We start from the raw sequence: 57,671 nt of genomic DNA on the forward strand, positions 1-57,671 counted from the left end.
CCTCCAACAGAGGTGTCTGCCATTAAACCTGCTTTAGGTAAAGCAAATACAGCAACACCATCTTTATATTTTGCATTTACCGCTTTTCCAGACTTAACCGCTACTGCAGAAGCTTCGGTAGCAAACTCAAATTTTTCATTTTTCTACCATAAAAAGGGAAATCAATGTTAACCTACCGAGCTAAAAACAAGTTATTAATAGTAAATAGAGTGTTGTAGTTTTATTTAAATAGGTCATGTAATATTTATTAGAATCTCTATTTTTATGGTACAATTTTAGTTTTAATCTTTGTATGGAATATGTATTAGTAATAGTGTCTATTGTGTTATTGGTGTATGTTGTTTTCTTCAAAAAGAAAAAGAAGAAAGATTATGTTTTTCCTAATGATTGGGAGAAGTATCTACATAAGTTAATTTTTTATAAGAGATTAACAGATGCTGATAAGGTGTTATTTCAACAACGTATTATGAAGTTCTTAGATGAGGTTATTGTAGAAGGAGTTAATGTTGAGGTAACCGATTATGATAAAGTTCTGGTAGCTGTAGGAGCTGTAATACCTACATTAGCTTTTAAAGATTGGTATTATCCTAATTTAAGAACAGTTTTATTGTATCCTGATGCTTTTAATGAAGATTTTCAATTTGGGTCTCAAGATGCGAATAAGGTTGTTTTAGGGGTTGTTGGTTCTGGTAGGTTAAAAGATACTATGATACTTTCTAAAAAGGCACTGCATCATGGTTTTGAAAATGATACCGACAAATTAAACACCGCTATACATGAATTTGTGCATTTAATAGATGGGGTAGATGGTGCAATTGACGGTATTCCAAAACAATTACTTAGTGAGCCAAACGCTTTGCCGTGGTTAAAACTGATTCATAAAACTATGGAAGACATCAATAAAGATAAGTCAGATATCAGAAATTATGGAGGAACATCACAAGCAGAGTTTTTTGCGGTAGCTTCTGAGTATTTTTTCAGTAGGCCAAAATTAATGAAACGGAAACACCCCGAAGTTTATAAGATGTTGGAGCAATGTTTTAATCAAAATCCTGCATCATGATAAAGGTTACTGTGTATGTGTTTGTTAGAATCTTTAAGGCTACCTACAGATTTGTTTTTTGTTAACAATCTAAATAAGTACCTTTGCAGTTAATTTTTTAATAGAATGAGTTGTATAGTAGCTATAGTAGGTAGGCCAAATGTAGGTAAGTCGACGCTTTTTAATAGATTGGTGCAGCGTAGAGAGGCTATTGTTGATTCCGTAAGTGGAGTAACAAGAGATCGCCATTATGGTAAGACAGACTGGAATGGGAGAGAGTTTTCCGTTATAGATACCGGAGGTTATGTAGTTGGAAGTGATGATGTTTTTGAACAAGAAATAGATAAGCAAGTAGAGTTGGCTATAGATGAAGCCGATGTAATTGTTTTTGTTGTAGACGTTGAAGCTGGTATTACAGGTTTAGATAATGATGTGGCTACTTTATTACGTAAAGTAGAGAAACCAATTTTCTTAACAGTTAATAAAGTAGATAGTGCTGGAAGAGAAGCAGACGCCGTTGAGTTTTATGGCTTAGGATTGGGGGAGTATTATTCTATTTCTAGTATTAATGGTAGTGGGACTGGAGATTTATTAGATGCAGTTGTTAAAGCATTACCTGAGAAAGAAGAAGAGGAAGAAAGTGAATTACCAAGATTTGCTGTGGTAGGTAGACCAAACGCAGGGAAATCATCTTTTATCAATGCTTTAATTGGAGAGGATAGATATATAGTTACTGATATTGCAGGAACTACCCGTGATAGTAGTGATACTAAATACAACCGTTTTGGTTTTGAGTTTAACTTAATTGATACGGCAGGTATTAGAAGAAAAGCCAAGGTTAAAGAAGATCTTGAGTTTTATTCGGTAATGCGTTCGGTTAGGGCTATAGAATATGCCGATGTGTGTTTGTTGGTAATAGATGCAACCAGAGGTTTTGAAGGACAAGATTCTAATATTTTTTGGTTGGCACAACGTAACCGAAAAGGAGTTGTAATTTTAGTTAATAAGTGGGATTTAGTAGAGAAAGATACAAATTCGGCTAAAGAGTTTGAAAGCGCAATTCAAAGAGAAATAGCGCCATTTACTGATGTCCCTGTTGTTTTTATGTCGACATTAACTAAGCAACGTATTTATAAAGCTATAGAAACGGCTGTAGAGGTGTATGAGAACAGATCTAAGCGTGTTCCTACTAGTAAGCTTAATGAGTTGATGTTGCCGCTAATTGAAAATTATCCACCACCGGCTGTTAAGGGTAAGTATATAAAAATTAAGTTTTGTACGCAATTGCCAACTCCAATGCCACAGTTTGTATTTTTTGCAAACCTTCCGCAGTATATAAAAGACCCGTACAAACGTTTTATTGAGAATAAATTGAGAGAGTATTTCGATTTTAATGGAGTGCCTATAGATGTTTATTTTAGAAAGAAATAACAATTTTTTAAGAGTGATTTAAGGTGTTAAAGTATTATTAAAATAAAAAGCTTAACATTTTAGTGTGAAATACTTAGTTATTTTCGTTGAAATTTAATCATCAATCAAAATAACTAAGTAAGTTCTATGAAGAAAAACATCTCTTTTTTCTTGTTACTTTTTTGTGTTTTTACTGGCATGCAAGCCCAAGAGTATAAACTAACAGGAAATGTAAAAGACGAAAACCAACAGGGACTATCTTCGGCTACTGTTTTCACAGAAACCATTGCAGACAGCACGTTAATTAATTACACCGTTACGTCTACTTCCGGAAGTTTTGATCTGGATTTTAAGACAAAAGCTTCAAAAGTTAGGGTTGTGATAAACTATAATGGTTATGAAACCTACAGAAAAGATATTTCTTTAGATAAGGAGACAATCAATTTAGGTACAATAGGTTTGGAGCCTATGGCCTTTCAATTAGAGGGGGTTAGTGTAGTAGGTACTGCTACACCTATAACGGTGAAAGCAGATACTTTAGAATTTAATGCAAATTCGTTTAAAGTAGCTCCCGATTCTAATGTAGAGACCTTGTTAAAACAACTTCCGGGGGTAGATGTTACCTCTGATGGAGCCATTACTGTTAATGGTAAGGAAGTGAATAATATTTTAGTAAACGGAAAACCCTTCTTTGGTAAAGATGGTAAAATTGCAACTCAGAATCTACCAGCTAATTTAATTGAAAAAATTCAGGTTGTCGATACCAAAACGAAGGAAGAAGAGTTGTCTGGAGATACGGCAAGTTCTGAGGAAAAAACCATTAACCTTACCATTCAGGAAGATAAAAATAAAGGGTTGTTTGGTAAGGCAACAGCTGGTTACGGAACCGATGATAGGTACGAGAGTAGTTTGTTATTTAATACTTTTAAAGGAGATAGAAAGATTAGTGTGTTAGGGTCTTCTAATAATATCAACTCTATAGGGTTTTCTATGGATGATATTTTTGATAATATGGGAGGCGGAAGAAATATGTCGATATGGACAAATTCTGATGGATCTTTTAATATTAACGGACAACAATTTGGAGGAAGTACGGGAATTACGCAATCAAACATGATTGGTCTTAATTATGCGGATAATTTTGGGGATGATGCTGTTGAGCCGAGTGTGACTTATTATTTTACAGAAACTAATACAGATAATGTAAATAGAACAAACACTACTAACTTATTACCAGACAGAACTACGTATACATCTTCAGACTATATTACCGATAATTATAGTAGAGGACATAATATTAGTACTGATATTGAAATAAAGATAGATTCTACATTCTCAGTTTACTTAAACCCAGGATTTAAAAATACGTTTAATGAGAATAATTATTCTGGGTCGCAGAATACGTCTGATGATACAGGACAGGTGTTGAATGAGAGTATAAGTAGTTCTAAGCAACAAAAAAACAGCAATACTTTTAACAATACATTGTTTCTGTATAAAAGGTTTAAAAAGGATGGAAGGGGCTTGAGTTTTAGATTTGAAAATGAAAATAGTAAAGACGATGCAGATTTATATACGCAATCAGAAACTTATTACTATGCTACAGGAGATCCTGAAGAAATCAGAAATCAGAATATATTAGATAACACAGAGAATACAGATTATACAGTAGGGGCTTCATATAGAGAGCCTGTTGGAGATTCTTTGCGATTACGTGTTGGGGTAGAATATGAATATTCTAAGAGTATAGATAGTAGGCAAACCTATGATTTTAATGATACCTCTGGAGCTTATACCGATTTAAATGGAGAGCAATCTAATTACTATAGTTCTATACAAAATAGATTAAACCCGGAAGTAACTCTTGAGTTAAGAAAAAAGAAATTTAGAAGCGGGATTGATTTAGGAGCAGATATTGTTAGTTTTAAAAATAATTCAAGATATCTGGGAGTAAATACAGATCTTGATAAAAACTATGTGTTTCCTAATCTTTCTGCACATTTAAATTACCGTATGGATAAATCAAAGTCTATTTGGTCTAGATATCGCTATAATGTAAGTTTGCCATCTGCACAACAAATATTACCTGTAGAAAACCTTTCTAATACATTAAATACTGTTGTTGGTAATGGGGATCTGCAACCAACAAAAAGGCATAATTTGTATTTCAACTTTAATAATTATGATTACTCTACTCGAACAGGAATGTTTATGTGGTTAGGAGGTAATTATTATCAGGATCAAATTGTAACCTCAGTTGTGTATGATGATTCTAATAAGGGGACTACTACTTACCAGAATTTAGATGATGTTTATAGTTGGTATACAGGGGTAAGTTATAATAAGCAAATTAAAAGTGAAGGTTCTAGTTTCCGTTACCGTGTAAGTATGAATGTTAATCAAAGTAGAAGTAAAGGGTTAACGAATGCAGAACTATATGAGTCATCTACATGGCAATTAAATCCTAAGGCGTCTCTTACGTACGAAATAACAGATATGTTTACGGTAGAACCTAGTTATTCTTATACCTATAATACTACTAATTACGATAATTATATTATAGATAACAGTAGTAATTTTACGCATAAAGCGAGAATTGAAACTACTTTAACATGGCCTAAGAATTTAGTATGGGGGAACGATTTTGGGTATACGTATAACTCTAATATAGCAGATGGTTTTCAAAAAGACTTCTACTTATGGAATACTAGTTTAGGATATTATTTCTTAGATAAAAAGTTATTGGCGAAGGTAAAAGTGTATGATATATTAGATCAGAATGTAAGTGCTACCAGAACTATTACACCAACAGCTATTGTAGATGAGGAAAATACGGTATTAAAGCAATATGTAATGTTCTCATTAACCTATAATATGGAAATGTTTGGAGGTAAAAGAAAGAGCAGAAATCGTATGTGGATGAACTAAAATGATTTAGTGTACATATACTGAGTGCTTTGTGTGTGCTGGTGAATAGTGATAAAATAGTATTCTATTTACCAGCCACAACTGGCACTACTACTAGAAAAAAACAAACCATTTTAAAATTCACTACTAGGAGATTCTCTACCTTTATTCCCATTGTTATTACACTTTTTTTCTTATAATTATAACAATTGTTGTGATTGAAAAGGTTTCAAGTCTACTTACTTAATCCTATAATTTTCTGGAAGATTTTGTTTAGCTTAATTGTTTTCGATAGTTGTATTTTTAAAACCAAAGCCTACGAAAAAAAATAGATTAGAATAGTATACACCAAAAACAATTAAACCTACAATACTTACTTTTTATAACTGACTTTTAATCTTAATGAGTTCTGCTTTTATATTTTCTAGCTTTCTTATAATCTCAAAATTGGTAAGCGTTTTTTTACGTTCTTCTTTTAAATGAATTTTTGCTCCTTCTAGGGTAAAGCCTCTTTCTTTAACTAAATGATATATAAGCTGTAAATTTTTGATGTCTTCACGTGTAAACTTTCTATTGCCCTTAGCATTTTTTTTTGGTTTTAAAACATCAAATTCTTTCTCCCAAAAACGTATTAGTGAGGTGTTTACCTTGAAAGCTTCGGCTACTTCACCTATGCTGTAATACAATTTATCAGGGAGATTTATATGCATAGTATTAATCCAGTGATTGGTTTTCTAAAGTAGAAGCTTTTAACATAGCGTCAAACTCTTTCTCAGTTAAACTACCGTAGTAAAAGTTCATTGGGTTAATACGTTCACCATCTTTCCATACCTCATAATGGCAGTGAGGGCCTCTAGATCGTCCTGTATTACCTACATATCCTATTATATCTCCACGTTTAACATGCTGACCTTTTCTAACATTGTATTTACTTAAGTGGGCATACAAACTAATATAACCATACCCATGGTTTATTCGTATATGATTTCCATAACCTGAAGAACGATTGTCTGCTCTTGCAATAACACCATCTCCGGTGGCATATACAGGAGTACCCGTTTTGGCAGAAAAGTCCATCCCGTAATGAAATTTTCTTGCTTTGGTAAATGGGTCAGATCTCCAACCGTAGCCAGATGCCATACGTTTTAAATTGTCATTTCGTACTGGCTGAATAGCTGGTATTTTGGCAAGAAATTTTTCTTTGTCATCTGCCAGTTTTTTAATTTCATTTAGTGATTTAGACTGAATTACAATTCGTTTTTTTAAGATATCAAGTCGCTTTTCTGTAGTCTTAATGATTTCAGAGTTTTCATAACCATCTAAGTTATCGTATCTGTTAATACCTCCAAAACCGGCTTTACGTTGATCATCTGGTATAGGATCTGCTTCGAAATACACACGATAGATGCTATTGTCTTTTTCTTCAACATGAGCTAACGCATCTTCCATCAGCTCCATTTTCTTATTAATAATCTTTAGCTGAAGTTCGTATTGCTTGTTTTCCCGTTCCAAAGAAAGTTCTTTTGGAGTGTTAAACAAATTAATATTTAAAAGAAACAGCGCCCCGAAAATTCCAAAGATGAAAAATGCAAGAGAAATTAGTGTAAAGTCTCTTAATTTCTTTCCTCTTTTGCTTTCTATTTTTTTATAAGATAATGAATCTTGGTCGTAATAATATTTTACCTTACTCATAACCGAAAAAATTCTATTTTTGCAACAAACGTATTATCAAATAGTTTATTATGTAAATAACACGTGTAATCTACAAATATAAACATTGCGGTATGTTATTACAATATTTAATAGGCATAGAATCTAATTTTATATGACTTCTCAAGAAATAAGATCTACTTTTTTAGAATTTTTCAAAAGTAAAAATCATCAAATTGTTCCATCGGCCCCCATGGTCATTAAAAATGATCCGACTTTAATGTTTACCAATGCCGGAATGAATCAGTTTAAAGAATATTTTTTAGACCATGGTATTCCTAAAAGTACCCGTGTAACCGATACACAAAAGTGTTTAAGAGTTTCGGGTAAGCATAATGATTTGGAAGAAGTGGGGATGGATACCTATCACCATACCATGTTCGAAATGCTTGGAAATTGGAGCTTTGGAGACTATTTTAAAGAAGAGGCAATAGCCTGGGCATGGGAATTACTTACCAAGGTTTTTAAAATAGACAAAGACATTCTGTATGTTACCATTTTTGAAGGAGACAAGAAAGATGGACTGTCTAAAGATATGGAATCGTATAATTTCTGGAAAAAACATATTTCTGAAGATCGGATTCTTTTAGGAAATAAAAAAGATAATTTCTGGGAGATGGGAGATCAGGGACCATGTGGGCCTTGTTCTGAGATTCATGTTGATATACGTTCGGTAGAAGAAAAAGCAAAAGTATCTGGAGCAGCGTTAGTTAATAATGATCATCCGCAGGTAGTGGAAGTTTGGAATCTGGTATTTATGCAATTCAATAGAAAAGCTAACGGAGATCTTGAAAAATTACCGGCTCAGCATGTAGATACAGGAATGGGATTTGAGCGCTTGTGTATGGTGTTGCAAGGCAAGCAAAGTAACTACGATACCGATGTATTTACACCGTTACTAAAAGAGATTGAATTAGTAACCAATCATGTATACGGAAAAACAGAGCAGACCGATATTGCAATGCGTGTGATAGCAGACCATGTTAGAGCAGTGGCATTTGCTATTGCAGACGGGCAGTTACCTAGTAATACAGGTGCCGGATATGTGATAAGAAGAATATTGCGTAGAGCTATTAGATATGGGTTCTCATTTCTTGATCAAAATGAACCATTTATCTTTAAATTAATTCATACGCTAAGTTCGCAGATGAAAGATGCTTTTCCGGAATTGGGAGCGCAAAAAAATCTGGTAGTAAATGTAATAAAGGAGGAAGAAATATCTTTCCTGCGTACTCTAGAGCAAGGATTGCTATTGTTAGAAAGTATTATAGGGAATACTAAAGGTAAAGAGGTTTCTGGAAGCAAAGCATTTGAGCTGTATGATACGTATGGGTTTCCTATAGATTTAACAGCTTTAATTCTTAGAGAAAGAGGGTATACACTAGATGAGAAAAAATTTGATGAAGAGCTTCAGAAGCAGAAAGAACGTTCTAGAGCGGCTACAAAGATAGATACAGGAGATTGGCAGGTACTTATAGACGATAACGAAGAAGAGTTTATAGGCTATGATAGTCTTTCTACCAAAGTTAAAATAACCAAGTATAGAAGAGTAGAAAGTAAGAAGGATGGTGAAATGTTTCAGTTGGTATTTAATCTTACCCCATTTTATGCAGAGAGTGGTGGACAGGTTGGGGATAAAGGCTATTTAGAGTGCCCTAACGGAGAGATTACCTATATCGTTGATACTAAGAAAGAAAACAATCTTATTATTCATAACACCAAGACATTACCACTAAATATAAACAATAAGTTTACAGCAATAGTAGATGCTAAACAACGTGCAAGAACAAGTAGTAACCATACAGCAACACACTTGTTGCACCAAGGATTACGTCATGTACTGGGTACACATGTAGAACAGAAAGGGTCTATGGTACGTAGTGGGTATTTACGTTTTGACTTTTCGCACTTTAGTAGGGTGACTGATGAGGAATTAATCGCTGTTCAAGATTTTGTAAATGCACGTATCAGAGAGCAAATTCCTTTGGAAGAAAGAAGAAATGTACCTTATACACAGGCAGTGGAAGAAGGAGCTATAGGGTTGTTTGGTGAGAAATACGGAGATACCGTACGTGTAATTCGCTTTGGCGAAAGCATGGAGCTTTGTGGAGGTACGCATGTAAAGAATACGGGAGATATCTGGCATTTTATAATTACCTCTGAGGGAGCTGTTGCTGCCGGGGTACGTAGAATAGAGGCGATTACCTCTGATGCTGCTAAAGATTATTTTGCAGAGCAAGCCAAGGCTTTTCAAAAAGTAAAAGCGGTACTTAAAAATACAAAAGACCCTGTGAAGGCTATTGAAAACTTACAGGAAGAAAATGGAACCCTTAAAAAGCAAGTAGAACAGCTTTTAAAGGATAAAGCGAGTGGTTTAAAGAACGAACTAAAGCATCAGGTAAAAGAAGTTAACGGAGTTAATTTTCTTGCTGTAAACGTAGATTTAGATGCAGGAGCTATAAAAGATGTAGCATTCAATCTAGGAAATGAGATAGATAACTTATTTGCCGTGTTTGGAACAGACCAAGGAGGTAAAGCTATTTTAACGTGTTACATTAATAAAGAATTAGCAAAAAAGAAAGACCTTAATGCGGGTACTATTGTGCGCGAGCTTGGTAAATATATCCAAGGAGGCGGTGGAGGTCAGCCTTTCTTTGCAACCGCAGGAGGTAAAAACCCAGCGGGTATTCCGGTGGCTTTAGAAAAAGTAATAGACTATATAAAATAAGTATAAAATACGTAACTTTTAAGCCTGAATAGTTTTTCTATTCAGGCTTTATTTTTGCTCAAACTAGTTCCGAGTTGTTATGAAATTACAGACCAATGTACCTATAGAAAAAGTTGTTCAGCCTATTGGCTATGAAGATACCCTTTTGTTAATGGGGTCTTGTTTTGTGACTAATATAGGGGAGAAATTAGCCAATGCTAAATTTAAGCATACGGTAAATCCGTTTGGGGTTATTTTTCAACCGTTAGCTATAGAGAAACTTATTGAGCGGGCTATTAATGAGGTATTTTTTACTGAGAATGACATCTTTTTTTATAATGAACAATGGCATAGTTATGAGGTACACTCACAGTGCAGTCATACGGATAAAGAAGTATTCTTATCTCGGTTAAATAATACGTTAAGGACATTAAAAGCAAGTTTACAAGCAGCTACTTGTTTTGTACTAACCTTAGGCACGGCATGGGTGTATCGGTTTATTGAGACCGATAGGTTAGTAGCTAATTGCCATAAAGTACCCCAAAAAAAGTTTTTAAAAGAGCTACTTTCTGTAGAAGATATACAAATTTCTATTGAAGCTATAATTGGTTTACTTAGAAGTGTAAACCCTACGATAAGGGTCATTACAACGGTATCACCTGTAAGACATCTTAAAGATGGTTTTATAGAAAATATGAGAAGTAAGTCGCATTTAATTACGGCGTTGCATAAGGTGGTAGAACCAAGAAAGCAAATCTATTATTTTCCATCTTATGAAATTATGATAGATGAGCTGAGAGATTACCGATTCTACAAAGATGATATGGTGCACCCAAGTGCTTTGGCGGTAGATTATATTTGGGAGCGTTTTACCGAAGTGTGGATATCAGAAGAAACTAGAACAACCATGAATGAAGTAGAGTCTATTAGCAAAGGGCTTGCCCATAGACCTTTTAACCCAAATTCTGAGGCACATCAATTATTTCTTCAAAAATTAGCGGATAGAGTTGCTGCTTTAGAAAAAGAAAATCCTTTCATTCAGTTTTAAATATATGAGTTTTTCACAATCGTTAAAAAAAGGCTATAGGGTGGGAGCTTATAACGCACATATTTAACCGGTAATAAATTACTTGTGTTACGGCTTATAGTTAAAGAAAATAGAGATAAAGAGTTTTAGCAGGTAATTCTGGATATTCATAAAGAAGTGTCTTTTAAAGAATTCAGAAACGTTACCGATGTAATGATATAGATATAAAAAAAGCTCCAATAAAGGAACCTTTTTTATAAAACTCTTTGTTATGTTCTTATTGCAATTTGTTGTAAAGACTCATGTAACCTCCACCATTCATAACTTCTATTCCGTTACTTTTAAGTACACTTGCAGCATTGGCGCTACGCATACCACTAGCACAACATGTGATAACTGGCTTATTCCATTTTTTAATAGTGGAAATTTTACCTGATAAAGACTGAAGCGGAATATTTTTAGATCCTGGAATGGCTCCTCCACTATACTCGCCAGATGTTCTTACATCAACTATAATAGCATCTCTTGCAATGAAATCTTTTATCTGATCGGCTTTGTTACCTCCAAAAAGCTTGTCTAATAGTCCCATGATTATATTTTTTAGCAAATTAACTCATTTGTTTATAATCTGAGCGTATCAAAAGTTACACTGCAATGACTTAGCTTTAAATAAAAATCCTGCTAAGATTATATTTAGCAGGATTTTTGTCAAAACAATATACTTAAACTTAATTTTTTATTTCGGGTGGGTATTGCTCTAAAATTTCATGAACAAAAGTACCAATACGTTCATCTTTCTTGTCAATGTTATCGGTAATTAAATATCCGGTACCTTTTCCTTGCCAAATAAGTTCTTTGCTTCCGGCATCAATAAGGTCTATAAATAAACTACCTTGAGTTGAGGTTCTTACGTTGTTATAGTTTCCTCCCCAGTACCATGGGTTCCATCCCCATCCGTAGTATCCGTAATTATTGTATACGTCTACTTGCTTTTGCTCTTTGGTAAAAATATTTACCAATAACTCAGGATTATTTGATTTTACAAAGCCTTTGGCTGTTAATTCTTTTTCAATGGCACGTAAAATTCTTTTCTTATCTAAATCCGATACTTCAGCTTTGTCTATACCTGGTTTGTAAAAAGCAAAGGTTTTATACGTTGTAAAGTCGGCTTCCTTGTCATAATCCGAAACCACTCTTACGCTTGAGCAACTAGCTGTAACCGCTATAATTGCTACTACTAAAATTGTTTTTATGAATTTCATATTTTAATCGCTTAAATGAGTTTATACTAAATGCCTAGTATAAAGTTAAATACAAAAAGTGTGCCTTTTTTAAATTTTTTGTTAATCTTTCAAAAAAATAAGGAGTATGCTCGTTAAAAGGTAGTAATGTTATTTGTTATGATAAGAACCTTAATAAAATGAAAAAGAAACTAAGTAAGCTACTTTAGAGCAAGTTCACGAAATATTCATTAAGAATAAAATTTTTATTTCAAGACAAGTCTCAGGGTATGTAATCTCGATTATAGAGTGAAAGCAAAGAGGCTGTCTTTTTAGACAGCCTCTTTGCTTATATTGTAATACGTCTTCTATTAGCTCAATAAAGAATCATCTACTAAATTTGGCAATGTTATTTTTAATTCAGGATTTGCTTCCATAGCTCTTTTAGCTGTGAAAATAGCACCTTCATTTCTAGCCCAACTACGTCTGCTAATTCCATTATTTACATCCCAAAAGAGCATAGAAGTTAGTCTGCTTTCTGCATCTGAAGAGCCGTCTAATACCATTCCAAATCCGCCATTGGTAACTTCTCCCCATCCTACACCGCCACCGTTGTGTATAGAAACCCATGTAGCGCCTCTAAAGCTGTCGCCAATTACATTTTGAATGGCCATGTCTGCTGTAAATCTAGAGCCATCATAAATGTTAGAGGTTTCTCGGTAGGGAGAATCTGTACCGGAAACATCGTGATGGTCTCTACCTAGCACAATATAACCTATTTCTTTCTTAGCAATAGCATTGTTAAATGCTTTTGCAATTTTCATACGTCCTTCTGCATCTGCATATAGAATACGCGCTTGAGAACCTACAACTAGCTTATTTTCTTGCGCACCTTTAATCCATTGAATGTTATCTTCCATTTGCTGTTGGATTTCTTTAGGTGCATCCGATTTTATTTCTTCCAGTATTTGGCAAGCAATATCGTCGGTTTTTGCTAAATCATCTGGCTTACCTGATGTGCATACCCATCTGAACGGACCAAAACCATAATCGAAACACATTGGTCCCATAATGTCTTGTACATAGCTAGGGTATTTAAAGTCAATTCCGTTTTCAGCCATTACATCGGCACCTGCTCTTGAAGCTTCTAATAAAAAGGCATTTCCATAATCAAAGAAATAGGTACCCTTTTCGGTGTGTTTATTAATAGCTTTTGCTTGTCGGCGTAGCGATTCTTGTACTTTTTCTTTAAACAAATCTGAATTTGAAGCCATCATTTCATTTGCTTCCTCATAGCTTAAACCTGCAGGGTAGTAACCACCTGCCCAAGGATTGTGTAAAGAAGTTTGGTCAGATCCTAAGTCAATATGAATATTATCAGTATCAAAACGCTCCCATACTTCTACCACGTTTCCTAAATATGCTAAGGAAACTATTTCTTTGTTTTCTTTGGCTGTTTTAACTCGTTCTACAAGTACATCTAAATTTTCAATAACTTCATGAATCCAGCCTTGCTCATGACGTATTTTGGTTATTTTAGGATTTACCTCGGCACATACCGTAACACATCCGGCAATTGTACCGGCTTTGGGTTGTGCGCCACTCATGCCTCCTAAACCTGAAGTGACAAATAAATTGCCTGCAGGTTTTTTGTTTATTTTTCTAAAACCATTTAATACAGTGATAGTTGTTCCATGCACAATTCCTTGTGGACCAATATACATATAACTACCTGCGGTCATCTGTCCATATTGGGTAACACCAAGTGCGTTAAATTTTTCCCAATCGTCGGGTTTAGAGTAATTAGGAATCATCATACCGTTGGTAACAACCACTCTTGGCGCATCTTTATGAGAAGGAAATAGCCCCATAGGATGTCCGGAGTACATAACCAAGGTTTGCGTATTAGTCATTTCTGCCAAGTACTTCATGGTAAGCAGGTACTGAGCCCAGTTTTGAAATACAGCTCCATTACCACCATATGTAATTAATTCATGAGGATGTTGTGCTACAGCGTAATCCAAGTTATTCTGAATCATTAGCATAATGGCTTTTGCCTGTTCACATTTTCCTGGGTATTCTTCTATAGCTCTGGCATACATTTTATAGTCTGGTCTAAATCGGTACATGTAGATGCGACCATACTCCTTTAATTCTTGCTTAAACTCAGGTAGTAATGTAGCATGATGTTTTGCATCGAAATAACGTAGCGCATTTTTTAAAGCAAGTTTAGTTTCTTCCTCTGAGAGAATCTCTTTTCTTTTTGGAGCATGATTAATAGATGAATCATACGATTTTGGGGAGGGTAATATGTTGGGTATACCTTGTAATATATGCTCTTGAAAAGTCATAATGAGTTTTTTAGTTATTTGGAGACGTTTCCTGTTTTTTTGTTGTATCCATATGGACAATGGCGACATCCGCTTTGGCAACAATACCCTCTTTTTAAATGATATTGCTCAGTAAAACAACGATACCCTTCAGGGGTAAGGTAGTAATCGCCTTCTTCTATAGGGATTCTTTTATTCATAGGATAACCAAGTTATCTTACAAAGATAGAATTTTGCAGAAAATACCTTTATAGTAGCTAAAAAAAGAAGCTTCCAAGGGAAGCTTCTTTTTTTAAGTATATTGTTTAGTGAATTATTTTTCTGGTTGTAGTAGCCCCATCACTTGTGGTAATTTTTAGAAGTAATGAGGTTGTATTCTTTTTTAAAGAAAATTGAACAGTAGTATTGTAATCTCCATCAACATCTAGCAATCTACGTCCGCTATTATCAAATGTAGTAATGTGCGTTATAGGTTGGTTATCCGAAACAACTTTAATTTGTTCAGAAATGCTCACAACTTTAATAGTGTTGCTATTTTCAAAGTTTTCGGAGCTCATTGGTGCAGATGCGTCTGTGTATCTTAAGATGAATCGATCATCGTACCTTCCTGCCTGTGATACCGTAAAAGAATACGGAGTGTTATGTAAATCATGAATGATATTTAGATATGTATCCTCTAAATAAATTTCAGATTGTGTACCGTCAGCAAAAAGACCATCTACCTCGTTAATAGCAATGGTGTAAGATCCGGATGTAGCGGCTAAAAATCCTAAAGGGACAGTATCTGTATTTAAAAACGGAACGGCTTTACCTTGAATTAATAAGTTGCCTTCTGTTAAAATAGAGTAGAAGTTCTGGGTATCTTCTTCATCCGTATAGGCGTCAAAAAGTCGATCTTTTCCATTAGTAGCGCCATCTACATAACCGATTAAAATTCTGGTAGTTTTGTTTGGCGATGCAAAATCTATCCACATTCTACCTTCTTGAATAACATCAGTAACATTTTCTAATGTATGTTCTGAATTTATAATTTTATAAAATTCGTTATTGGTATAGGTGCTATTTCGCATCGCATTTGTAAATACTACGTCTTGAGTATCGGCACTACCATCTTCCATTTTTATAAAGAAACCTTGGCCAGCTCCAATATATCCTCCAAAAATATTTGCTCCGGTGGCGGTTCCGGTAGCGTTATAAGTAACATAATCAGCTGCAGTGTAGTTAGAGTTATAACTGTTATAAAATGGATTTACAGTCGTTTGATTTGGATTGGTTCCATGTGTCCAGATATGAATAGCCCCCTCAATATTTGTGTTTGCAACCATAAAACTACGTGCTTTAATAGCAGAAGGGTATGGGTTTCCAATTAAATTCCAGTTATCGTCATAGGTTGTAACAAGAACTCCATTTAATACGTTTAAGAAACTGTTACCAACATAATCTCCTCTTTGAATGGATTTGGTGATTGTACCGTTATTAGGTGTTCCTATAAAGTTAGCGGTGTATAAAGTATCTGTACTTACTGGGTAATACATAGGAGCTCTAATACTATACCCTTTACCGGTAACCATAGTTTCTGCAGTATTAACCCAAGTTCCGAATTCATTATTTACTGTAGGAACCCATTTCCATATTAACGAAACCGGAGTGTCTGGTGAGACATCTTTTACACTAAAATTAGCTACAGGAGAAGACCAATATGCATAGTCATATTTACTAATTTCTGTATTTCGTATCATTGAAATAGTACCTGTGTTGGTTACATCTTCAACTTGTATTAAACTACCATTGTTTTCAATAATAAACAGTCCATTATCCTCAACGCTAACTTCTTCCTGAATAGTTAACGTAGCACCTTCTTTAATTTTAAATGTACTGCCGTTTTTTACTTTAAAATTTTTAGCATTTCCAGTTATGTTTGCTGGTAAATTAGAATTGATTATGTCTTTTATAATAACACAATTTTCTTCTGTTGGCTCACCTAAAGGTAGCCAGTTATTGCTATCTACCCAAAAGGTAGAATTACCTTGCCATACTTTTGTTTTATTAGTTACTGTAACATCTTTACTAGCAATACAGCTGTTAGAAAGAACAGCACTTAGGGTAAAGGTGTATGTTTCTTGTTCTAATTGAGATAAGGTAGGTTTTATATAAACAGTACTTGAGGTATCTGTACCTTCTACATATGGAATAGTACAAGCAGCATCTAAATATGCATCTACAGTAGCCCCACTCCATGTAAAGGCTGTTGAAAGTGGTTTGTCTCCGTATAGTTTTATATTATCAATGGCCATACCATCGTTCCAACCGGCAATATATCGGAATCTGATTTTAAGATTATTATAGTCTAAATAACTAGACATATTTAAAGAAATAGTAGTGAAGTTTGATCCAACTCCTAAATCTTCATTATATGTTTGAATATCGCTCCAGTTAGCGCCTCCATTTGTAGAGACCTCTACTTTTACCAAATCTGAGCTGGTGCTTGTGCTATAGTTTGAATAATAGATATCAAAAGACAAGTTTAAACTTATGAAATCTGTTGAGTTTACAGATGAAGAAACAATAGCGTTATTAACTGTTGTATTAGAACCTAAATCTGAATTTACCATGGCAAAGTAGTTACCGTTAAACCCAGAGGCAATTGCCGGAAACCATACTTCTTCATCTGGGATATATGGGCTTGCTTCAATTTCCCATTCAGACCCTGCGGTTGATGTTCCTATATCTTGATAGCTAAAGGTGTTAAAAGATCCTGTTTCAAAGTCCTCATCAATAAGATAGATTTCTTCTGTTTCTCCATCCGCTTCAAGTTCTATAACAGCATCTTCACCACATACCACTGGATTTTCAGGGCTTACTGATAATGAAGGTACTGGTTTAATAGTAGCATTTAATTCGGTTCTTTCTAAAGACTCACAACTGCCGTTGTAAGCGGTCGCATAATAGCTTGTTGAAGTTGTGATATTCGGAGTAGTCCATGTGCCTGTAGAAGTAGTGCCAAGAAGCGTTCCTCCGGTTTCAGTATCATACCATCTAAATTCAGTAGTGCCACTGCTACCGGTAACTTCTAAAGTAATCTCGCCTTCTCCACAATTTTCACCTTCTGTAATGCTCGTGATGGTAGCTTCGCAATTGGTTATTACAGAGAACGTATAATCTTCTGTTTCTCCTGAATTAGAATTGTTACAAGAATTGTTATTAGCCGTACGTATGCGGAATGTATAATCACCTGGTGTGGCAGAGGATGGTACTACAAATCCAAAAGTAGTAGAATAAATAGAGGTTCCTCCTGTAGAATATACATTTTCACCAGAATCGTTGAAATCACCATCAAGATTCCAGTCTACCCATGCATATACTGCTGTTAAACCACTTAATTCTACAAATATGTTTATACTCTCTCCTTGCGCCTGTATACTTTGCGCTGTCAAACTAGTATAATCTTCGTATCCAGAAGCAGAGTAAGTAGAGCTATTACTGGTATCGTTAAGCGTTCCAATAAAGTTTATTTGTGAAATATAATCGGAAGATGTATTATTAGTAGTTGGAGTACAATAACTAACAGATGTTGTACTATCTCCGATTAGTGGATTGTTAGTTAGGTATAAAGGGCCACCAACACATCCTTGATTATATGAATATACATAAAAGTAATAGGTTTGGTTTGTAGAGAGTGTAGCTGTTGTAAACGAAGTGTCGTTATCATTAGACACTACCGTGTAACCATTGTATGTGCCTCCTTCGTTATAGGTTGTGGTATTTTGTAGTGTAGGAGCCATACTAGAAGTACTGTACATTACTAAATAGCTATCAGCCGAAGATGAGGCAGTAAAACTTCCATCTACAGTTGAATCAGAAGTATTTAACGATAAGTTTGTTGGTTGTGCCGTAGGTGTTGTACATGGTAATGAGCTTATATTTACTATATAATCTTCTGTCTGACCATCTTTATTATGGTAATTACCACAAGCATTACCGATGTAACTATCCTCTTTAAGGATGACTCTCATATATGTTGTTCCTGAACTAGCAGATGACGGAACGCTAATAGTGCCGTTAACAGTACCACTGTACCATACATGACCAATGTTATAGCGCTCACTTTCTTCAAAAGAGCTGTCTTGATCCCAATCTATATATACAGTTACATAATAATTACTGTTTTCATTAGCTCCTGAAGTTACAGAAATCGAATAACTTTGTCCGCTAGTTACGCTTGCCTCATCACAAAAGGATTCATATTCATCGATGTTCCAACCAGAAGAACTATTGTTATTTATGCTTGCAAAAGTAACGTTTGTAATGGCACGTGCATGATCAAAACTAGGAGTACAATAAGAGGAAGCAGCAGCAGATGCGTAAGTAAAGGTTATTTGACCATTACCTCCGTTACCACCACTTTGTGAGTAATTATAATACCCTTCGCCACCGCCACCGCCACCGCCGGGAGATGATCCATTATCACCATCATCGTTATAATTACCATTACCACCATAACCTCCGTAAGGAGCATTTGCTCCATTACCACCAGTACTTGAGGTTCCTTGACTTCCTGTGTATCCGTTGGTGTTACTTACATTTCCTCCAGAAGCAATTCCTCCAGAACCGGCCGATCCGGATTGGTTTTTTTGTCCTCCATAACCACCTCCGGCAGTAATGGAAAATGTGGAGATTGTGGTAGCTTCCCCGTCTGAGCCATTTTGATTATAATTACCTGTACCACCAGATCCTACATAATAGGAAATGATTTGACCGGCTGTAACGCTATAGGTTCCTTTTGCATAAGCTCCGGAGCCACCACCGGCACCTCCTCCAGCATTGTTGTTGTTACTGCCGCCACCTGCACCGCCTGCGCCCCATGCTTCTATGGTAATAGAGGTTACCCCGCAAGGAATTTCAAAGGTTCCAGAGCCTGTTGACGTTATTTCGGTAGATGTTTGAGAAAATGAAATAGTTGTAATGAAAAGAGATGCTAAAAAGCATAGTCTGAGTAGTTTACTGTAGGGGATCATAATTGTTTGGGTGTTTATGATTTTCAATGATAAAAAGGTAATTTTGTTACCGTTTTTTAACTAAACGGCGTAAAGTTAACTAAACTCTTTAGAGAAAAAATATTTTTGTTTAAAAATAAATAAATTAACGATAAGGTGTATAAAAAAAACGGTAAAAAACAGATTAACAATGTGTTGGCTATAAATTACAGTAAAAATATACGGCTGTATATAAAAAGAGAATTCTTAAATCATAGGTTTATTTCCGGTAATAAATTGAGGAAATTAAAGTATAATATTTTAGAGGCTCAGCGTCAAGGATTTAGACGGTTGTTGACCTTTGGAGGTGCTTATTCTAATCATATTGCGGCTACTGCTGCTGCTGGTAAAGAATATGGTTTTGAAGTGGTAGGTGTAATTAGAGGAGAAGAGCTTGAAAATAGAATTAACGAGAACCCTACTTTACAGCTAGCTAATAAGAATGGAATGAAGTTTAAGTTTGTTTCAAGGTTGGACTACAGGAATAAAACCTCGGATGCTTTTATTGAAAACCTTAAAAAAGAGTATGGTGATTTTTATTTATTACCTGAAGGTGGAACAAATAGTTTGGCTGTTAAAGGTTGTGAAGAGATACTAACTGACGAGGATCACAAATTTGATTATGTTTGTTGTGCTGTTGGTACTGGTGGAACTATATCGGGTATTATCAATTCAAGTATTCTTAACCAGAAGGTTTTGGGTTTTCCGGCGTTGAAAGGAGAATTTTTAAAAAAAGATATTAGTACTTTTGTACATCATGATAATTGGGAGTTGATTCATGATTATAATTTTGGTGGATATGGTAAAGTTTCGGATGAGTTAATAACCTTTATGAATAAATTTTATAAAACCTCAAATATTCCTTTAGATCCAATATATACAGGTAAAATGTGTTATGGTATTGTAGATATGATAAAGAATGGATATTTTGAGGAAAATTCAAAAATACTAATGATTCATACAGGGGGATTACAGGGCATTGAAGGAATGAATCAAAGATTAAAAAAACAGAATAAAACTTTTATTAATTATGAGGTATAGGAAGGTATTACTTTATTTGGTTTTAGGAATTATGCTTACAGCTTGTGGCGGTAAGAAGAAAGTAGCAGCAAAAAAGAAAAAGTATACTAACAGAGCAAATACAACAGAACAAGTAATAACTGCACCTACCCAAAAAGAGCAGGAGGAGATTTTAACTGCCACGTCAACGGTGGTTGTTAAAACGAATACTGTGGAAGAATATATAAATGTTTACAAAGACATTGCCATGGTAGAGATGCAACGCTATAAAATACCGGCGAGTATAACCTTAGCGCAAGCGGTTTTAGAAAGTGGTTCGGGTAAAGGAGATTTAACCTTAAAGGCAAACAATCATTTTGGAATCAAATGTCATAAAGGTTGGAATGGACCAAGTGTAACACATGATGATGATGCCAAAGGAGAATGTTTTAGGAAGTATGATCACCCGAGCAAATCATTTGAAGATCATTCTAATTTTTTAACTACCAGAAGTAGGTATGCCTTTTTGTTTGATTTGAAACCATCTGATTATAAAGGGTGGGCTAAAGGATTAAAAAAAGCTGGATATGCTACAGATCCTAGATATCCGAATAAACTCATAAGTATTATTGAAAGGTATCATCTTTACGAGTATGATAAACTGGTATTAGAAGATGATTATGAATTGGTTATAGAAAAGCCTGAAGTTGTTATTGTTTCTGGAGGAGTAACTCATGAGGTGCAAAAAGGAGATACGTTATATCGTATCTCAAGAAAATATGGGGTCACAGTTGAGTCAATTCAAAAGGCAAACAACCTTAAAGGAACGGATATTAGTATAGGACAGAAATTAAAAATTATAAAATAATGCTATATAAAAGAAGCAGTGAGCTATTTGCTCAGGCGTCTAAAGTTATTCCGGGTGGTGTGAATTCACCGGTAAGAGCGTTTAAATCGGTAGGAGGTACTCCTGTTTTTGTTAAGGAAGCAAAGGGTGCTTATTTGTATGATGAGGATGGTAATAGGTTAATAGATTACATAGCATCTTGGGGACCTATGATTTTTGGTCATGCTTTTGAGCCAGTTACAAATGCTGTTATAGAGAAAGCAAAGAAAGGAACTTCCTTTGGAATGCCAACAGAGATAGAGACTCAAATTGCAGAATTGGCTGTTTCAATGGTGCCTAATATAGATAAAATCCGTTTTGTGAATAGTGGTACAGAGGCTTGTATGAGTGCTGTTAGGTTGGCACGAGGCTTCACAGGGAGAGAAAAAATTATTAAGTTTTCAGGATGTTATCACGGGCATTCTGATTCTTTTTTAATTCAGGCGGGTAGTGGTGCTGTAACTTTTGGTACGCCTAACAGTCCGGGAGTTACTCAAGGTACGGCTAAGGATACATTATTAGCACCTTATAACAATCTGGAGGCTGTAAAAGAACTTTTTGAAGCTAATAAAGATGAAATAGCAGCCATTATACTAGAGCCTGTAGCAGGTAACATGGGGTGCGTAATTCCTAAACATGAATTTTTATCAGGATTAAGAGCGTTGTGTGATGAACATAAGAGCTTGCTTATTTTTGATGAGGTAATGACTGGTTTTCGATTAGCTAAAGGAGGTGCTCAGGAAGTATTTAATATAGCTGCTGATATTGTAACTTTTGGAAAAGTTATAGGAGGAGGTTTACCTGTAGGTGCCTTTGCGGCAAGAGCTGAAATTATGAGTTATTTAGCTCCTGAGGGACCCGTATATCAAGCAGGGACTTTAAGTGGAAATCCACTTGCTATGGCTGCCGGATTGGCTATGTTGACTGAGTTAAATAATAATCCTGAACTATTTACAAGTTTGGAAGAGAAGACAAAATACCTTCATGAAGGATTTGATAAGGTTTTAGAAGAAAGTGAACTAGATTATACGATTAACAGATTTGGTTCTATGTTATCTGTGTTTTTTGCGAAAGAGCCAGTAGTTGATTTTCAATCGGCAATGGTAGCGAATAACGATACCTTTAAAAAATATTTTCATGGAATGTTGAAAGAAGGGGTGTATTTACCACCAAGTTCTTTTGAAAGTTATTTTTTAAATGATGCCTTGAGTTATGAAGATCTTGATAAGACGATATCGGCTCTTAAAAAGGTAGTGCCTACATTATAAAATAAAAATCCGGATTGTGAAAATCCGGATTTTTTTATCTTTTTATTTGAATACTTCTTTTATAAGAAAGATACAAAGGTGTTGTATTGTTCTTCTGTTAAAATTTCTTTTAACTTAGGTAAAAGAGCGGCAGCATAATTTTCTCTCATAACAGCAAACTTACTATTAGGGTAAACTGAAGGAGTTGAATAATCTAATTTATTTTGTTCAAATAAATTAACAGTATCAACTAAGTTAGTTTTTTGCTCTTTGGTTAAATTAAAAGTAACAACCAACTCTTTAGATTTCTTTTTAGCTATGTCGTATATTTCTTCATTTGTTTGAGCAAAGGCCGAAATACCTGCAAACATAAATAAGCAGAAGAATAAGGTGTAGATTTTTTTCATAGTGAATAGAATAGTTAAATATCCCTCAATGTTAATGAAAAAACCTTACATACACAAATATACTATATGAAGTATGAAGAATATTGTTAATAGGTTTAAATATCATCATGCGTCATATGTTTTTGATGCTATTTTATAGGCACACCTCTTAATTTATCAAACATTTTGTAATCCTTATTTACTTTTACAGAGTCTGTTGTAACGAACTCTTCATTAGTTACTTCATAAACTTTCTGAAGTGAATCTAGTGTGCTTAATAACTGTTCTTGAATTTCACTGTATTCTGTATTGTTGTATATGTTATGATGCTCGTCAGGATCTTCTTTTAAATCATACATCTCCCAAACATCAATGTTGTCATAGAAATGTATTAGCTTATATCTTTTGGTTCTTACCCCATAATGTTTTTGAACCATGTGGAATGCAGGGAAATCATAGTAATGGTAGTAAAGTGCATCTCTGAAATCATCAGGTGTAGTTGTTTGCTCTAATAGTGGGCGTAATGATAGCCCTTGAAAATCATTTGGGATGTCTACATTCGCATAATCAAGAAAAGTTTCTGCAAAGTCTAGGTTTTGCGTTAGTGCTTCTATTCTTTCACCTTTAGCAATATGTTTAGGATACTGAATAAGTAAAGGCATACTAAAAGAGGTCTCATACATAAAACGTTTATCAAACCATCCGTTTTCACCTAAATAGAACCCTTGATCAGAGGTGTATATAACAATTGTATTTTCAACTAATCCGGCTTTTTCAAGGTAGTCTAATATTTTTCCTACACCATCGTCAATAGCTTTTACAGTGCCTAAATAATCTTGTAAAAACCTTTCTCCTTTCCAAACGGCTAATTCTTTACCTGTTAGGTGTTGCTGATGCATAGCATCATTTTTTTGTTGGTATGCACTGTCCCATTGTGCTCTTTGCTCAGTATTCATACGGCTAAACTCATTATGCCATGGATCATGTGCGAGTTCAGGAGCACCTTCTTTAAGAGTCATTTTAAGATCATAGCCTTCATACATATCATTATAAATGGTCATTAACTGGTTTTGAGCGGCTATTTGAGTACTGTCAAAAGATGGAAAATATGAATCAGGTAATGGTAAGTCTACGTGGTCATAATAGTTAGTGTACCTTAGCGGAGGCATCCAGTTTCTGTGGGGAGCCTTGTGATGTACCATTAAAAAGAAAGGCTCGTCCTTTTTAGTTTTAGATTTCATCCAGTCAATACTTTTTTCGGTAATGATATCGGTAGCATATCCTAGCGTAGTGGTTGTGTCATTGTTATGAATAAAATCAGGGTTATAGTAATGTCCTTGATCATCTAAAATATCCCAATAATCAAATCCTGTAGGTGTATTTCCTAAATGCCATTTACCTATAACAGCAGTTTGGTATCCGTTATGCTGAAGCTCTTTAGCGACTGTATTTTGGGTATTGTCAAATTTATTACCATTCATTCGGAAGCCATTTTTGTGACTGAATTTCCCAGTAAGGATTGTAGCTCTGCTTGGTCCGCATAAGGAATTGGTACAATAATTATTTAAAAATAGCGCTCCATTTTCGGCCAATCGGTCGATGTTTGGCGTAGGAGCCATTTCTGAAAGTGGATGCTGATACGCACTGATAGCTTGCAATGCATGGTCATCGGCCATGATGAAAACAATGTTTGGTCGCTGATTTGTATCCTTGTTTTCCTCTTTTTCTGTTTTTTTTGGGGTGCAGCTAAGATGAAGTAACGCCAAAAAGCTTGCGGTATAGAGTGTTTTTTTCATAAAATCGTTGGTTTTGCGTTTTAAATATACGATTTTATAAAAAAGAAGCTTTGTGTTTTAACAATATACTAATTATAGTAATCTATGCTATAAGCATAATTGTTTAAGGTTGGCAATAGTATTAACGGGGTCTGAACTGTTGAAAACAAAACTACCTGCTACTAATACATCTGCACCCGCATCTAATAATTTAGTGGCGTTTGCGGTATTTACACCACCATCTATTTCTATAAGTGTATTTGCATTTTTAGATACTATAAGTTCTTTAAGTGTGCTTACCTTTCTATAAGTGTTTTCGATAAATGATTGTCCTCCAAAACCAGGGTTAACGCTCATGATAAGTACAATGTCTAAATCTGAAATAATATCTTGTAACAAGTTTACAGGGGTATGAGGATTTAGCGCTACACCAGCTTTCATTCCAGCGGCCTTTATAGCCTGAATGGTGCGGTGTAAATGAGTGCAAGCTTCATAGTGTACAGTTAAGTTATGAGCACCTAATTGAGCGAATGTTGTTATGTATTGATCGGGGTTTACAATCATTAAATGCACATCGTTCACTTTTTGTGTATGCTTGGTAATAGCTTTCAGAACTGGCATTCCAAATGAAATGTTAGGTACAAATACACCGTCCATAATATCTATGTGAAACCAATCTGCTTCGCTATTATTCACAAGTTCTATATCACGTTGTAAATTGGCGAAATCTGCTGCCAAAAGAGAAGGGGCTATTAATTTAGCTGTGCTCATTAGATGTATTGTTTAAGCTTAAAATAAGTAATGAGGTACATGTGTAATGTATCTAAAACAAAAGTACATATTATAAATGAAAAACTCCGGTAATCAGCCGGAGTTCATTCATCAATCAAAAAACGAACAGTTATGATAAACTGTTATAATTGTATATTTCGTTATAATATGATATTCAATATGTGTGACTACAAAGTTATAAAAAAATAGAATGCTTTTATTTAGTTTGCATAAAAAATATCTATAATGCTATAAATTATCCTAAATAAGTTTTTAGAATTTTACTTCTTGAAGTGTGTTTTAATCTTCTAATAGCTTTCTCTTTAATTTGTCTTACACGCTCACGGGTAAGGTCAAAAGTTTCACCAATTTCTTCTAATGTCATAGGGTGTTGATCACCAAGTCCAAAATATAGTCTAATAACATCAGCCTCTCTTGGAGTTAATGTTTCAAGTGCTCTTTCAATCTCAGTTCTTAACGATTCGTGTAATAAATCTTTATCTGGGTTAGGAGACTCACCACTTCTAAGTACATCATATAAGTTAGAGTCTTCACCTTCAACTAAAGGAGCGTCCATAGATACGTGACGTCCTGAGTTTTTCATAGATTCTTTAACATCATTAACTGTCATGTCTAATTCCTTAGCAATTTCTTCAGCAGAAGGAACACGCTCATGCGCTTGCTCTAAGAAAGCATATGTTTTATTAATTTTGTTAATAGAACCAATTTTGTTCAATGGTAAACGAACAATACGCGATTGTTCAGCTAACGCTTGTAAGATAGATTGACGAATCCACCAAACGGCATAAGAAATAAACTTAAATCCACGGGTTTCATCAAAACGTTGTGCCGCTTTTATAAGTCCTAAGTTACCTTCGTTAATTAAATCGGGTAAAGTTAAACCTTGGTTTTGATATTGTTTAGCTACCGATACAACGAAACGTAAGTTGGCTTTGGTAAGTTTTTCCAACGCTCTTTGGTCACCTGCTTTAATTCTTTGCGCTAATTCTACCTCTTCATCTGCAGTAATCAGGTCTACCTTTCCAATCTCTTGTAGATATTTATCTAATGATGCCGTCTCTCTATTGGTAACCTGCTTCGTGATTTTGAGCTGTCTCATATAGTCTTCTCCTTAAAATATTAGGGTTAATCATTCCTTTATCCTTAGTTATACGTTACAAACAAGGGAAATGTTACAAAAAGTACGATATTTTTTTAGGAGGTAAAAAATGGTACATTCGTAAAGGTTAATTTTTGTGAGATGAAAACGGTTGTTTTTTTTATTAGTTTACTCATGGTGCTTAGTCTTAAGGCTCAGGTACACACGTATCCGGTAAGTAATTTTACGGTTACTGATTATGGTGCGGCAAACCAGAATTGGGGAGTGTCTCTTAATAATAAAGACCAGTTATTTGTTGCTAACCATCAAGGGTTGTTAGAATTTGACGGGCAGCATTGGGAATTGAATAAATTACCTAGTGGAGCCATTGTAAGATCGGTTTTGGCTGATGAAGACAGGGTTTATACCGGGGCTTATGAAGAGTTTGGGTATTGGAAAAGAAATCCGAAAGGCGTATATGTATATACGTCCCTTACCAAGCTTATTGATAGCTATTATGAATTTAGAAGCGAGGAGTTTTGGGAGATTGTTAAATGGAATAACCTTATTGTTTTCAGGTCGTTCAGGGCTATTTATATATATGACGGCAATAGCATAAAGGTGATAGAGCCAGGTTTGGTAGTAACTAAAATTTATCCGTGGAAAGATGAACTTATTTTAGGGACAGAAGGTAAAGGAGTTCATGCTTATACCATTGAAAAAGGAGTGTATAGAATGCCGGGGACTAGCTTGATAGCTGATGTGTCTATTGCTGATATTGGACATAGAGGGGATGATGAATTACTTATAGGATCAAAATTTGAGGGGGTGTATGTACTTAAGCGCACTACACTTACTTTATTAAATAAAGAACTAAATGATCTTTTAATAGATAATCAATTAAATAAAATTATTCCTGTAAATGATAATTTAGTGGTATTTGGAACCATTAAAGACGGGCTTGTGTTTTATGATTTGAATGAAAAACGCTTTTCTTCTTTTAATCGTTCATTAGGATTGCAAAATAATACCGTCTTGGGGTTAGCTTATCAGAATAATAAATTGTGGGTGGCTCAAGATAATGGGTTGTCCTTACTAAATATAGGGCAAGGAATCACTTTTTATAACGATCCTACGGGAGAGTTGGGAACTGTTTATGATTTGGTGGTTTCTAGCGGAGTGCGGTATTTAGCCAGTAATACAGGTGTTTTTTATTTTGATGACACTAATAAAATGACTTTTATAGAAGAAAGTCAAGGGCATGTTTGGTCCTTTGCATATGGTGCAGCAGGTCAATTATTGTGCTGTCATAATAAAGGATTGTTTACTGTTGGTGTAAATGAGTTTAAACAAATTAATGGACTGGAAGGTACGTATACGGTACAGCAAATACCTAACAGGAAAAATGAGTTTGTTGCTGGTACCTATGTAGGTTTGTTTAAGTTGATATATCATAGTGATAGTGGAGCATGGACGGTTGAAAGTATTCCCGGAATGGATTTTCCTATTAGTTCTATTGTATTTGAAGATGATAAGACCATTTGGTGTACCCACCCTTATAAAGGACTTTTTAGATTAACATTTGATAAAGATTATAAGGAGCTAAAACAAGAGGCATTTAATGATCATGAAGTTAAACTAACCGACTACCAAACAAGGATTCATAAATATGATGGCTCTATTTTATTTTATGTAATGAATAAGTGGTATTTCTATGATAAAAAGGATAATGAGATAAAAGAATATAAAGTTTTTAAGAAGTATCAGAATCATAAATTAATTTATAATAGTCGCGGGGTTTTATGGTTTATAAATACAAATAGAACTAAGCTTACTTTTATTGATGGGGAAGATACGTTAGTTATAACAGATAAAAGTCTATTGTCTAGAATGACACCTATGTATGAAAAAATAAAAAAGTCATATGGTGAAAATTCTTATGAAATTCCTTTAAATGATGGTTATGGTTTACTTGATATAAATGAAATTAAAAGAATTAATGAGAAAAATTTAAGTGCTTCTGCTGTTTTATCTCAAGTGAAAGCCGGTGAAGTATTGTATAACGTATCAGAGGTAGTAGAAATTCCGTATGTAAATGCTCGTAATCTAAATATTTCATTTGGGTACACTCCTGATATTAATGCCAATTTTAAATATCATCTGCAGGGAGCATTAGAATTAGAAGGTGATGTAACAACAGGAGATATTATACTCCAAAACCTTAATTATGGATCATATACGTTAGATGTATTTTTAAAAGATACAGGCAAGAAGATATTATCGTACAATTTTGTGGTTTCTCCACCATGGTATTTATCTACAGTTATGATAGGAATATATATTTTGCTAACTGTATTACTTGTTTATTTGTTGTATGTATTTAATGAGCGCAGTATTCAGAAATCATATATGAAGTTACATGAGAAAATGCGTGAGGAAGAGAAAAAGCGGAAGGAAAAGTTAGAGCGTGAAGCTTTGGAACGTGAGGTTGAATTAAAGCAAAAGGAACTAATGAACTCTACATTACTTATTAGTAAAAAGAATGAGTTGTTATTAGAGTTGAAGAATGAGTTAAAAAGGGTGAAAGATAGCCCTGTGAATCAGTATAGAGTAAAAAGTTTAATTTCAAAAACATCTGAAGCTATAAGTAATAAGGAAGACTGGAAAGTTTTTGAAACAAATTTTAATGATTTACATGATGATTTTTTTAAAAAGATTATAAAAGATCATCCTAAGTTAACGTCAAAAGATTTAAAACTATCTGCCTATTTAAAGATGGGGTTAATGTCTAAAGAAATAGCTCCTTTGATGGGGGTTACTACGCGTGGTGTAGAGCTGCACAGGTATAGATTACGTAAAAAATTAGCTTTAAAGAAAGAGCAAGATTTGGTAAAATACCTATTGTTTTTTTGACTATATCCTAATAAAAAAGCTGTCTTTTTAAGAAATATCGCTACATCATTACTACATCAATATGTTAAATTTCAACATTTAGTTAGGTTTTTTTATAGTGTTAATTTGTTGTAATACAGATTTTTAATCTATTCATTGTATATTTTTATCTCTTAATTAAACTACGTCTAAAACGATTTCGTGAAATAGTGATAGTTTTACGTTGTAATCAAGAACAAATATTATACACAATGAAAGTTAAAGCTTTATTTCTAGTTTTATTTTTATTTGCTACCATTGGTGCTTTTGCTCAGACTCAAGTAACCGGTACAGTAGTAGATGAGAGTAACATGCCGCTCCCAGGAGCAGAAGTTACTGTTAAAGATAAAAGCACTTATGCCGTAACCGATTTCGATGGTAATTTTACTATCGAGGTAGAGCAAGGTGATGTGCTTACTATTCGTTATTTAGGGTTTAAAGATCAACAAATAACTGTGGGTTCTGAAACAACCTTTACTGTAACATTATTAGCTAACGCATCTGAATTAGATGAGGTGGTTGTAATTGGGTTTGGTACACAAAAGAAGGCCGATGTTACTGGTGCCGTTTCTAGTGTTAAGGCCGAAGATATTACAAAGCAACCTGCTGTTAATGCTACACAGTCTATTCAGGGTAAAATGTCAGGGGTAAACATTGTAAATACCAATGCACCTGGTAGTACGCCAACTATTACTATTAGAGGTACAGGTACTGCTTCTTCTGGTACGGGTATTTTATATGTAGTAGATGGTATTCAAGGTGCCGATATTTCTAATATAAATCCTGGGGATATTGAATCTATTAATGTATTAAAAGATGCTGCCTCTGCTGCTATTTATGGTATGGATGCAGCTAATGGGGTTGTTATTATTACTACTAAAAAAGGTAAAGAAGGTAGTATGAAAGTTGGTATTAGCTCTTATTATGGGGCTAAAAGCATGTTAAATGCTGTTGACATGGCAAATGCCAGCCAATATGTTACGTATTTTAATGAAAAACAATCTGCTTCTGGCGAAACAAATTTTTTATCTGCTAATCAGGCCTATGATACAGATTGGTATGATGCATTAACCGATGTTGGTTTTGTTAACAATAACGAGGTTAATTTCTCGGGAGGAGCAGATAAGTATAGCTACTATTTTAGTTTTAGTAATTATAATGAAGATGGCCTTTTAGAAGATAATGACTATGCAAGAAATACGATTAGGTCTAACACTACAAGTAAATTTTTTAAAGATAAACTAAGTATTACTTCTAACGTAAGTGCTTCTTTTGTAAAAGCGACTCCTAAGCCATTTTCTTCTTTCAACTCTGCTTACAGACAAGCACCGGTTATTCCTGTTTATTATGCAGATGGTAAATTTGGTCAGCCAATTTGGAACCAAACCACCGGAGATGCTAGCACATATGAAGTGCCTGATACAGATACATTGGGTAGATTAAACTCTATTGGTAACCCTGTGGCTTCTGTGTATTATACAAATCAGAAGAATAAAGGTGTAGACTTACAAGGAATGTTTCAGGCAGAATTAGAAATTACCGAGTATTTAAAAGCTACTTCTCGTTTAGCTTTAACCAAATCATATTCTGAAGTTAGAACGTTTAATGATATTAGAAATCGATGGTTAACTTCTTATCCATATTATTCTGATGATGACTTTGATGAGCTGCAAACTAATAACCCTACATCTACAACTTATGCAGATAACAGTTTGTCTTTCACAAAATCTGAAAGTTACAGATATAACTGGGATAGTTACTTAACTTTTGACAAAGTATTTGATAACAAACATGTAGTGAATGCTGTTGTTGGTATGACTAAAGGTATGAGGGGTGACTCTTCTAGCATTTACATGTTAGGATATAATGTACCTGAAAAAGAGCAATATTGGAGTATGAATTTTGCTGGAGATGAGTTTGATACTACGGTAACTCAAAGGTATTCAACACCTGTAACTCAACTATCCTATTTTGGACGTTTACAGTACAACTATGATTCTAAGTATTACTTACAAGTAAACTTTAGAAGAGATGGAGTAAGTACTTTTAAAAACCAAGCAGATACTATTGAGAACTCTGATTATTTTGGTAATTTCCCTTCATTTAGTGCTGGTTGGGCATTGTCAAATGAGAAATTTTTTGAAGATGTAGAACTTGTAAACTTCTTAAAATTAAGAGCCGGTTGGGGTAGAATGGGGAACTCTGATGTGGCATTTAATGTATATAGTTTTACAACAAGTACCGCCTCTAGTAACGTAAACTATGTATTTGGTTCAGATCAGGATTTAGTTTATGGTGCTGCTCTTGGTGCTGATATTTATCCTATTTCTTGGGAGATTACTGAAGAGACTAATGTTGGTTTAGATTTTGCAATGTTTGACTCAAGATTATCAGGTGCTGTTAATTATTATGACAGAAATACTCCTAATGCGATCTTAAACGTAACTCCAATCTATACATCAGAATCTACATTAGCTTATAATGATCATGGTGCTGAGGTATCTAACAAAGGTTTTGAACTTGAATTAAACTGGAAAGACGTTATCAACGATGATTTATCATATAGTGTTGGAGCTACTTTTTCAACGAACAAGAACCGTGTAACTAATGTTAAATCGGCTTATGATGGTCAAACAGGTGGTAGTTTAAATAACGGTCAAATTACTAAGAGATTACAAGAAGGACAGCCACTTTATGCATGGTGGATGTGGGAAGTTGAAGGTGTTTGGCAAAATCAGAATGAGATTGATGATAATGCTCATTATGGTACTCCTGCGCCTGGTTATTTACGTTATAAAGATCAAAATGATGATGGGGTTATCGATGATAACGACAAAAAATTCTTCGGATCTTATCTTCCAACTTACAATGTTGGTTTAAACTTAACGGTTAATTATAAGAAATTTGATTTATCAATTGACGGATATGGTGCAGGTGGAAACAAAATCTACAATGGTTTAAAAGGTACTCGTATTGATGGTGGTGAGAACATTACGGCTGATATGTATACAAATAGATGGACTGGTGAAGGTTCTACAAATGTACATCCAGGAGCGCTTAGAGATTCATATGCATCTAACTACTATTTAGAAGATGGTGATTATTTCAGAATTAATGCAATTACTGTTGGATACACTTTAAAAGATATTTCTGATTATATCTCTAGAGTTAGATTCTATGCAACAGCTCAAAATCCATTCTTATTTACAAAATATAGTGGGTTTACTCCAGAAATCGTAGGATCGGCTTCTGGAACAGGAGGTATAGAGCTTTCTGCGTACCCTAACACTAAAACATTCTTGTTTGGAGTAAATGTTGATTTATAAAATTTTAAAAAAAAGATACAATGAAAATAATAACTAAAAATATAGTATTCTTATTTGCACTACTTTTTATTGTAAGTGGTTGTAATGAAGATTTTCTGGATGTCGACAAGATGGATGAGTACGAGGTGGCCGATTCAGAAACAGTTACTCCTGAACAGATGGTGAATGGGGTATATGGATATCTCACAGACTGGACCTATGCATTCTCTTATCTTGGAGTTACCGAAATTATTTCTGATAATGCAGATAAAGGGAGTTCTTCAACAGATACAGGTGCTGATAAAGATGTATTAGACGAATTGACTTTTACAACTAGTGCAGGATCAATCTTAGCTGTTTGGCAAACATGGTACAAAACCATTGGTAGAGCTACCATTGCTATAAACTATACCGAAAACTATGGTTTAACCGATGATAGTTATAAAGAAAGACTTATTGGGGAGGCTAAGTTTTTAAGAGCTTTACACTACTTCTGGTTGGTACGTTCTTTTGGAGCTATTCCATTACAACATATAGATTATACAGAAAGACAACCAGTAGCTGAGGTATATGCATTTATAGAACAAGATTTGCAAGACGCTATTGATGCTTTACCAGTAAAAAGCGGATATGATGCTGATAATTTAGGGAGAGCTACTAAAGGTGCTGCACAAGCTTTATTATCTAAAGTGTATTTATACGAAGAAAATTATCAGGCTGCTTACGATATGGCAAATAGTGTAATATCTTCTGGAGAATATTCTTTAGAAAGTGACTATGCTACCCTTTGGAGAGAATCTACAGAAAATGGTGTAGAGTCTATTTTTGAAGTACAAGCGAGAGGTGAAGTTGTAGCACATGGTGTTCAACAGTATTCTCAAACACAAGGTGTGAGAGGTCAGTTTGGATGGGGCTTTAATGTGCCTTCTCAAAATCTTTTAGATGCCTTTAACGATGCAGGAGACGATATTAGAAGAGATGCTACTATTATTTTCGCTGGAGAATTAATGTGGGATGGTACTCAAATTATAAGTAATCCAGAGAATCCAATGTATAATGAAAAAGCATATTCTAGTGCAAATGGAGGTTCTGGTGATACAGATAAAAATATTAGAATGATAAGATATGCAGAGGTGTTGTTAATTAAAGCTGAAGCAGCTGTTCAGTTAGGATTAGACGCAGCAACTCCTCTTAACCAAGTAAGATCTCGTGTAGGATTAAGTGATATAACAAGTCCTGATTTACAAGATGTTTGGAATGAAAGAAGACTTGAATTAGCTTTTGAACATGACCGTTGGTTCGACCTTATTAGAACCGGACAAGCACCATCAGCAATGGCTGCTGATGGTAAAACATTCGTTACTGGGAAACATGAATTATTTCCAATTCCTAATAACCAATTAACGCAAACTCCAGAAATGGAACAAAATCCGGGCTGGTAATAATTAAAATAGGGTTAAGCAATAACTGCAGGTGCATGTGTCGCCTGCAGTTATTATAATAAAAGATTAGAAATGAAAAACTTATCCTTTTGGGTACTAATATTACTAATAATAAGTTGTAATAATTCTAAACCTAAAGAGACGGTTTCTGAGAGAGAAAATCAAAAGTCTGAAGCTGAAAGTCAAACGGCTGATAATAAATTATTAGACACACTTCAGTTTCAAACTTTTAATTATTTCTGGGATGGAGCAGAACCCAATTCAGGTTTGGCTAGAGAGCGTATTCATTTAGATAATATTTATCCGCAAAATGATCAAGATGTGGTAACTACAGGAGGGTCAGGTTTTGGTGTGATGGCTATTTTGGTTGGTGTAGAGAGAGGCTTTATAAAAAGAGAACAAGCGGTTGAACGTTTTGAGCGAATTTTGAATTTTCTTGAAACTTCGGATCGTTTTCATGGCACTTGGCCGCACTGGATGGACGGTAAAACCAGTAAAGTAAAACCTTTTTCTAAAAAGGATAATGGAGGCGATTTGGTTGAAACAGCTTTTCTTATAGAAGGATTGCTAACGGTATCTGAATATTTTAAGGATGGATCTGAAAGAGAACAAAAAATTTCTCAGCGCATCGAAAAATTGTATGATGAGGTAGAATGGGATTGGTATACCCATGGTGAAAATGTATTGTATTGGCATTGGTCTCCTGAGTATCATTGGGAAATGAATTTTCCGGTAAGGGGGTATAACGAGTGTCTAATAATGTATGTATTAGCGGCTTCTTCAAGAACTCATGCTATTAAACCTGAAGTATATCATGAAGGCTGGGCTTTAAAAGGAGATATAGCTAAAGATACCAGCTATTATGGATTAAGTACAATCTTAAATTATTTTGAACATAGCAATGATCCTATAGGGCCATTGTTTTGGGCACATTACTCTTATACAGGTTTAAATCCGAAAGGATTAAAAGATACCTATGGTGACTATTGGAAGTTGGTTCAAAATGATGCAATGATTCATTATAAATACGCTCTAGATAACCCATTACATTTTAAAGGCTATGGAGAAAATCAATGGGGTTTTACTTCGAGTTATTCTATAAAAGGATATGCAGGACATCGTCCTGGGATGGATTTGGGTGTAATTTCACCTACAGCAGCATTATCTAGCATGCCGTATACACCAAAAGAGAGTATGCAAATGGTACGCTATTTATATAGAGATGCCGATTCTTTAATTGGTAAGTATGGACCGTTTGATGCGTATAGTCAGCAATTTAATTGGTATACTCCGAGGTATTTAGCTATTGATCAAGGACCCATTCCTGTAATGATAGAGAACTATCGTTCAGGATTGTTATGGAAACTTTTTATGGAGCGTTCAGATATACAAGACGGACTAAAGAAATTAGGTTTTACCATCAATAAATAAACCTATTATAAAAATTAAAATGAAAAAAGGAATTTTCTTATTATTACTGATTTTCGCGTTTGTTTCCTGTTCAGATTCAGATACTACGGTTCCAGATGATACTTCGGATTCTACTACAAATCCTGAAGAGGAAGAAACAGTGGTGGATACCTTGACAGACGAAGAATTGATGGATTATGTACAAGAAGAAACATTCAAATATTTTTGGGATCTGGGGGATAGTAACTCAGGTTGTGCTAGAGAAAGATATACTTCATCAAACTCTTCTCAAAGCGAACATGTTGTTACTACAGGTGGCACCGGGTTTGGAATTATGGCCATTTTGGTTGGTATAGAAAGAGGTTTTATTACCAGACAAGAAGGCGTTGAGAGGTTAACGACAATTTTAAATTTTTTAGAGAATGCAGATAGATTCCATGGGGCGTGGCCACATTGGATACATGGTGTTACCGGTGTTACAATCCCATTTAGTACGTATGATGATGGAGCCGACATTGTAGAAACCTCCTTTCTAACACAAGGGTTAGTTTGCGTTAAAGAATATTTTAAGGATGGAAGTACTAATGAAATAGCGCTTGCGGATAAAGCAGATGTATTGTGGAAAGGTGTAGAATGGGATTGGTTTACAAATGGAGGAGATGTGTTATATTGGCATTGGTCTCCTAATTATGATTTTCAAATTGGCTTAGAAATTAGGGGTTATAACGAATGCCTAATTACTTATGTAATGGCTGCCAGCTCACCAGATTATTCAATTGCTACTTCTGTTTACGAAAATGGTTGGGCTAGTGCAGGAGGTATTATTTCTTCTAATACTCGCTATGGTTACCCATTGTATTTAAATCATGTCGGAGCCAATTATGGAGGGCCTTTGTTTTGGGCTCATTATTCTTATTTGGGGCTAAATCCCCAAAATTTAACAGATCAGTATGCAGCTAGTTATTGGGATGTGAACGTAAATCATACCATGGTAAACTATACGTATTGTGTAGAGAATCCTTTAGGGTATAAAGACTATGGTGAAGACTGCTGGGGGCTTACGGCAAGTTATTCTAGAAATACAGATGGTACTTTAGGTTATAGTGCTCATAAACCTGAAAATGATTTAGGGGTTATATCGCCAACAGCGGCAATAAGTTCTATACCATATACACCACAAGAATCATTAGAGGCGATGCATTATTTTTATAGCCATAAGGATGATTTGGTTGGAGAAGCAGGATTTTACGATGCGTTTAGCCCCGAATATTATTTTTGGGTAGCTAAAGCTTATTTGGCAATTGATCAAGGGCCACAAATAATAATGATAGAAAATTATCGTACCGGGTTACTTTGGCACTTGTTTATGCAAAACACAGATATACAGAATGGATTAACTAATTTAGGCTTTTCATATGAATAAATTTATAACAACAATAATTTTACTATTTACCATCACTTCTGCCGTAACGGCTCAGGAGGAATTTACCCCTCACGAATGGGTTTCTGGTGCAGATACCCTTCAATATCAAATTTCATATCCAGATAATTTTTCAGAAGAAAAGGAGTATCCTGTGGTGTTGTTTTTGCATGGTGCAGGAGAACGAGGTTCTGATAATACATCACAGTTAACGCATGGGAGTTCAATGTTTATGTCAGATTCAATTCGCAAAAAATATCCTGCCATTGTTATCTTTCCACAATGCCCAAAAGATAGTTATTGGGTAAATGCAGATGTTGATAGATCTTCATATCCGCTAAACATAACCTTTAAAACGGGAGGTGAACCTACCACTGCGTTAAAATTGGTAATGGAACTGATGGATGATGTAGTGAATAAAAAATATGTAAATAAAGATCGAATATATGTAATGGGACTTTCCATGGGGGGTATGGGAACCTTTGAAATTATTTCAAGAAAACCGGAGATGTTTGCGGCAGCAATTCCTATTTGTGGAGGGGCTAACCCTGAAACAGCTTCTGTTTATGCAACTACAATTCCATTATGGATTTTCCACGGATCTCAAGATAATGTAGTAGCCCCAAAATATTCTATAAACATGGTTTCTTCCATTTTAGAAAAAGGAGGATATCCACAGTTTACGTTGTTTGCAGATGCAAATCATAATAGCTGGGACGCTACGTTTGCTCAGCCTGGTTTACTAGCTTGGTTATTTTCTAAACATAAAGATCAAACAACAAATACGAAGAAGTAATGAAATTTCCTAAAGTAATTATATCGGTTACTACTGCAGCCATATTGATGGCGTGTTCTAATAATAATAGTGCTTTTTCCTCCCAAGCAGAAGAGGTATCCGCAGCTAATAGAGCTGCGGATGCCCTTTTGTTCAAAAGCACCTATGAAAAAGAAATAGATTCTATCCTTAATTTAATGACCCTAGAGGAAAAGTTAGGGCAGTTAAATTTACCGTCCTCTGGTGATATCACTACAGGACAAGCAAAGAGCTCTAACATTGCTAAACTTATTGAAGAAGGGAAAGTAGGAGGTTTGTTTAATATTAAATCTGCTGAAAAGATTGTTGAGGTTCAAAAAATAGCAGTAGATAAGAGCCGTTTGCATATTCCATTATTATTTGGGATGGATGTTATACATGGGTACCAAACTACTTTTCCTATTCCTTTAGGGTTGTCTAGTTCATGGGATATGGAAATGATTGAGCAAACGGCTAGAGTAGCAGCTCAGGAAGCTAGTGCAGATGGTATTAACTGGACTTTTTCTCCAATGGTAGATATTTCTCGTGATCCTAGATGGGGACGTGTTTCTGAAGGAAATGGAGAAGATGTGTATTTAGGAGGAGAAATTGCAAAAGCTATGGTTAGAGGTTATCAAGGTGACGATCTTACAAAGGAAAATACCATCTTATCGTGTGTTAAACATTTTGCGTTGTATGGTGCTGTAGAAGCAGGTAGAGATTACAATACGGTAGATATGAGTAAGATAAGAATGTATAACGAGTATTTACCTCCATATAAAGCAGCTATAGATGCGGGTGCTGCTTCGGTAATGGCATCATTTAACGAAATCGATGGTATACCTGCAACAGGAAATCATTGGTTGTTAACTGATCTTTTAAGAAATGATTGGGGTTTTGATGGTTTTGTGGTAACAGACTATACAGGGATTCCTGAAATGATTGCTCACGGTATGGGTGATTTACAAACCGTTTCTGCTTTAGCATTACGTGCAGGAGTAGATATGGATATGGTTGGGGAAGGTTTCCTGACTACTATCAAAAAATCGTTAGACGAAGGTAAGGTTACTATGAAAGAAATAGACCTTGCGGTAAAACGAATTCTGGATGCAAAATATAAGTTAGGTCTTTTTGATGATCCTTATAAGTACTGTGATGTAAACCGAGCTAAAAGTGAAGTGTTCACAAAAGAAAATCGTGATTTCGCCAGAAAAGTTGGTGCAGCATCAACAGTATTATTAAAGAATGACGAGCAGGTTTTACCACTTAAAAAATCGGGTACAATTGCTTTAGTTGGGCCACTTGCTAATAATGCCGTAAATATGGCTGGTACTTGGAGTGTGGCAACGGTTCAGGAAAATTCAGTAACGTTGTTTGACGGATTAAAAGAAGTAGCCGGAGATAATGTGAAGGTGTTATATGCTAAAGGTAGTAATCTATCCTACAATAAAGAGTTTGAAACCAATGCAACTATGTTCGGAAAAGCAATTCCGAGAGATGGGAGAACGGATAAACAACTATTAGATGAGGCGTTGGCTATAGCTAAAAACTCTGATGTTATTGTGGCTGCCCTAGGAGAATCTGCAGAGATGAGCGGAGAGAGTAGTAGTAGAACAAATCCGGAAATACCGAAGGTTCAGAAAGATTTATTACAAGCATTACTTAAAACAGGAAAACCAGTAGTGTTGGTATTATTTACGGGTAGACCTTTAATAATGCAAGAAGAAGATAAAACAGTACCAACCATTTTAAATGTGTGGTTTCCGGGTAGTGAAGCCGGATTATCTATTGCAGATGTACTTTTCGGAGATGTAAATCCATCTGGAAAACTTACGGCTACATTCCCACGAAATGTAGGTCAAATTCCGTTATTCTATAATCATAAAAACACAGGGCGTCCACTTTTAAACACAGAAGGTAAATTTGAAAAATTCAGATCTAATTATTTAGATGTCAGAAATGAGGCGTTATACCCTTTTGGTTACGGGTTAAGTTATACAACGTTCTCATACAAGAACATGACAATTAGTTCAGACGAAATGACAATGGATGGAACACTAGAGGTATCTGTAGATATCACTAATACTGGTAAGTACGATGGTAAAGAAGTAGTACAGTTATATACTAGAGATTTGGTAGGGTCTGTAACCCGACCTGTGAAAGAACTGAAAGGTTTTCAAAAGGTATTTATTAAGAAGGGTGAAACGAAAAAAGTAACCTTTACTTTGAGTGCAGAAGATTTAAAGTTCTACAATTATAATTTAGATTATGTAGCGGAACCTGGCGCATTTAAAGTGTTTGTAGGTACCAACTCTAATACACAAATGAGTAAATCGTTTGAATTGTTAAAATAAATTAGAAACATTGTTTTAATTAAGAAGAGGGGGGCGTCTTATATAAGATGCTCTTCTTGTTTTGATAAAGAATGTACAGTGTATATTTTGTACCTTTACTCAATTAGTAAGATTCTCATGTTTGACTTTCGCTTAAAAGTATTTCGTACTGTAGCACGCCGACTTAATTTTACAAAGGCGGCACAGGAGCTTTATATTACACAACCTGCCGTAACCAAACATATTAAAGAAATAGAAAAACATTTTGAGGTAAAGTTATTTGATCGTAATGGAACACGTATTAAGTTAACCGAAGCGGGAGCGGTGTTGTTAAAACATACAGAACAGGTTTTTGAACTTCACAGAAAGGCTGAAATAGAGTTAAATAATTTAAAAAATCTTCAGGCCGGGAGTTTGCGTATTGGGGCAAGTACAACTATAGCTAACTATATTATACCATTAGTATTACCCGGATTTAAAAAAGCATATCCCGATATTAAAGTTACGCTAAAAATAGACAATACGGAACGTGTAGAGCAGATGTTGTTGAATAAGGAAATTGATTTAGGAATCACCGAAGGGTATACCAAATCTTCTGCCTTGGAATATGATGAGTTTTTAGAAGATGAAATTGTATTAGTAACGGCTTCAAGAGAATTTGGAGAGCATATAACCAAAGCAGCGCTCAAAAGCATTCCATTGTTATTAAGAGAACATGGTTCTGGTACTTTAGATGTAATAAACCACGCTTTAGGTGAAAAGGAACTTAAGACTAATGTATATAAAATAACTATGCGCTTGAGCAGTACCGAAAGTATTAAACTTTACCTACTAAATTCTGAATGTGCAGCCTTTTTGTCTATTTACTCGGTTTTAAACGAATTAAAGCATAACACCTTTAGGGTAATAGATATTGAGAAGGTCTTTATGCAACGCTATTTTTATTGGGTAAAACTGCAAGGAGAGCATAATAGTCTAGTAGATTTATTTATGAAACACGCTTCCTCTTATAACTACAGGTAATTGACTGTTTGTAAAAGTGATTTCTTTTACTCATTTCTATGAGGCACATTTGTACTATAAAATATGTGTCCTATGAAAGTAAAATTAACACCACTTAATAGCTGTAAAGAGTTTTTTAATAAAAATATTACGCTAAGAGAGATTGTGTTTTTTACACTGGTCTTAATGGCTGTTTTCAGATGGGTAAGTCCGCCTATGGCATTAGTAGCTGGTATTTTAGTTGCACAATTTATTGGGCATCCGTTCCTTCATTTAAATCATAAACTAACACATGTTTTATTACAAATTTCGGTGGTAGGACTAGGTTTTGGGATGAACGTATCCGAAGCACTACATGCGGGTAAGCAAGGCTTTTTATTTACCATTGCATCCATTACAATTACCTTAATATTAGGATATCTACTTAGTAGAATCTTCAAAATTAATAAAAAGACCTCTTTTCTAATCTCTTCAGGAACTGCTATTTGTGGAGGTAGCGCCATAGCAGCGGTTTCTCCGGTAATAAAAGCCTCAGAAAAACAAATATCGGTAGCCCTAGGTGTCGTATTTATATTAAACTCTGTTGCCCTGTTAATATTTCCGGTAATTGGACAATGGTTGGGGATGAGTCAGCAACAATTTGGACTATGGAGTGCTATTGCTATACATGATACCAGTTCGGTAGTTGGGGCAGCCGCCAAATACGGTGAAGAGGCACTTAAGGTAGCTACTACGGTAAAACTAGCAAGAGCCCTGTGGATTATCCCTGTATCTTTAATTGCACCTTTTTTGTTTAAGACAAAAAAAGGCAATATGAAAATACCGTACTTTATAGGGTTATTTGTGGTAGCTATGATAATAAACACTTATGTGCCAGGTATGCAGTATATGTCTGATTACATTACGGAAATTGCTAAAGGAGGACTTACATTAACGTTGTTCTTAATAGGTTGTGGGTTATCTGCAAGTGTTTTAAAATCAGTCGGGGTTAAGCCTTTTGTACAAGGAGTTTTATTATGGAGCTTTGTCTCAATAGCGTCGTTGTGGGTAATTCTGTTGTCGGTGGGTTAAAAAAAATGTTAGCTAAATAAGGGGAAATCATCGCAGTTAGAATTACATTTGCCGCAAAGAAAAAGCGATTATGAAAAAGAGCAGGAATACTAATGTTCATCCTCCTGTATTAAAAGGTGATAAATTTTTAAATATAGAGGATACTCCGCAATTAGCCAATGATGCTACTTATGGGAAAGTTTTAAAAAAGAATTTTCGAAAACCTAAAGAAGCAACTCCGGCACACGAACTTCCTTATGTAGTATCTAATATTAAGAATATTAATAGTAAGAAGCCTTCGTTTGTATGGTTTGGACATTCTTCTTATTTGCTTAGTTGTAATGAGTTTAATTTGTTGGTAGATCCTGTATTAAGTGGTAGTGCGTCTCCTTTTTCTTGTATGATAAAAGCGTATAAAGGTGCCGATTTCTATAAGGTAGAAGATATGCCTAATATAGATGTGCATTTACAGACGCATAACCATTACGATCATTTAGATAAGCCTAGCGTTATTGGGTTGGCGGGGCAAACTATGGATTACGTAGTTTCTAAAAACGTGGGTTCCGATTTAAAAAAATGGGGAATACCTGCTCAAAAAATAACCGAAATAGAATGGGGTGAAGAAGTAGTAGTCTCTAAAGATTTAAAAATAACAGCAACTCCAGCAAGGCATTTTTCAGGTAGAGGACTTAAAAGAGATACCAGCTTATGGAGTTCTTTTGTAGTTGAATTTTATGGAATGAAAATTTTTGTGGGTGGTGATTCTGGTTATGGAGCACATTTTAAGGAAATAGGAGAAGCTTTTGGGCCGTTTGACGTGGCTATTTTAGAATGCGGTCAGTATGATGTCTATTGGCCTTTTATTCACATGCAACCAGAAGAAACTTTAAAGGCTGCTGAAGATTTGAATGCTACCAAATTAATTCCGGTGCATTGGGCTAAGTTTACCTTGGCAAATCATGTTTGGAACGAACCCATAAGTAGGTTATGCGAAGCGGCCGAAAATTCAAAAGTACAAATGGTGACTCCTAAGATTGGGGAGGTTGTAAAATTGTCTGAAAACGTTGAAACAGAAAAATGGTGGGAGAATACTTAAAAAGGATGTAGCATTTACAAGTTTCTGGTCTTCAAATCATAATAAAATCTTAATTGCTTATTTTCACATTCTCATGAGGGAGAAATTGGTTAATTTTATCTTTCAAAACTAAATAATAGCTAAAAGTTATTACAAATGAGAGTTGGAATAGCAGCTGATCACGCAGGCTTTGAACAAAAGCAATACATAAAAGACCTTCTCCAAGAACATCAGTTCACGGTAGTTGATTACGGTGCCTACGAGTATATTCCCGATGATGACTTCCCAGATATTATTGTTCCGCTTGCTAAAGGTATCCAATCTGCTCAGGTAGATTGTGGTATTGCAGTGTGCGGTAGCGGTGTTGGAGTTTCTATTGCTGCTAATAAGTTTAAAGGGGTACGTGCCGCTTTGATTTCCGAGACCTATTCAGCGCATCAAGGTGTAGAACACGATGCTATGAATTTACTGTGTGTTGGAGGAAGGGTATTGGGAACTTCTTTGATATGGGAATTAGTGATGGCTTTTTTAAATGCTACGTTTCAGCATGAAGATCGATTTGAAAGGCGGTTGATGAAAGTTAAAAAACTGGAAAAAGAGAATTTTAAAGACTAACACATATAACAAATATATACACATGGAAGAATTTGATTTTGGTATGGTAGGGCTAGGAGTAATGGGTAGAAACCTGCTGCTTAATATGGCCGACCATGGTTTTTCTGTTGCTGGCTTAGATTTAGATGCTGAAAAGGCAGCGTCTTTAGAAAATGAAGCTTCTGAGAAACATCATGTTAAAGGAACCACACAAGCACAACAATTTGTCACTTTAATAAAAAAGCCTAGAGCTATAATGTTACTGGTGCCGGCCGGAAAACCGGTAGATGCGGTTATTGATTCATTACTGCCTTATCTTGAAGAAGGAGATATCGTAGTAGATGGAGGGAATTCTTATTTCCCTGATACCAATAGACGTGTTCAGGAACTTGAAAGCAAGGGAATTCACTTTTTTGGAATGGGAATTTCTGGAGGTGAAAAAGGGGCACGTTTTGGGCCTAGTATGATGCCGGGAGGAAACAAAGCAGCTTACGAGCGTTTACGCCCTATTTTTGAAGCAATTGCAGCAAAAATAAACGGAGAGCCTTGTGTTACCTATTTAGGAACAGGTAGTGCCGGTAACTATGTAAAAATGGTACATAATGGTATTGAGTATGCTATTATGGAACTAATTGCTGAAACCTATGATTTATTAAAAAGAGGATTTGGTGTTGCAGATTCAGTAATTCAAAAGTTATTTGCCGATTGGAATGAATCAGAGTTGGCATCATTCTTAATAGAAATCACCGCCGATATTTTAAAGAAAGAAGATGAGGTAACCGGAAAAGGATTGTTACTAAATTATATTTCTGATACTGCAAGAGCAAAAGGAACTGGAAAATGGACTTCTCAGAATGCCATGGACATTCAGGCACCTGTGCCTTCTATTGATGCAGCAGTACAGATGAGAGATATTTCTAAATATAAAGAAGAGCGTGTAAAAGCATCAGAATTATTAACATATGATACTAAAGACGCAAGTTTAGATGAAACAGCACTTTTTGAGTTGTTAAAAGATGCCTTTTACTTTAGTATGATAAATATATATGCTCAGGGGATGGCGCAATTAACTATTGCATCTAATGAGTATAACTACGGACTAAATTTAGAAGAGGTAGCAAAAATTTGGAGAGGTGGATGCATTATTAGAGCGGTGTGTCTTGAAGATTTCAGACAAGCGTATCAAAATCAACCTGAGTTGCCTAACTTATTGTTAGACGAAGCCCTTGCTACTAAGTTAAAAACTACACAGCAAGCGGCAAGAGATGCGGTTAAATTAGCTATAGATAAAGGTGTTCCTGTATCTGTATTTATGTCGGCTCTTGCTTATTTTGATTCTTATAGAAGTGAAACATTACCTACAAACATGATTCAGGCACAACGTGATTTCTTCGGGGCTCACAAGTATGAAAGAATTGATAAGGAAGGTGTGTTCCATACAGAATGGAATTAATAAAAACTCCCTATAAACCTAAAAAAGAATGAAATCAGAAAAAAAAGCGGCTCCAACCATTGTGGTTATTTTTGGTGGTACAGGAGACTTAGCACATAGAAAATTGCTTCCTGCCTTCTATAATCTTTATTTAGATAATAGAATGGGGGACGATTTTGCCATCTTCGGACTAGGAAGAAGCGAAATGGACGATGAGGAGTTTCGGGATTTGACATTTAAAAGCTTACAGGAGTTTTCAAGAAGGAAACCTGAAGAAGAACCATGGGAAGCTTTTAATCCTACGATTAATTATTTTCAGTCGGATATTAATGATGAAAAATCATATACAGAGCTTTGCAAAAAGATAGAAGAACTTGAAAAAGATTGGGGATTACGAGCTAACCGCTTATTTTACCTTTCAGTATCGCCAAAATTTATAGAGCCTATTACGGTAAGTTTGAAGCATCATGGTTTAGCTTCTGATGAGGATAAAGACCGTTTGATTATAGAGAAACCATTTGGGTACGATAAAGAATCTGCTATTGAATTAAATAAGTTAATAAATAATTCATTTAAGGAGAGCCAGATTTTTAGAATAGATCACTTCTTAGGAAAGGAAACAGTACAGAATATCTTAGCATTTAGATTTGGAAATGCTCTTTTTGAGCCACTATGGAACCGAAATTATATAGACTACGTGCAAATTACAGTAGCTGAACAAGTTGGTGTAGAAGACCGTGGAGGTTATTATGAGAGTAGTGGAGCCTTAAGAGATATGATTCAGAATCACCTATTACAAATTTTGTGTATGGTGGCAATGGAAGCGCCTACCTCATTGAATGCAGAGGAAATAAGAGACCGTAAGGTAGATGTACTACGTGCTATTAGAAGGTTAAAACCTGAAGAGGTAAATAGAAATGCTGTACGCGGACAATATGCAGAAGGTTGGATGGAAGGACAAAAAGTTCCTGGATATCGTGAAGAAAAAGAAGTAAGTGAAACTTCGAATACAGAAACCTTTGCAGCTATTAAGTTTTATTTAGATAACTGGCGTTGGCAAAATGTACCGTTTTATTTACGTACAGGGAAACGTATGCAGGAAAAAACATCTTCGGTTACCATACAATTTAAACCGGTACCACATGCTACTTTCCCGGGAGAAGCATCTGATAATTTAATGCCAAATAAGCTAACCATTAATCTGCAACCACAAATGGATATCAGATTGCGTTTTATGGTAAAACGCCCAGGATTAGAAATGAATTTGAATCCAGCTGAAATGGTATTTAATTTTGATAGTTGTTCTTCTAATACACCTGAAGCATATGAAACCTTATTATTAGATGCCATGTTAGGGGATACTACCTTGTTTATGCGATCTGATCAGGTGGAAGAGGCATGGGATGCTATAGCTACTGTATTAGAGTCTTGGGAACAACGAGAGTCTATCAATTTCCCTAATTATCAGGCAGGGAGTTGGGGACCTGAAAATGCCGAGGCATTAATTGCACAAAATGGCCATGTATGGTCTATGAATATTCATAAATCTGAAAAAAAGAAAGAATGTTAAACATATTTGATGAACTACCTAAATTGCACACTGCAGTTGCTGATTATTTTGTAGAAAAGGCAAATGAAACGATTGAAAAAACTGGAAAATTTACCGTAGCGCTTACGGGAGGTTCTTCACCAGCAGGAATGTATGAGATAGTTACAACAGTATATAAAGATAAAGTTGATTGGAGCAAGGTATATGTGTTTTGGGGAGATGAGCGCTGGGTGCCACTAAATGATGATAGAAGCAATGCCGGAAATGCGTATAAAAATTTTCTAGATAAGTTACCAATACCTGCAGATCAAATTTATCCGATGTGGAAAGTAGGGGTGACTCCTGAGGCCTATGCGGATGAATATGCAGCTATTTTAGAAGAGGTACTTACAGATGGTGAAACATTTGACCTTATTTTTCTAGGAATGGGAGACGACGGACATACTGCGTCATTATTCCCGGGAGAGGCTGTGATAGATGAAACTGAAAAGAAAGTGGCTGCTTATTTCTTAGCACCACAAGATATGTATCGTATTACGTTAACGGCTCCGGTACTTAATAAAGCAAGTAATGTAGCTTTTATAACTTATGGGTCTAAAAAGGCGCCTGCCTTGTTTGAAGTATTAAAAGGAGAACCAAACGTGAAGAAATATCCGTCACAGATTGTGAAGCCAGACGCGGGTAGTGCTGTTTGGTTTGTAGATGTTGCGGCTGCAGCGAAGTTGTAAAAAAACAATCATACACAATATAGAAAACGCAGTTCGAAAGGACTGCGTTTTTTGGTTTAAACCAAAAAAGAGACCAAAGCAAAAAATGCAGGTCTCTTTTTAATGAAAAAAACTATTACTACAACTAAACAGTGTACATGGCCTTAATCTGTTTGGCAGCATCCCTGCCTTCGGCAATGGCATTCACTACTAACGATTGGCCAATTCTGGCATCACCTGCCAAGAAATATTTTGGATTTGCCGAAGCATAATTCTTCAGGCTAAATGGTTTTCTATCAAAATTAATTTTCTCAGTGAAATAATGTGCATTAGCCGGACCTGTAAATCCAATGGCTATAAACATAGCATCACAAGGAATGGTACGGGTGGTATTTGGCACTACTTCTTTTACACGGTTGCCATTGGCATCTCTACCAATAATTACCTCTGTTATGGTAACGGAGTGTAACGTATTGTTTTGGTCTACATTAAACTCTTTTGCATAACTTTTAAAAATACGGTTACATCCTTCTTTATGGGAAGAGCTCTCGGTATACATCATGGCATCTAAAGGCCATGGTGTTTTATCTGAACGTTTTAATGGTGGGCGCTCGTGGTAATCTAATTCCGTAATACTTAAGGCACCGTCTCTATTGGCTGTGCCAATACAGTCTGAGCCGGTATCACCGCCACCAATAACAATAACGTGTTTACCTTTTACATCAATGGTACGCTCTACATCTTCTCCTGAAACAAATTTGTTAGCCTCGGTAAGGTAGTCCATTGCATAATATACTCCATTGATATTAGAAATATCAGCATCGTATTTTCTGTGTGCTTGTGCACCTACTGCCAAAATGATGGTTTCAAACTCCTCTTCAAGAGCATCTAAAGTAATATCTTTACCAATTTCTACCCCTGTTTTAAAGGTTACACCGGCTTCTTTTAACACGGCTACACGACGTTCAATAAATTGTTTTTCTAACTTAAAGTCAGGAATACCGTAGCGTAGCAAACCGCCAGATTCTTTATCTTTTTCAAAAACTGTTACCAAGAATCCGTAGCTGTTAAGGAAATGCGCTGCGGCAAGTCCGGCAGGTCCCGATCCGATAACGGCAATTTTAATTCCAATATACGTATCAGGTTTCGCAGGTTGCACGTAGTTATTAGCAAATGCCCTTTCTGCGATGGTTTTTTCAATTTCCTCTATGGTAACAGCATCGCTGTTAATACCTAAAACACATCCTTGTTCGCATGGGGCCGGACAAATTCTACCTGTAAATTCTGGGAACGGATTGGTTTTAAGTAAAATATTATAGGCATCTTCCCATCGTTCTTCAAAAGCAGCTTTGTTAAAGTCTGGTATGTTGTTTTCTAGTGGACATTTGAAATGGCAAAAAGGCACCCCACAATCCATGCAACGCGCTGCTTGTTCCTTTTCCGATTTAGGCTCAAAAGGAGCGTAAAATTCTTTATAGTGTTTTACCCTGCTTTTAGGTTTTTCAGCTTTTGCAGTTTCTCTCTTATATTTTAAAAATCCGTCTGTATTACTAGCCATTTCTCCTTCTTATTTTTGAACCTCTAATGTTTGCTGCGATAATATCTTTTTGTACTCGGTAGGGATGATTTTTACAAATTTGGTGATGTATGTATCCCAATCTGCTAAAATCTCTTTACCCAAACTACTGTTGGTATACTCAACATGTTGCTGAATTTTAGTTTTGATAAAGTCAATCTCTTCTTGTCTGAAGGGGTCAAACTCTATCATTTCCATATTCAGCATCTCATCAAAATTGTCTTGTGTTTTTAATAAGTAAGCAATTCCGCCACTCATACCAGCACCAAAATTTCTACCTATGGTACCTAGTACAATTACACGTCCACCTGTCATATACTCACACCCGTGAGCACCTATGCCTTCTACAATTACATGTGCACCAGAATTTCTAACAGCAAAACGTTCACCGGCTCTACCGTTAATATAAACATTACCTTTGGTAGCTCCGTATAATGCTACGTTACCGGTAATCGAGTTGTCTCTAGATCTAAAAGTAGCAATACTATTTTTTTGAACCACTAAGGTAGCCCCTGATAACCCTTTTCCTAGATAATCGTTAGATTCTCCTGTAAGTACTAGACGCATATGTTGGTTCGTAAAAGCACCAAAACTTTGTCCTGCCGATCCTTCAAATGCTAGATCTATAAATGGAGGTTCTTTTTGGTTTTCCTTTTCAAATTTCACCTGATAGTACGATAGGGTAGCCCCTACTGCTCTGTCTAAGTTTATGATTTTATACCTTTTAGTAATGGTTTCGCCCAAACCAAATTTAGGTAGCAGGTCGTTCACCATACGTTGGTTTAAACTACCTTCCAAATCAAAAGCCTGACAAATAAAGGCATGATTGGTAACATTATATTGATTTTCCGGTTTGAACAAAACTGGAGTTAAATCCAAATTTTGCAATTTCCAAAAGGTATCTTTTTTACTTTCTTTTAAAACTTCATTGGCTTTACCTACCATTTCATTAATGGTTTTAAAACCAAGTTGAGCCATTATCTCACGTAACTCTGTAGCAATATGGGTAAAGTAGTTTACCACATATTCTGGTTTTCCAGAGAACAAATCTCTAAGGGTTTTATTTTGAGTAGCTACCCCTACCGGACATGTGTTGGTATGACACTTGCGCATCATAATACATCCTTGTGTTACTAATGCGGCTGTAGAGATACTCCATTCTTCAGCCCCTAATAAAGTGGCAATAGCAATGTCTCTGGCTGTACGTAATTGTCCGTCTGTCTGTAAAACCACACGATCTCTTAGCCCATTCATTACTAAGGTTTGATTGGCTTCTGCCAAGCCAAGTTCCCACGGTAATCCAGCATGTTTGATAGAGCTAATAGGCGAAGCTCCTGTACCACCATCATATCCAGAAATCATAATAGCTTCTGCTTTGGCTTTTGCAACCCCTGCAGCAATAGTCCCTACACCTGCTTTAGAAACCAATTTCACATTGATTCGTGCAGATGGGTTTGCCGATTTTAAATCGTATATAAGTTGTGCTAAATCCTCAATGGAATAGATGTCATGGTGCGGAGGTGGTGAAATTAAACTAACTCCAGGTGTAGCATTTCTAACACGTCCAATCCATTCATCAACCTTAAAGCCAGGTAGCTGACCGCCTTCTCCAGGTTTTGCTCCCTGAGCAACTTTTATCTGTAGCTCGTTTGCCTCTGATAAGTAATCAATGGTAACACCAAATCTACCCGATGCCACTTGTTTAATAGAAGAACGCATATTGTCTCCGTTCTCTTTAGGTGTATATCTTATAGGATCTTCACCACCTTCACCTGAATTTGATTTACCACCTATTTTATTCATGGCAATAGCTAGAGAAGTATGTGCTTCCCATGATAAAGAGCCAAATGACATAGCTCCGGTAGAGAAACGTTTTAAAATACTTTCTACCGGTTCTACTTCTTCAATAGATACCGGAACACGCATTCTGAATCGTAACAGACTTCTTAAAGAAACTCGACTCTTTGTGTCAATTATTTCGGCAAACTTCTTGTATAGTTGATAATCGTTTTTCCAGGAACATTGTTGTAGTAAATGAATTACCTCAGGAGAAAATAAATGCTCTTCTCCGTCTTTTTTCCATTGGAAAAAACCACCTGCTTGTAAATAGTTATTATGTTCATTGTAGGCAGCAGCATGTTTACTTAAAATTTCTCTGGAAAGATCATCAAATTTTAAACCACCAATTCTACTAACCGTTCCGGTAAAAGAGTATTCAACCACTTCAGGGTGAATACCAACAGCTTCAAAAATCTGAGCTCCATGATACGATTGTAAGGTAGATATTCCCATTTTAGAGAAAATTTTTAACAATCCAGCATTTACCGATTTTATATAATTGTCATATGCTTTTTCAATACTAATTTCACCTTTGCTTTCATCTACTATCTGATCAATGTTAGCAAAAGTCATATAAGGGTTTACTACATTCGCACCGTATCCAATTAAGGTTGCAAAGTGGTGCGATTCCATAACATCTCCTGCTTCAACGGCAATCCCAGTACGAACTCTTAATTTTTTACGTGTTAAGTGATGGTGTATGGTTCCTGTAGCTAATAAGGATGGAATTGGAGCGTATAATTCGTTGGCCTCTCTGTCAGAGATAACTAATACGTTCATCCCCTCATCTAAAATAGCCTTGTCCGCTTCTTTACAAAGTTGTTCCAAAGCTTCTTTTAATCTTCCGGGTTTTCCATCAGCAAGATATACCGCATTTAATTGACGGGTTCTGAAATTGGTATGATCTATTTGCCTTATTTTCTCTAAATGCTCATTGGTTACTATCGGATGCTCAAAAGTAATTTGTTTACAGTGTGCGGGTGTACCCGAAAGGATATTGAACGACCGGCCGATACTGGTTTTAGTAGACATCATTACGCGTTCACGTAAGGGGTCAATTGGCGGGTTACTTACCTGAGCAAAATGCTGTTTAAAGTAATTGCTAAGGTGTTGAGGTTTTTCAGAGAGAATGGCTAATGGTGTATCGGCTCCCATAGATCCAATAGGTTCTTTACCTCCTGTAACCGTATCTACCAGATTACGGTGCAAATCTTCTTCGGTATATCCAAACATTTTTTGTTTGGCAAACAATTGCTCTTCCTTAATAACGTATTGTAATTTTTTTTCAGGGAGAACATCTATTTCAATTTCATTGTTTTCTAACCACTTTCCGTATGGTTTTTCGGAAACAATATTTTTCTTAACGTCTTCGTCTTCAATAAATTCTTCTTTGTTTAGGTCTATTAAGAAAATTTTACCCGGTTCTAAACGACCTTTTCGTAAAATGTTTTCTTCTTCTACCGGAAGTGCTCCTGCTTCTGATGATAAAATAATTCTACCATCCTTAGTAAAGCAGAACCTTGATGGTCGTAACCCATTACGGTCTAAAGTGGCTCCTACTATTTCTCCATTGGTAAAACAAAGAGAAGCTGGTCCGTCCCATGGTTCTATTAGTGAAGCATGGTATTGATAAAACTCCTTACGTTGTTTATTCATAATGTCATCTTCTTGCCATGCCTCTGGTATAAGCATCATCATACTGTTTTGTAAACTTCTACCACCTTGGTATAAGAGTTCTAACATATTATCCAGATTACAAGAATCGGAATTTGTATGCTTAACAATGGGGTTTAGCGTACTAATATCTTGTGGGGAAAAGAAGGATGATTCCAAATGGTTCTGGAAAGACTGCATCCAGTTTACATTTCCTTGTATGGTATTAATTTCACCATTGTGCGCTAAGAAACGGAAAGGTTGCGCTAAATGCCATTTAGGGAATGTATTGGTAGAGAATCTGGAATGAATAAGTATAATTCTACTTTTGAATAACGGATCTGTTAAATCTTTATAGTAATCTTTTAACTGAAATGTAGTTAACTGACCTTTATATATTATAGTTTTAGATGAGAACGAAGCGATGTAGAAATTCTCATCGGTCATGTTTCTATGAGAATGTATGCTATTTGTTATTTCTTTGCGAAGTACATATAAACGTCTCTCAAACTCTCTTGTATTCTCAGCATATTTTTCATGAGTAACAAAAAGTTGTTCAATAGCAGGTTCTGTACTTTTAGGAGTATCTCCTAGAGTGTTATTATCTACTGCTACTTTTCGGTAACCTAATAATTCAAAGTCATTCTTTTCAAGAATAACATTAATATCGTTTCTACAAATAGATTTTAAATGTTTGTCGCTAGGTAAAAATAACATAGCAACACCATATTTACCAGCTTCCGGTATGTCTATTCCAAGATAGTCTAATTTGCTTCTAAAAAATTCATCCGGAATTTGAGTAAGCATTCCTGCACCATCACCAGAACAAACATCAATTCCTGTTCCTCCGCGGTGTTCCATATTTTCTAACATGGTAATTCCATCAAGCACCAATTGGTGACTGGCTTCACCTTTTACTTGAGTGATAAAACCAATACCGCACGCATCATGTTCAAAGCTCTCTCTATATAATCCGCTCATTCTTTTCTGTGTTATTTATTTGAGAAATGTTTACTAATTTAAGTTATTATTTGTTAATTTTTAACTTGATTTAACAATAGCTTGAAATTAATGTTGAATTATTAAATTACAGTTGTTAAAATGGTAATACGTTGATTGATGTCCTTAAGTTATTTATAAATTCTTAAAAAAACAAGCGTTATAAGTTATGTATATGTCTTAACTAGAGGGTTGTAGGTATATTTGTGTAATTTTTTTTCAGATGTACCCCTATTTTTTTAGGGGTATATGTAGATGTAGTGGTAAAAAACCACATATTACCCTCTATGGTATAGGGTAGCGTGTGGTTTTATAATGTGTAAATAGCTATTATTTTTGTAAAACAGATCTTGAGATCACTACTTTTTGAATCTCAGAGGTACCTTCGTAAATTTGGGTGATTTTTGCATCTCTCATCATGCGTTCAACATGATACTCTTTTACATATCCATTACCTCCATGTATTTGTACAGCCTCAACAGTTGTTTCCATAGCTACCTGAGATGCATATAGTTTAGCCATGGCCCCTGAAAGGTCGTAGTCGTTATGGTTGTCTTTATCCCAAGCGGCTTTGTATACCAAATATCTAGCGGCTTCTATACTGGTATGCATATCGGCTAGTTTAAATGCAATAGCCTGATGGTTACAAATTTCTGTTCCAAAAGCTTTTCGTACTTTAGAGTATTCTTTAGCTAGTTCATAAGCTCCTGCTGCAATACCTAAAGCTTGTGCTGCAATACCAATACGGCCGCCAGCTAAGACTTTCATAGCAAATTTGAATCCGAATCTGTCTTCTCCAATTCTATTTTCCTTAGGTACTTTAACATCTGTAAACATTAAGGAGTGAGTGTCCGATCCTCTAATACCCATTTTTTGTTCCTTAGCACCTATCTCAAAGCCTTCCCATCCTTTCTCAACAATAAAGGCGTTAATTCCTTTATGTCTTAATTCCGGATGTGTTTGGGCAATTACTAAATAGAAATCGGCGGTGCCTCCATTGGTAATCCAATTTTTGGTGCCATTTAATATATAGTGATCTTCTTTTTCAAATGCTGTAGTTTTCTGCGAAGTAGCATCACTTCCTGCTTCTGGTTCAGATAGGCAGAATGCTCCAATAGACGCTCCAGAAGCTAGTTTGGTAAGGTATTTTTGTTTTTGCTCTTCTGTTCCGTAAGTTTCAAGTCCCCAGCATACCAATGAGTTATTCACCGACATGACTACCGATGCTGATGCATCTACTTTAGAGAGTTCTTCCATGGCAATTACGTATGAAAGTGTGTCCATACCATTACCACCATATTTTGGGTCGGTCATCATTCCTAAGAATCCGAGTTCTCCCATTTGTTTTACTTCTTCGGTAGGAAAAAGTTGTTTTTCATCTCTTTCAATAACACCTGGTAGCAAAATATTTTTAGCAAAATCTCTTGCTGCTTGTTGAATCATTAAGTGTTCTTCAGTTAAAGAAAAGTCCATATTATTGTAATAAGATTAACGATTTGTTGAAGTTTTGTTTCAAATATAGGTGTAAAATATGAATTATTCAATATTCAATTGCTATTTTTACATATATGAAAAAAAATATTTATAACGTTGTAGGGCTTATGTCTGGGACTTCTTTAGATGGGGTTGATATTGTTTATTGTAGGCTTGCGCTTACGAGTGAGTGGGGGTATGAAGTTATCTATGGAAAAACCTATGCCTACCCCGATTTATGGAAGGATATATTGTTAGGAGCTATACATAAAACGAGTAATGAGGTAGATGAAATAGATGAAAGGTATACCAAATATCTTGGAGAATTAATTCAGAAATTTAAAAAGGAATATTCTATAACAGAGGTAGATTTGGTATGTTCTCATGGACATACTATTTTTCATGATCCTGCTAATGGGTATACCAAGCAGATTGGCAATAAATCAGAGTTAGCTAAGATAGTTGGTGAAACGGTAATGTGTGATTTTAGAGTGCAAGATGTTGAACTTGGCGGACAAGGTGCTCCATTAGTACCTATAGGAGATAGGTTGTTGTTTGGGAGTTATTACTATTGTTTAAATTTAGGGGGTTTTGCTAATATTTCTTTTGAGGAAAAAGGAGAGCGTATTGCTTATGATATTTGTCCGGTTAATATTGTACTAAACCATTACACGCGTAAAATTGGATTGGAGTATGATGCTGCTGGATACCTGGCGTCATCAGGAACAGTTTCGGACGTATTGTTAACACAATTAAATAGCCTTAATTTCTATCGTCAGAGTTATCCTAAATCGCTGGGATTAGAGTGGGTGCAAAAAGAGGTTTTGCCAATGATAGATGATTTAAATTTAACGATACCTGATATTTTAAAAACGTTTGTCATTCATGTGGCAGAGCAGATAGCCAAAGTTGTGCAGCCAGATAAATCATTATTAGCAACAGGGGGAGGTGTGTATAATACGTTTTTAATGAATGCTATTAAACAGTCTTCTAAGGTGAAAGTTGAAGCGGCAGATGCAAAACTTATAGAGTATAAAGAGGCACTTATATTTGGGCTTCTTGGAGTACTAAAACATAGAGATGAGGTAAACTGTTTAAGCAGTGTAACAGGTGCTCGAAGAGATCATAGTTCTGGGGTGTTGTATAATCCGTAATAGATAACTTTTGTATTCGTATAGTAAATTAAAATTTTTATTTAAAGAAATACAGTGCTTTAGTAATACATTTGCACATGGAAATAATAGTTAAGAATGGTTTGTGTAAAATGTATTCTATTGTTATAAAATAGATAAGCTTAACACTTCTTATTATTAAACCATCTACAATTTTTTATATTTGCTTCCCGTAATTAACAAACATAAATGAAAGAATTACTAAAACAGTACGAGGAGAAAGCTCCGGAAATCGTATTTAACTGGAAAGATTCAGAAACAGAGGCCGAAGGTTGGACAGTTATTAACTCATTAAGAGGAGGTGCAGCTGGTGGAGGTACCCGAATGAGACTTGGTTTAGATATGAACGAAGTGTTGTCGTTAGCAAAAACCATGGAGGTTAAGTTTACTGTTTCAGGACCGGCGATTGGTGGGGCTAAGTCAGGGATTAATTTTGATCCGAAGGATCCTAGAAAAAAGGGAGTTTTAGAAAGATGGTATAAAGCGGTTTCTCCTTTATTAAAAAGTTACTATGGAACAGGGGGAGATTTAAATGTTGATGAGATTAATGAAGTAATTCCGATTACTGAAGATTGTGGGGTATGGCATCCTCAAGAAGGAGTGTTTAACGGGCACTTTCATCCTACCGAGGCAGATAAGATTAATAGAATAGGTCAGTTACGTCAAGGAGTGATAAAGGTGTTGGAAAATGCACAGTTTTCACCAGATATTCATAAAAAATATACAGTAGCCGATATGATTACCGGATATGGTGTTGCCGAAGCGGTGCATCATTACTACAGTATTTACGATGGAGGTATAGAAGGTAAAAGAGCTATTGTTCAAGGTTTTGGTAATGTAGGGTCTGCAGCAGCGTATTATTTATCTCAAATGGGTGCCAAAATAGTTGGTATTATTGACATCGCAGGAGGTATATTAAAAGAAGAAGGTTTTTCTTTTGAAGAGATAAAAGAATTATTCTTAACTAAAAACGGAAATACATTACAGGCAGATAATTTAATTCCATTTGAAGAAATGAATGAGAAAGTATGGAAACTTGAAGCAGAGATTTTTGCTCCTTGTGCGGCTTCTCGTTTAATAACAAGAGATCAAATTGAGTCGCTTATCAATTCAGGACTGGAGGTTGTTTCGTGTGGAGCTAATGTACCATTTGCCGATAAGGAAATTTTCTTTGGGGAGATTATGGAATTTACCGATTCTAAAATCAGCTTAATACCTGATTTTATTTCTAACTGTGGAATGGCAAGAGTGTTTGCGTATTTTATGGAGAGAAGAGTAGAAATGACCGATGAGGCTATTTTTGAAGATACCTCCGAAACCATTAAAAGGGCACTTGAAAAAACGTATGCTAAAAGTTCTTCCAAAAC

The 57,671-nt window shown here is 35.4% G+C and carries 38 protein-coding genes (1 of these 38 only partly in view); 24 read left to right on the top strand and 14 right to left on the bottom strand.

Going from position 1 to position 57,671, the window contains the following annotated elements; genetic code table 11:
- The first annotated feature begins 292 nt into the window (after nucleotides 1–292).
- The 3 genes from NBRC110019_RS09360 (at nucleotide 293) to NBRC110019_RS09370 (ending at nucleotide 5,380) form a co-directional block, all read left to right on the top strand.
- Nucleotides 293–1,063: a M90 family metallopeptidase gene (locus NBRC110019_RS09360; protein ID WP_281754316.1), complete on the top strand. Its 771-nt coding sequence runs from the start codon at nucleotides 293–295 to the stop codon at nucleotides 1,061–1,063.
- A 105-nt stretch (nucleotides 1,064–1,168) separates the two neighbouring features.
- Nucleotides 1,169–2,473 (top strand): ribosome biogenesis GTPase Der, encoded by a 1,305-nt coding sequence (gene der, locus NBRC110019_RS09365; RefSeq protein WP_281754317.1) that lies wholly within the window; start codon nucleotides 1,169–1,171, stop codon nucleotides 2,471–2,473.
- A 126-nt stretch (nucleotides 2,474–2,599) separates the two neighbouring features.
- Nucleotides 2,600–5,380: an outer membrane beta-barrel protein gene (locus NBRC110019_RS09370; RefSeq protein ID WP_281754318.1), complete on the top strand. Its 2,781-nt coding sequence runs from the start codon at nucleotides 2,600–2,602 to the stop codon at nucleotides 5,378–5,380.
- A gap of 359 nt (nucleotides 5,381–5,739) precedes the next feature.
- On the opposite strand, the gene NBRC110019_RS09375 is transcribed toward NBRC110019_RS09370, so the two are convergent.
- Together NBRC110019_RS09375 and NBRC110019_RS09380 are read right to left on the bottom strand one after the other, a co-directional pair.
- A complete protein-coding gene (locus tag NBRC110019_RS09375) occupies nucleotides 5,740–6,069 on the bottom strand; it encodes a MerR family transcriptional regulator (RefSeq protein ID WP_281754319.1) in 330 nt (109 codons plus the stop codon).
- Nucleotides 6,070–6,073: 4 nt separating this feature from the next.
- Nucleotides 6,074–7,051 carry a M23 family metallopeptidase gene (locus NBRC110019_RS09380; protein WP_281754320.1) on the bottom strand — a complete coding sequence of 326 codons (978 nt, stop codon included), beginning with the start codon at nucleotides 7,049–7,051 and terminating at the stop codon, nucleotides 6,074–6,076.
- Between the two features lie 133 nt (nucleotides 7,052–7,184).
- Between NBRC110019_RS09380 and alaS the strand changes: the two genes are divergently transcribed.
- Together alaS and NBRC110019_RS09390 are read left to right on the top strand one after the other, a co-directional pair.
- Complete coding sequence (gene alaS, locus NBRC110019_RS09385) at nucleotides 7,185–9,797, top strand: alanine--tRNA ligase (protein ID WP_281754321.1); 2,613 nt, start codon at nucleotides 7,185–7,187, stop codon at nucleotides 9,795–9,797.
- Nucleotides 9,798–9,876: 79 nt separating this feature from the next.
- Nucleotides 9,877–10,824 (top strand): GSCFA domain-containing protein, encoded by a 948-nt coding sequence (locus tag NBRC110019_RS09390; protein ID WP_281754322.1) that lies wholly within the window; start codon nucleotides 9,877–9,879, stop codon nucleotides 10,822–10,824.
- Between the two features lie 256 nt (nucleotides 10,825–11,080).
- Here the strand turns inward: NBRC110019_RS09390 and NBRC110019_RS09395 are convergent, their stop codons facing one another.
- From NBRC110019_RS09395 to NBRC110019_RS09415, 5 genes are all read right to left on the bottom strand, one after another.
- Nucleotides 11,081–11,392, bottom strand: a complete 312-nt coding sequence (locus NBRC110019_RS09395) for a rhodanese-like domain-containing protein (RefSeq protein ID WP_281754323.1) — start codon at nucleotides 11,390–11,392, stop codon at nucleotides 11,081–11,083.
- Nucleotides 11,393–11,531: 139 nt separating this feature from the next.
- Nucleotides 11,532–12,065 (bottom strand): DUF4136 domain-containing protein, encoded by a 534-nt coding sequence (locus tag NBRC110019_RS09400; RefSeq protein ID WP_281754324.1) that lies wholly within the window; start codon nucleotides 12,063–12,065, stop codon nucleotides 11,532–11,534.
- Between the two features lie 329 nt (nucleotides 12,066–12,394).
- On the bottom strand, nucleotides 12,395–14,374 hold the full coding sequence (hutU, locus tag NBRC110019_RS09405) for a urocanate hydratase (RefSeq protein WP_281754326.1): 1,980 nt from the start codon (nucleotides 14,372–14,374) through the stop codon (nucleotides 12,395–12,397).
- A 14-nt stretch (nucleotides 14,375–14,388) separates the two neighbouring features.
- Nucleotides 14,389–14,553 (bottom strand): C1orf53 family protein, encoded by a 165-nt coding sequence (locus tag NBRC110019_RS09410; protein WP_281754327.1) that lies wholly within the window; start codon nucleotides 14,551–14,553, stop codon nucleotides 14,389–14,391.
- 105 nt (nucleotides 14,554–14,658) lie between these two features.
- A complete protein-coding gene (locus NBRC110019_RS09415) occupies nucleotides 14,659–19,368 on the bottom strand; it encodes a RemA C-terminal-like gliding motility protein (protein WP_281754328.1) in 4,710 nt (1,569 codons plus the stop codon).
- A gap of 162 nt (nucleotides 19,369–19,530) precedes the next feature.
- Between NBRC110019_RS09415 and NBRC110019_RS09420 the strand changes: the two genes are divergently transcribed.
- The 3 genes from NBRC110019_RS09420 to hemL are packed head-to-tail and all read left to right on the top strand — an operon-like array spanning nucleotide 19,531 to nucleotide 22,539.
- Entirely contained in the window at nucleotides 19,531–20,427 is an 897-nt protein-coding gene (locus tag NBRC110019_RS09420) for a 1-aminocyclopropane-1-carboxylate deaminase/D-cysteine desulfhydrase (protein ID WP_281754394.1), read from the top strand.
- The gene (locus NBRC110019_RS09425) at nucleotides 20,417–21,253 is read left to right on the top strand and encodes a glucosaminidase domain-containing protein (RefSeq protein ID WP_281754329.1); all 837 of its coding nucleotides are present in this window, start codon (nucleotides 20,417–20,419) and stop codon (nucleotides 21,251–21,253) included. Before NBRC110019_RS09420 ends, NBRC110019_RS09425 begins: the two co-directional genes overlap by 11 nt.
- Nucleotides 21,253–22,539 (top strand): glutamate-1-semialdehyde 2,1-aminomutase, encoded by a 1,287-nt coding sequence (gene hemL, locus NBRC110019_RS09430; RefSeq protein WP_281754330.1) that lies wholly within the window; start codon nucleotides 21,253–21,255, stop codon nucleotides 22,537–22,539. The genes NBRC110019_RS09425 and hemL overlap by 1 nt, the downstream gene beginning before the upstream one ends.
- Nucleotides 22,540–22,598: 59 nt before the next feature.
- On the opposite strand, the gene NBRC110019_RS09435 is transcribed toward hemL, so the two are convergent.
- From NBRC110019_RS09435 to NBRC110019_RS09450, 4 genes are all read right to left on the bottom strand, one after another.
- Complete coding sequence (locus NBRC110019_RS09435; protein ID WP_281754331.1) at nucleotides 22,599–22,925, bottom strand: hypothetical protein; 327 nt, start codon at nucleotides 22,923–22,925, stop codon at nucleotides 22,599–22,601.
- Between the two features lie 128 nt (nucleotides 22,926–23,053).
- A complete protein-coding gene (locus tag NBRC110019_RS09440; RefSeq protein ID WP_281754332.1) occupies nucleotides 23,054–24,700 on the bottom strand; it encodes a sulfatase family protein in 1,647 nt (548 codons plus the stop codon).
- 87 nt (nucleotides 24,701–24,787) lie between these two features.
- On the bottom strand, nucleotides 24,788–25,450 hold the full coding sequence (rpe, locus tag NBRC110019_RS09445; protein WP_281754333.1) for a ribulose-phosphate 3-epimerase: 663 nt from the start codon (nucleotides 25,448–25,450) through the stop codon (nucleotides 24,788–24,790).
- Between the two features lie 256 nt (nucleotides 25,451–25,706).
- A complete protein-coding gene (locus NBRC110019_RS09450; RefSeq protein ID WP_072317189.1) occupies nucleotides 25,707–26,570 on the bottom strand; it encodes a sigma-70 family RNA polymerase sigma factor in 864 nt (287 codons plus the stop codon).
- A gap of 141 nt (nucleotides 26,571–26,711) precedes the next feature.
- Between NBRC110019_RS09450 and NBRC110019_RS09455 the strand changes: the two genes are divergently transcribed.
- The 14 genes from NBRC110019_RS09455 to pgl all read left to right on the top strand — a co-directional run bounded on the left by NBRC110019_RS09455 (nucleotide 26,712) and on the right by pgl (nucleotide 47,613).
- Nucleotides 26,712–29,462, top strand: a complete 2,751-nt coding sequence (locus NBRC110019_RS09455; RefSeq protein WP_281754338.1) for a helix-turn-helix and ligand-binding sensor domain-containing protein — start codon at nucleotides 26,712–26,714, stop codon at nucleotides 29,460–29,462.
- A gap of 230 nt (nucleotides 29,463–29,692) precedes the next feature.
- Nucleotides 29,693–32,806 (top strand): SusC/RagA family TonB-linked outer membrane protein, encoded by a 3,114-nt coding sequence (locus NBRC110019_RS09460; RefSeq protein WP_281754340.1) that lies wholly within the window; start codon nucleotides 29,693–29,695, stop codon nucleotides 32,804–32,806.
- A gap of 20 nt (nucleotides 32,807–32,826) precedes the next feature.
- Nucleotides 32,827–34,227 (top strand): RagB/SusD family nutrient uptake outer membrane protein, encoded by a 1,401-nt coding sequence (locus NBRC110019_RS09465; protein WP_281754341.1) that lies wholly within the window; start codon nucleotides 32,827–32,829, stop codon nucleotides 34,225–34,227.
- 72 nt (nucleotides 34,228–34,299) lie between these two features.
- Nucleotides 34,300–35,658, top strand: a complete 1,359-nt coding sequence (locus NBRC110019_RS09470) for a glucoamylase family protein (protein ID WP_281754343.1) — start codon at nucleotides 34,300–34,302, stop codon at nucleotides 35,656–35,658.
- A gap of 19 nt (nucleotides 35,659–35,677) precedes the next feature.
- Nucleotides 35,678–37,060 (top strand): glucoamylase family protein, encoded by a 1,383-nt coding sequence (locus NBRC110019_RS09475; RefSeq protein WP_281754345.1) that lies wholly within the window; start codon nucleotides 35,678–35,680, stop codon nucleotides 37,058–37,060.
- Nucleotides 37,053–37,853 (top strand): carboxylesterase family protein, encoded by an 801-nt coding sequence (locus NBRC110019_RS09480; RefSeq protein ID WP_281754347.1) that lies wholly within the window; start codon nucleotides 37,053–37,055, stop codon nucleotides 37,851–37,853. Before NBRC110019_RS09475 ends, NBRC110019_RS09480 begins: the two co-directional genes overlap by 8 nt.
- Nucleotides 37,853–40,204: a beta-glucosidase BglX gene (bglX, locus tag NBRC110019_RS09485; protein WP_281754349.1), complete on the top strand. Its 2,352-nt coding sequence runs from the start codon at nucleotides 37,853–37,855 to the stop codon at nucleotides 40,202–40,204. Before NBRC110019_RS09480 ends, bglX begins: the two co-directional genes overlap by 1 nt.
- A 117-nt stretch (nucleotides 40,205–40,321) precedes the next feature.
- Nucleotides 40,322–41,206, top strand: a complete 885-nt coding sequence (locus tag NBRC110019_RS09490) for a LysR family transcriptional regulator (protein WP_281754351.1) — start codon at nucleotides 40,322–40,324, stop codon at nucleotides 41,204–41,206.
- 72 nt (nucleotides 41,207–41,278) lie between these two features.
- Nucleotides 41,279–42,256 (top strand): YeiH family protein, encoded by a 978-nt coding sequence (locus NBRC110019_RS09495; protein ID WP_281754353.1) that lies wholly within the window; start codon nucleotides 41,279–41,281, stop codon nucleotides 42,254–42,256.
- Nucleotides 42,257–42,326: 70 nt separating this feature from the next.
- Entirely contained in the window at nucleotides 42,327–43,331 is a 1,005-nt protein-coding gene (locus NBRC110019_RS09500; RefSeq protein ID WP_281754355.1) for an MBL fold metallo-hydrolase, read from the top strand.
- A gap of 135 nt (nucleotides 43,332–43,466) precedes the next feature.
- A complete protein-coding gene (locus NBRC110019_RS09505) occupies nucleotides 43,467–43,925 on the top strand; it encodes an RpiB/LacA/LacB family sugar-phosphate isomerase (protein ID WP_281754357.1) in 459 nt (152 codons plus the stop codon).
- Between the two features lie 22 nt (nucleotides 43,926–43,947).
- On the top strand, nucleotides 43,948–45,357 hold the full coding sequence (gnd, locus tag NBRC110019_RS09510) for an NADP-dependent phosphogluconate dehydrogenase (protein WP_281754359.1): 1,410 nt from the start codon (nucleotides 43,948–43,950) through the stop codon (nucleotides 45,355–45,357).
- Between the two features lie 28 nt (nucleotides 45,358–45,385).
- Nucleotides 45,386–46,906, top strand: coding sequence for a glucose-6-phosphate dehydrogenase (zwf, locus tag NBRC110019_RS09515; RefSeq protein ID WP_281754361.1), 1,521 nt, complete (start codon nucleotides 45,386–45,388; stop codon nucleotides 46,904–46,906).
- Nucleotides 46,900–47,613: a 6-phosphogluconolactonase gene (pgl, locus tag NBRC110019_RS09520; RefSeq protein WP_281754363.1), complete on the top strand. Its 714-nt coding sequence runs from the start codon at nucleotides 46,900–46,902 to the stop codon at nucleotides 47,611–47,613. Before zwf ends, pgl begins: the two co-directional genes overlap by 7 nt.
- Before the next feature lie 124 nt (nucleotides 47,614–47,737).
- Here the strand turns inward: pgl and NBRC110019_RS09525 are convergent, their stop codons facing one another.
- The 3 genes from NBRC110019_RS09525 to NBRC110019_RS09535 form a co-directional block, all read right to left on the bottom strand.
- On the bottom strand, nucleotides 47,738–49,150 hold the full coding sequence (locus NBRC110019_RS09525) for a glutamate synthase subunit beta (RefSeq protein WP_281754365.1): 1,413 nt from the start codon (nucleotides 49,148–49,150) through the stop codon (nucleotides 47,738–47,740).
- 9 nt (nucleotides 49,151–49,159) lie between these two features.
- A complete protein-coding gene (gene gltB, locus NBRC110019_RS09530) occupies nucleotides 49,160–53,641 on the bottom strand; it encodes a glutamate synthase large subunit (RefSeq protein ID WP_281754367.1) in 4,482 nt (1,493 codons plus the stop codon).
- 348 nt (nucleotides 53,642–53,989) lie between these two features.
- Nucleotides 53,990–55,132, bottom strand: coding sequence for an acyl-CoA dehydrogenase (locus tag NBRC110019_RS09535; RefSeq protein ID WP_281754369.1), 1,143 nt, complete (start codon nucleotides 55,130–55,132; stop codon nucleotides 53,990–53,992).
- Between the two features lie 95 nt (nucleotides 55,133–55,227).
- Between NBRC110019_RS09535 and NBRC110019_RS09540 the strand changes: the two genes are divergently transcribed.
- Nucleotides 55,228–56,286, top strand: a complete 1,059-nt coding sequence (locus NBRC110019_RS09540) for an anhydro-N-acetylmuramic acid kinase (RefSeq protein ID WP_281754371.1) — start codon at nucleotides 55,228–55,230, stop codon at nucleotides 56,284–56,286.
- Between the two features lie 207 nt (nucleotides 56,287–56,493).
- On the top strand, nucleotides 56,494–57,671 hold the 5' portion of the coding sequence (locus NBRC110019_RS09545; protein WP_281754373.1) for a Glu/Leu/Phe/Val dehydrogenase dimerization domain-containing protein. The gene runs 49 nt beyond the window's last position; the window shows 1,178 of its 1,227 coding nt (coding positions 1–1,178); its start codon is at nucleotides 56,494–56,496; its stop codon lies beyond the right edge, outside the window.

The organism is Neptunitalea chrysea, from assembly GCF_027924145.1.
Classification (GTDB): Bacteria; Bacteroidota; Bacteroidia; order Flavobacteriales; family Flavobacteriaceae; genus Neptunitalea; species Neptunitalea chrysea.

Excerpts from the sequence above, each read along its gene's own strand:
- NBRC110019_RS09490 (WP_281754351.1), top strand. The coding sequence starts at position 40,322 with ATGTTTGACTTTCGCTTAAAAGTATTTCGTACTGTAGCACGCCGACTT.
- NBRC110019_RS09395 (WP_281754323.1), bottom strand. The coding sequence starts at position 11,392 with ATGGGACTATTAGACAAGCTTTTTGGAGGTAACAAAGCCGATCAGATA.
- gnd (WP_281754359.1), top strand. The coding sequence starts at position 43,948 with ATGGAAGAATTTGATTTTGGTATGGTAGGGCTAGGAGTAATGGGTAGA.
- NBRC110019_RS09465 (WP_281754341.1), top strand. The coding sequence starts at position 32,827 with ATGAAAATAATAACTAAAAATATAGTATTCTTATTTGCACTACTTTTT.
- NBRC110019_RS09505 (WP_281754357.1), top strand. The coding sequence starts at position 43,467 with ATGAGAGTTGGAATAGCAGCTGATCACGCAGGCTTTGAACAAAAGCAA.
- NBRC110019_RS09440 (WP_281754332.1), bottom strand. The coding sequence starts at position 24,700 with ATGAAAAAAACACTCTATACCGCAAGCTTTTTGGCGTTACTTCATCTT.
- NBRC110019_RS09450 (WP_072317189.1), bottom strand. The coding sequence starts at position 26,570 with ATGAGACAGCTCAAAATCACGAAGCAGGTTACCAATAGAGAGACGGCA.
- rpe (WP_281754333.1), bottom strand. The coding sequence starts at position 25,450 with ATGAGCACAGCTAAATTAATAGCCCCTTCTCTTTTGGCAGCAGATTTC.
- NBRC110019_RS09480 (WP_281754347.1), top strand. The coding sequence starts at position 37,053 with ATGAATAAATTTATAACAACAATAATTTTACTATTTACCATCACTTCT.
- NBRC110019_RS09410 (WP_281754327.1), bottom strand. The coding sequence starts at position 14,553 with ATGAATAAAAGAATCCCTATAGAAGAAGGCGATTACTACCTTACCCCT.
- NBRC110019_RS09470 (WP_281754343.1), top strand. The coding sequence starts at position 34,300 with ATGAAAAACTTATCCTTTTGGGTACTAATATTACTAATAATAAGTTGT.
- NBRC110019_RS09435 (WP_281754331.1), bottom strand. The coding sequence starts at position 22,925 with ATGAAAAAAATCTACACCTTATTCTTCTGCTTATTTATGTTTGCAGGT.
- NBRC110019_RS09390 (WP_281754322.1), top strand. The coding sequence starts at position 9,877 with ATGAAATTACAGACCAATGTACCTATAGAAAAAGTTGTTCAGCCTATT.
- pgl (WP_281754363.1), top strand. The coding sequence starts at position 46,900 with ATGTTAAACATATTTGATGAACTACCTAAATTGCACACTGCAGTTGCT.
- NBRC110019_RS09415 (WP_281754328.1), bottom strand. The coding sequence starts at position 19,368 with ATGATCCCCTACAGTAAACTACTCAGACTATGCTTTTTAGCATCTCTT.
- hemL (WP_281754330.1), top strand. The coding sequence starts at position 21,253 with ATGCTATATAAAAGAAGCAGTGAGCTATTTGCTCAGGCGTCTAAAGTT.
- alaS (WP_281754321.1), top strand. The coding sequence starts at position 7,185 with ATGACTTCTCAAGAAATAAGATCTACTTTTTTAGAATTTTTCAAAAGT.
- NBRC110019_RS09500 (WP_281754355.1), top strand. The coding sequence starts at position 42,327 with ATGAAAAAGAGCAGGAATACTAATGTTCATCCTCCTGTATTAAAAGGT.
- zwf (WP_281754361.1), top strand. The coding sequence starts at position 45,386 with ATGAAATCAGAAAAAAAAGCGGCTCCAACCATTGTGGTTATTTTTGGT.
- der (WP_281754317.1), top strand. The coding sequence starts at position 1,169 with ATGAGTTGTATAGTAGCTATAGTAGGTAGGCCAAATGTAGGTAAGTCG.
- NBRC110019_RS09495 (WP_281754353.1), top strand. The coding sequence starts at position 41,279 with ATGAAAGTAAAATTAACACCACTTAATAGCTGTAAAGAGTTTTTTAAT.
- gltB (WP_281754367.1), bottom strand. The coding sequence starts at position 53,641 with ATGAGCGGATTATATAGAGAGAGCTTTGAACATGATGCGTGCGGTATT.
- NBRC110019_RS09360 (WP_281754316.1), top strand. The coding sequence starts at position 293 with ATGGAATATGTATTAGTAATAGTGTCTATTGTGTTATTGGTGTATGTT.
- bglX (WP_281754349.1), top strand. The coding sequence starts at position 37,853 with ATGAAATTTCCTAAAGTAATTATATCGGTTACTACTGCAGCCATATTG.
- NBRC110019_RS09425 (WP_281754329.1), top strand. The coding sequence starts at position 20,417 with ATGAGGTATAGGAAGGTATTACTTTATTTGGTTTTAGGAATTATGCTT.
- NBRC110019_RS09475 (WP_281754345.1), top strand. The coding sequence starts at position 35,678 with ATGAAAAAAGGAATTTTCTTATTATTACTGATTTTCGCGTTTGTTTCC.
- NBRC110019_RS09375 (WP_281754319.1), bottom strand. The coding sequence starts at position 6,069 with ATGCATATAAATCTCCCTGATAAATTGTATTACAGCATAGGTGAAGTA.
- hutU (WP_281754326.1), bottom strand. The coding sequence starts at position 14,374 with ATGACTTTTCAAGAGCATATATTACAAGGTATACCCAACATATTACCC.
- NBRC110019_RS09535 (WP_281754369.1), bottom strand. The coding sequence starts at position 55,132 with ATGGACTTTTCTTTAACTGAAGAACACTTAATGATTCAACAAGCAGCA.
- NBRC110019_RS09460 (WP_281754340.1), top strand. The coding sequence starts at position 29,693 with ATGAAAGTTAAAGCTTTATTTCTAGTTTTATTTTTATTTGCTACCATT.
- NBRC110019_RS09370 (WP_281754318.1), top strand. The coding sequence starts at position 2,600 with ATGAAGAAAAACATCTCTTTTTTCTTGTTACTTTTTTGTGTTTTTACT.
- NBRC110019_RS09400 (WP_281754324.1), bottom strand. The coding sequence starts at position 12,065 with ATGAAATTCATAAAAACAATTTTAGTAGTAGCAATTATAGCGGTTACA.
- NBRC110019_RS09525 (WP_281754365.1), bottom strand. The coding sequence starts at position 49,150 with ATGGCTAGTAATACAGACGGATTTTTAAAATATAAGAGAGAAACTGCA.
- NBRC110019_RS09380 (WP_281754320.1), bottom strand. The coding sequence starts at position 7,051 with ATGAGTAAGGTAAAATATTATTACGACCAAGATTCATTATCTTATAAA.
- NBRC110019_RS09455 (WP_281754338.1), top strand. The coding sequence starts at position 26,712 with ATGAAAACGGTTGTTTTTTTTATTAGTTTACTCATGGTGCTTAGTCTT.
- NBRC110019_RS09540 (WP_281754371.1), top strand. The coding sequence starts at position 55,228 with ATGAAAAAAAATATTTATAACGTTGTAGGGCTTATGTCTGGGACTTCT.